The 57,671-nt window shown below is 68.7% G+C and carries 45 protein-coding genes, 6 pseudogenes and 1 riboswitch (1 of these 52 running past the window's edge); of the genes and pseudogenes, 23 read left to right on the forward strand and 28 right to left on the reverse strand.

Translation table 11 applies throughout. The features are described 5' to 3' along the window. The 4 genes and pseudogenes from ACH4EW_RS18930 to ACH4EW_RS18945 all read right to left on the reverse strand — a co-directional run. Positions 1-511, reverse strand: a pseudogene (locus ACH4EW_RS18930) (IS200/IS605 family accessory protein TnpB-related protein); the annotation flags it as partial. Between the two features lie 238 nt (positions 512-749). Beyond that, a complete protein-coding gene (locus ACH4EW_RS18935; protein ID WP_398258235.1) occupies positions 750-1,508 on the reverse strand; it encodes a transglycosylase family protein in 759 nt (252 codons plus the stop codon). A 3-nt stretch (positions 1,509-1,511) separates the two neighbouring features. Then, positions 1,512-1,683: riboswitch (cyclic di-AMP (ydaO/yuaA leader) on the reverse strand. Positions 1,684-1,981: 298 nt separating this feature from the next. Further along, positions 1,982-2,947 carry a transglycosylase family protein gene (locus ACH4EW_RS18940; RefSeq protein WP_398258237.1) on the reverse strand — a complete coding sequence of 322 codons (966 nt, stop codon included), beginning with the start codon at positions 2,945-2,947 and terminating at the stop codon, positions 1,982-1,984. A gap of 105 nt (positions 2,948-3,052) precedes the next feature. After that, positions 3,053-3,256 (reverse strand): annotated as a pseudogene (locus tag ACH4EW_RS18945) (cytochrome P450); the annotation flags it as partial. 28 nt (positions 3,257-3,284) lie between these two features. Here ACH4EW_RS18945 and ACH4EW_RS18950 point away from each other — a divergent pair. After that, the gene (locus ACH4EW_RS18950; protein WP_398258239.1) at positions 3,285-4,532 is read left to right on the forward strand and encodes a cytochrome P450; all 1,248 of its coding nucleotides are present in this window, start codon (positions 3,285-3,287) and stop codon (positions 4,530-4,532) included. 80 nt (positions 4,533-4,612) lie between these two features. Here ACH4EW_RS18950 and ACH4EW_RS18955 read toward each other — a convergent pair whose 3' ends face one another. From ACH4EW_RS18955 to ACH4EW_RS18970, 4 genes are all read right to left on the reverse strand, one after another. After that, on the reverse strand, positions 4,613-5,575 hold the full coding sequence (locus tag ACH4EW_RS18955) for a nucleoside triphosphate pyrophosphohydrolase (RefSeq protein ID WP_398258241.1): 963 nt from the start codon (positions 5,573-5,575) through the stop codon (positions 4,613-4,615). A gap of 61 nt (positions 5,576-5,636) precedes the next feature. Continuing rightward, a complete protein-coding gene (locus tag ACH4EW_RS18960) occupies positions 5,637-6,293 on the reverse strand; it encodes a SurA N-terminal domain-containing protein (RefSeq protein ID WP_398258243.1) in 657 nt (218 codons plus the stop codon). A gap of 168 nt (positions 6,294-6,461) precedes the next feature. Continuing rightward, positions 6,462-6,863, reverse strand: a complete 402-nt coding sequence (locus tag ACH4EW_RS18965; RefSeq protein ID WP_398258245.1) for a GtrA family protein — start codon at positions 6,861-6,863, stop codon at positions 6,462-6,464. Then, positions 6,860-7,822, reverse strand: coding sequence for a glycosyltransferase family 2 protein (locus ACH4EW_RS18970; RefSeq protein WP_398258247.1), 963 nt, complete (start codon positions 7,820-7,822; stop codon positions 6,860-6,862). Before ACH4EW_RS18970 ends, ACH4EW_RS18965 begins: the two co-directional genes overlap by 4 nt. A gap of 123 nt (positions 7,823-7,945) precedes the next feature. Between ACH4EW_RS18970 and ACH4EW_RS18975 the strand changes: the two genes are divergently transcribed. Then, positions 7,946-10,459: a YfhO family protein gene (locus tag ACH4EW_RS18975; RefSeq protein ID WP_398258249.1), complete on the forward strand. Its 2,514-nt coding sequence runs from the start codon at positions 7,946-7,948 to the stop codon at positions 10,457-10,459. A 233-nt stretch (positions 10,460-10,692) separates the two neighbouring features. Here ACH4EW_RS18975 and ACH4EW_RS18980 read toward each other — a convergent pair whose 3' ends face one another. The 3 genes from ACH4EW_RS18980 to ACH4EW_RS18990 form a co-directional block, all read right to left on the reverse strand. Next, positions 10,693-12,231 (reverse strand): protein kinase, encoded by a 1,539-nt coding sequence (locus ACH4EW_RS18980; RefSeq protein ID WP_398258251.1) that lies wholly within the window; start codon positions 12,229-12,231, stop codon positions 10,693-10,695. After that, on the reverse strand, positions 12,228-12,911 hold the full coding sequence (locus ACH4EW_RS18985; protein WP_398258253.1) for a hypothetical protein: 684 nt from the start codon (positions 12,909-12,911) through the stop codon (positions 12,228-12,230). Before ACH4EW_RS18985 ends, ACH4EW_RS18980 begins: the two co-directional genes overlap by 4 nt. 118 nt (positions 12,912-13,029) lie before the next feature. Next, positions 13,030-15,222 carry an N-6 DNA methylase gene (locus ACH4EW_RS18990; protein ID WP_398258255.1) on the reverse strand — a complete coding sequence of 731 codons (2,193 nt, stop codon included), beginning with the start codon at positions 15,220-15,222 and terminating at the stop codon, positions 13,030-13,032. A 224-nt stretch (positions 15,223-15,446) separates the two neighbouring features. On the opposite strand from ACH4EW_RS18990, the gene ACH4EW_RS18995 reads away from it, so the two are divergent. Continuing rightward, on the forward strand, positions 15,447-16,262 hold the full coding sequence (locus tag ACH4EW_RS18995) for a DUF4352 domain-containing protein (protein WP_398258257.1): 816 nt from the start codon (positions 15,447-15,449) through the stop codon (positions 16,260-16,262). Positions 16,263-16,506: 244 nt separating this feature from the next. Here ACH4EW_RS18995 and ACH4EW_RS19000 read toward each other — a convergent pair whose 3' ends face one another. Then, positions 16,507-17,253: an N-acetyltransferase gene (locus tag ACH4EW_RS19000; RefSeq protein ID WP_398258259.1), complete on the reverse strand. Its 747-nt coding sequence runs from the start codon at positions 17,251-17,253 to the stop codon at positions 16,507-16,509. Positions 17,254-17,351: 98 nt separating this feature from the next. Then, on the reverse strand, positions 17,352-18,113 hold the full coding sequence (locus tag ACH4EW_RS19005; protein WP_398258261.1) for an HNH endonuclease family protein: 762 nt from the start codon (positions 18,111-18,113) through the stop codon (positions 17,352-17,354). 189 nt (positions 18,114-18,302) lie between these two features. Here ACH4EW_RS19005 and ACH4EW_RS19010 point away from each other — a divergent pair, with 189 nt between their 5' ends. Then, a complete protein-coding gene (locus tag ACH4EW_RS19010) occupies positions 18,303-18,899 on the forward strand; it encodes a DinB family protein (protein ID WP_398258263.1) in 597 nt (198 codons plus the stop codon). 33 nt (positions 18,900-18,932) lie between these two features. On the opposite strand, the gene ACH4EW_RS19015 is transcribed toward ACH4EW_RS19010, so the two are convergent. Together ACH4EW_RS19015 and ACH4EW_RS19020 are read right to left on the reverse strand one after the other, a co-directional pair. Next, on the reverse strand, positions 18,933-19,712 hold the full coding sequence (locus ACH4EW_RS19015; protein WP_398258265.1) for a GntR family transcriptional regulator: 780 nt from the start codon (positions 19,710-19,712) through the stop codon (positions 18,933-18,935). Then, a complete protein-coding gene (locus ACH4EW_RS19020; RefSeq protein ID WP_398258267.1) occupies positions 19,709-20,251 on the reverse strand; it encodes a GntR family transcriptional regulator in 543 nt (180 codons plus the stop codon). The genes ACH4EW_RS19015 and ACH4EW_RS19020 overlap by 4 nt, the downstream gene beginning before the upstream one ends. A 157-nt stretch (positions 20,252-20,408) precedes the next feature. Between ACH4EW_RS19020 and ACH4EW_RS19025 the strand changes: the two genes are divergently transcribed. Both ACH4EW_RS19025 and ACH4EW_RS19030 read left to right on the forward strand, forming a co-directional pair. Further along, on the forward strand, positions 20,409-20,810 hold the full coding sequence (locus ACH4EW_RS19025; protein WP_398258269.1) for an ATP-binding protein: 402 nt from the start codon (positions 20,409-20,411) through the stop codon (positions 20,808-20,810). Between the two features lie 522 nt (positions 20,811-21,332). Further along, entirely contained in the window at positions 21,333-21,950 is a 618-nt protein-coding gene (locus ACH4EW_RS19030) for an NUDIX domain-containing protein (protein WP_398258562.1), read from the forward strand. Between the two features lie 2 nt (positions 21,951-21,952). Here the strand turns inward: ACH4EW_RS19030 and ACH4EW_RS19035 are convergent, their stop codons facing one another. Continuing rightward, a complete protein-coding gene (locus ACH4EW_RS19035; protein WP_398258271.1) occupies positions 21,953-23,326 on the reverse strand; it encodes a hypothetical protein in 1,374 nt (457 codons plus the stop codon). A 179-nt stretch (positions 23,327-23,505) separates the two neighbouring features. Here ACH4EW_RS19035 and ACH4EW_RS19040 point away from each other — a divergent pair, with 179 nt between their 5' ends. The 6 genes and pseudogenes from ACH4EW_RS19040 (at position 23,506) to ACH4EW_RS19065 (ending at position 27,671) form a co-directional block, all read left to right on the forward strand. Beyond that, a complete protein-coding gene (locus ACH4EW_RS19040) occupies positions 23,506-24,297 on the forward strand; it encodes a 2-keto-4-pentenoate hydratase (protein WP_398258273.1) in 792 nt (263 codons plus the stop codon). A 74-nt stretch (positions 24,298-24,371) separates the two neighbouring features. Beyond that, positions 24,372-25,181 (forward strand): annotated as a pseudogene (locus ACH4EW_RS19045) (acetaldehyde dehydrogenase (acetylating)); the annotation flags it as partial. Between the two features lie 29 nt (positions 25,182-25,210). Next, positions 25,211-26,173 (forward strand): annotated as a pseudogene (dmpG, locus tag ACH4EW_RS19050) (4-hydroxy-2-oxovalerate aldolase); the annotation flags it as partial. After that, positions 26,170-27,108 (forward strand): 3-oxoacyl-[acyl-carrier-protein] synthase III C-terminal domain-containing protein, encoded by a 939-nt coding sequence (locus ACH4EW_RS19055; protein WP_398258275.1) that lies wholly within the window; start codon positions 26,170-26,172, stop codon positions 27,106-27,108. The pseudogene dmpG and the gene ACH4EW_RS19055, both read left to right, overlap by 4 nt. After that, positions 27,098-27,205: pseudogene (locus ACH4EW_RS19060) on the forward strand (phosphopantetheine-binding protein); the annotation flags it as partial. The gene ACH4EW_RS19055 and the pseudogene ACH4EW_RS19060, both read left to right, overlap by 11 nt. A 115-nt stretch (positions 27,206-27,320) precedes the next feature. Next, a complete protein-coding gene (locus tag ACH4EW_RS19065) occupies positions 27,321-27,671 on the forward strand; it encodes a helix-turn-helix domain-containing protein (protein ID WP_398258277.1) in 351 nt (116 codons plus the stop codon). A 75-nt stretch (positions 27,672-27,746) separates the two neighbouring features. On the opposite strand, the gene mfd is transcribed toward ACH4EW_RS19065, so the two are convergent. From mfd to ACH4EW_RS19080, 3 genes are all read right to left on the reverse strand, one after another. Continuing rightward, complete coding sequence (gene mfd, locus ACH4EW_RS19070; protein WP_398258279.1) at positions 27,747-31,277, reverse strand: transcription-repair coupling factor; 3,531 nt, start codon at positions 31,275-31,277, stop codon at positions 27,747-27,749. A gap of 350 nt (positions 31,278-31,627) precedes the next feature. Beyond that, the gene (locus ACH4EW_RS19075; RefSeq protein WP_398258281.1) at positions 31,628-34,207 is read right to left on the reverse strand and encodes an ABC transporter permease; all 2,580 of its coding nucleotides are present in this window, start codon (positions 34,205-34,207) and stop codon (positions 31,628-31,630) included. Then, on the reverse strand, positions 34,204-34,992 hold the full coding sequence (locus tag ACH4EW_RS19080) for an ABC transporter ATP-binding protein (RefSeq protein WP_398258283.1): 789 nt from the start codon (positions 34,990-34,992) through the stop codon (positions 34,204-34,206). The genes ACH4EW_RS19075 and ACH4EW_RS19080 overlap by 4 nt, the downstream gene beginning before the upstream one ends. Before the next feature lie 488 nt (positions 34,993-35,480). On the opposite strand from ACH4EW_RS19080, the gene ACH4EW_RS19085 reads away from it, so the two are divergent. After that, positions 35,481-36,857 carry an IS1380 family transposase gene (locus ACH4EW_RS19085; protein ID WP_398258285.1) on the forward strand — a complete coding sequence of 459 codons (1,377 nt, stop codon included), beginning with the start codon at positions 35,481-35,483 and terminating at the stop codon, positions 36,855-36,857. 196 nt (positions 36,858-37,053) lie between these two features. On the opposite strand, the gene ACH4EW_RS19090 is transcribed toward ACH4EW_RS19085, so the two are convergent. Further along, complete coding sequence (locus tag ACH4EW_RS19090; protein ID WP_398258287.1) at positions 37,054-39,864, reverse strand: DUF6923 family protein; 2,811 nt, start codon at positions 39,862-39,864, stop codon at positions 37,054-37,056. Positions 39,865-40,386: 522 nt separating this feature from the next. Here ACH4EW_RS19090 and ACH4EW_RS19095 point away from each other — a divergent pair. Further along, positions 40,387-40,599, forward strand: coding sequence for a hypothetical protein (locus ACH4EW_RS19095; RefSeq protein WP_398258289.1), 213 nt, complete (start codon positions 40,387-40,389; stop codon positions 40,597-40,599). 157 nt (positions 40,600-40,756) lie between these two features. On the opposite strand, the gene ACH4EW_RS19100 is transcribed toward ACH4EW_RS19095, so the two are convergent. Beyond that, complete coding sequence (locus ACH4EW_RS19100; protein ID WP_398258564.1) at positions 40,757-43,792, reverse strand: hypothetical protein; 3,036 nt, start codon at positions 43,790-43,792, stop codon at positions 40,757-40,759. A gap of 743 nt (positions 43,793-44,535) precedes the next feature. On the opposite strand from ACH4EW_RS19100, the gene ACH4EW_RS19105 reads away from it, so the two are divergent. After that, complete coding sequence (locus ACH4EW_RS19105; RefSeq protein WP_398258291.1) at positions 44,536-44,979, forward strand: DUF485 domain-containing protein; 444 nt, start codon at positions 44,536-44,538, stop codon at positions 44,977-44,979. Next, positions 44,976-46,595, forward strand: coding sequence for a cation acetate symporter (locus ACH4EW_RS19110; RefSeq protein ID WP_398258293.1), 1,620 nt, complete (start codon positions 44,976-44,978; stop codon positions 46,593-46,595). The genes ACH4EW_RS19105 and ACH4EW_RS19110 overlap by 4 nt, the downstream gene beginning before the upstream one ends. Positions 46,596-46,748: 153 nt before the next feature. Here the strand turns inward: ACH4EW_RS19110 and ACH4EW_RS19115 are convergent, their stop codons facing one another. Further along, positions 46,749-47,600, reverse strand: a complete 852-nt coding sequence (locus ACH4EW_RS19115) for an RICIN domain-containing protein (protein ID WP_398258295.1) — start codon at positions 47,598-47,600, stop codon at positions 46,749-46,751. 148 nt (positions 47,601-47,748) lie between these two features. Next, positions 47,749-48,258, reverse strand: a complete 510-nt coding sequence (locus tag ACH4EW_RS19120) for an ATP-binding protein (protein WP_398258297.1) — start codon at positions 48,256-48,258, stop codon at positions 47,749-47,751. 190 nt (positions 48,259-48,448) lie between these two features. Here ACH4EW_RS19120 and ACH4EW_RS19125 point away from each other — a divergent pair, with 190 nt between their 5' ends. The 4 genes from ACH4EW_RS19125 (at position 48,449) to ACH4EW_RS19140 (ending at position 50,632) form a co-directional block, all read left to right on the forward strand. Next, positions 48,449-49,363: a Scr1 family TA system antitoxin-like transcriptional regulator gene (locus tag ACH4EW_RS19125; protein WP_398258566.1), complete on the forward strand. Its 915-nt coding sequence runs from the start codon at positions 48,449-48,451 to the stop codon at positions 49,361-49,363. Continuing rightward, on the forward strand, positions 49,326-49,466 hold the full coding sequence (locus ACH4EW_RS19130; RefSeq protein WP_398258299.1) for a DUF397 domain-containing protein: 141 nt from the start codon (positions 49,326-49,328) through the stop codon (positions 49,464-49,466). Before ACH4EW_RS19125 ends, ACH4EW_RS19130 begins: the two co-directional genes overlap by 38 nt. 133 nt (positions 49,467-49,599) lie before the next feature. After that, the gene (locus ACH4EW_RS19135) at positions 49,600-50,256 is read left to right on the forward strand and encodes a DUF433 domain-containing protein (RefSeq protein ID WP_398258301.1); all 657 of its coding nucleotides are present in this window, start codon (positions 49,600-49,602) and stop codon (positions 50,254-50,256) included. Next, positions 50,246-50,632: a toxin-antitoxin system, toxin component, PIN family protein gene (locus tag ACH4EW_RS19140; RefSeq protein WP_398258303.1), complete on the forward strand. Its 387-nt coding sequence runs from the start codon at positions 50,246-50,248 to the stop codon at positions 50,630-50,632. Before ACH4EW_RS19135 ends, ACH4EW_RS19140 begins: the two co-directional genes overlap by 11 nt. A gap of 179 nt (positions 50,633-50,811) precedes the next feature. On the opposite strand, the gene ACH4EW_RS19145 is transcribed toward ACH4EW_RS19140, so the two are convergent. Together ACH4EW_RS19145 and ACH4EW_RS19150 are read right to left on the reverse strand one after the other, a co-directional pair. Further along, a complete protein-coding gene (locus tag ACH4EW_RS19145; RefSeq protein WP_398258305.1) occupies positions 50,812-51,123 on the reverse strand; it encodes a hypothetical protein in 312 nt (103 codons plus the stop codon). 219 nt (positions 51,124-51,342) lie between these two features. Further along, on the reverse strand, positions 51,343-52,230 hold the full coding sequence (locus ACH4EW_RS19150; protein WP_398258307.1) for a hypothetical protein: 888 nt from the start codon (positions 52,228-52,230) through the stop codon (positions 51,343-51,345). A 763-nt stretch (positions 52,231-52,993) separates the two neighbouring features. Here ACH4EW_RS19150 and ACH4EW_RS19155 point away from each other — a divergent pair. Beyond that, positions 52,994-53,242, forward strand: a complete 249-nt coding sequence (locus ACH4EW_RS19155; RefSeq protein WP_398258309.1) for a hypothetical protein — start codon at positions 52,994-52,996, stop codon at positions 53,240-53,242. Positions 53,243-53,267: 25 nt separating this feature from the next. On the opposite strand, the gene ACH4EW_RS19160 is transcribed toward ACH4EW_RS19155, so the two are convergent. Continuing rightward, positions 53,268-53,414, reverse strand: coding sequence for a hypothetical protein (locus ACH4EW_RS19160; protein WP_398258311.1), 147 nt, complete (start codon positions 53,412-53,414; stop codon positions 53,268-53,270). Between the two features lie 353 nt (positions 53,415-53,767). Here ACH4EW_RS19160 and ACH4EW_RS19165 point away from each other — a divergent pair, with 353 nt between their 5' ends. After that, positions 53,768-54,883, forward strand: a complete 1,116-nt coding sequence (locus ACH4EW_RS19165) for a hypothetical protein (RefSeq protein WP_398258313.1) — start codon at positions 53,768-53,770, stop codon at positions 54,881-54,883. Positions 54,884-55,100: 217 nt separating this feature from the next. Next, complete coding sequence (locus ACH4EW_RS19170) at positions 55,101-57,149, forward strand: hypothetical protein (RefSeq protein WP_398258315.1); 2,049 nt, start codon at positions 55,101-55,103, stop codon at positions 57,147-57,149. On the opposite strand, the pseudogene ACH4EW_RS19175 reads toward ACH4EW_RS19170, so the two are convergent. Next, a pseudogene (locus tag ACH4EW_RS19175) lies at positions 57,117-57,281 on the reverse strand (IS1380 family transposase); the annotation flags it as partial. The gene ACH4EW_RS19170 and the pseudogene ACH4EW_RS19175 overlap by 33 nt on opposite strands. 262 nt (positions 57,282-57,543) lie before the next feature. Next, positions 57,544-57,671, reverse strand: the 3' end of a protein-coding gene (locus ACH4EW_RS19180; protein ID WP_398258317.1) for a cellulose-binding protein. It continues 772 nt past the right edge of the window; the window shows 128 of its 900 coding nt (coding positions 773-900); its start codon lies beyond the right edge, outside the window — the gene reads right to left on this strand; its stop codon occupies positions 57,544-57,546.

A 57,671-nucleotide genomic window follows, 5' to 3' on the forward strand; every position in this document is an offset into this window, starting at 1 on the left:
CCCGCACCACACGCACCCGCCCGGCCTGCCGGTCGGCGACAACGGCCGCATGCCGCGCCTCCAGCGCGGCCAGGCGCCGGGACTTGTGGAACCACTCGCCCTTGGAGCGGTAGCCGCCTGGGGCCCGCTTCGTCCCTCGCTCGCCGATGGGGAGGGACAGGCGGTGGCGCAGCGTTCTGATCGCGGTTTCCAGTGTTTGGATGTGTGCGGCTTGGCAGCGGCGGGCCAGTGCCCACTGGTCGTGTGTGGCCTTGGTGATCGCGCCCGCAATCCGTGACGACGACAGCGGCGTCAGGTCCCGCTTGCGCGACGCCCAGGTGTCCTTGCTGTGCTCCAGACCATCCGCGCAGCGGGCTTTGAGATCACGCGAGGCCAGACGGCCCTGATGCTCACCGACCGCGCGCAGCACACTCTCGTCCCGGGGTGTCAGGTGCTTCAGACGGTCCCGGACCGCCACCCCACAAGGCCCCGGCACCATGAACGGCGCTGCCAACTCCCGGACACCCACCACACCACCCCCTCCCACAACGCCGGACACCTGCCACCCAGCCCAACGAGCAGCAGCCGCCAAGGTCACCCATTCGGCTTCAGAACCTCCGTTCCCACCCCGCGAACCCACCGCAAGGGCTCACTCCCGCTCACCACAACTCACTTCAGTGCAACAAACCGGCAGCAGCTCGAAACCCCGGCCCGGCGCATACGGGGGATTGCGCGCCGGGCCGGGGAGCTCAGGGAGGAGAGAGCCTGGACTACTTCGTCAGGTGCAGCTGCTGACCCGGGTAGATCAGGTCGGCATCCTTGACGATGTCCTTGTTCAGCTCGAACAGCTGCTGCCAGCCGCCCTCGACGTTGTGGGCGGCGGCGATCTCGCTCAGGGAGTCACCGGAGGCGACCTTGTACTCGCCGTCGCCCTTCGCGACCTTCTCGCCGGTCGGCGTGGTGACGGTCTTCTTCGGCTCGGCCTGCGGGGCGACGGAGCGGTCCGAGCGGGAGGCGGCCGGGGCCTCGGTGTGCTCGGAGCTCTTCGGCTGGGCCTGCTGCTGCGGCGCGGCCGGGGCGCTCTTCTGCTCGGTGGCGCTGGAGCTGGAGGTGGAGTTCGAGGAGGAGCCGGTGTCGACGCCCGGGTCGACACCGTCGTTGGTCAGGTTGCCGGCAGCCGCGCAGCCCCAGGCGCCCGGACCCTGCATGTCGAGGAGCTTCTCGGCGGTGGCGATCTGCTGAGCCTTGGTGGCCAGGTCGGCACGGGGGGCGTACTGCGTACCGCCGGCGGCGGCCCAGCTGGACTGCGAGAACTGCAGACCGCCGTAGTAGCCGTTACCGGTATTGATGGACCAGTTGCCGCCGGACTCGCACTGGGCGACGGCGTCCCAGGTGGCGACGGAGGCGGCGGACGCGCTGGTCGCACCCATCAGCGGTACGGCGACAGCGGTACCGGTGACACCGGCGAGCGTGGCGATACGGACAGCCTTGGACGGGCGGCGGTGCTTGCCCTTGCCGGAAAGCAGCATGGAACTTCTCCTCACCGACGCCTACGAGGTGAGCTGTCGGGTTCGGGCCAAGTGAGTTGCCCGGTCGCACGTCCTAGCACGCGACTTCACCCCAAGCCGGTCCCGATACGTCTTTCGACGATCGGGCCCAGCGCTTACCTGGGTCCCCCGCTCCTGCCTACGGCGCTATACGCGTCTGTTCCCTTCGACCGACGGCAGGATTCGGCGTGACGGTCGACGGGGCCCGCGGTGCGAGCGGTTCTGACCGTAAACATACGCAACCCTCACATTCAAAGAAGGACACATCGGACAATCAGGCCTTACTTGCATCTGAGGAACCGTCGTTTCCGCAGGTGGGAGGCGTACGGAAGGGCACCCCGGGCGCGACACGCCAGTTGACGCAAAGAGACCCATGTCTCACTTACGCATAAGCGGACATAGGTCTCTGAACTACCCCGATTTTGAGGCTCGTTTACCCGATTTTCAGACCACCCTCACTCGGCCTTCGCATCGAGATCGAGGCTCTGGCCAGGGAGGATGAGGTCCGGATCGGAGCCGACGGCATCCTTGTTGGCCTCATAGAGCGCGGGCCAGCCGCCGGGAACCTTCTGTGCGTCAGCAATCGCCCAGAGGTTGTCGCCGGGGTGCACGGTGTACGTGCCGTCGGCGGCCGACACACCCGCGTCGCGCGCGCCGGCATCGCCGCGGGAGGCGTGACGGCCCGACTCGCGGTCGGCGCCGACGTTCGCGTCCCGACTTCCTTCGGAAGCGGGCGCGCCGCGATGCTTGCCGCCGACACGGTTGGACGAATCGGAAGAGCCGGATGAATCGGGCGTCTCGGAGGGTGAGGTGGCCGACGCGGTGGCCGAAGGCTTCGTGGAGGACTTCGCCTTGTCTACAGACTTGTCGGCGCCGTGCGAGCCCTTCGAGCCGTGCGAGGCCTTCGAGCCGCCCGCACCGTCCGAGGTGCGGCCCGACGGCGTGGCATCATCGGACGGCGCCGCCGACACGCCGTCAGCCGGCTCCGCGCCCTTTGCCGTCCCGACTGAGGGGGCGGCCCCCGGGTCGACACCCGGCAGTGCCCCGTCCGCCGAGAGGCCGGAGATCTTCGCACAGCTGGCCCATGCCTGCGGGCCCTGGTCGCCCAGGACCTTCTCGGCCACGGCTATCTGCTGTGAACGGCTGGCGAGGTCGGCACGCGGGGCGTACGACTCGCCGCCGTACGCCTTCCAGGTCTCCTGCGAGAACTGCAGGCCGCCGTAGAAGCCATTGCCGAGGTCGGCGCTCCACATGCCGCCGCTCTCGCATTCGGCCACCCGATCCCAGGTCGTGGCGTCGGCCGCGTGCGCACTGGCCGCGCCCAGCAGCGGGATGGCGATGGCCGATCCGGTCACGCCCGCGGCGACGACGATGGCGGGTGCCTGACGAGGTCGGCGGTGTCTGCCGTTCGCGGAGCCCATGGGGTTGCCTTCCGTGTGACTGACGAGTGACTGGTGAATCGAACGGTGAACCTAGCGGGACTCGAACGTATGTCACAAGTCGATGCAGCGCAGATCACGCGAAAGTCACAGAGTTGACGGAGTGTCACATTGCGTCGGGAATACCCCCCGTGTGAACTCCACGGGCAATGTGCGAAGTCCGCGCATGATGAGCCCGCCACGCCACCGCAATTCGGTGGGTTCCACCGCAAGGTGCAGGTCCGGAAGTCGCTTCAGAAGCGTGGCGAGCGAGGTCTGCCCCTCCAGTCGGGCGAGCGGTGCTCCCAGGCAGGCCCGAGACTCCCGATACCGTCGACAGGTGAACCACATTCCGACTCCGGAACTCTTCTCCTGGGAGTTCGCAACCGACCCGTACCCCGCCTACGCCTGGCTGCGCGAGCACAAGCCCGTGCACTGGACGGAACTGCCTTCCGGGGTGGAGGCGTGGCTCGTGACCCGTTACGTGGACGCCCGACAGGCGCTCGCCGACGCCAGGCTGTCGAAAAACCCCGAACATCACGCGGATGACGCCCAAGGCCGCACCAAGACCGGTATTCCCGGGGAGCGCGGTGCCGGGCTCATGACACATCTGCTGAACATCGACCCGCCCGACCACACCCGGCTGCGCCGCCTCGTCTCCAAGGCTTTCACCCCGCGCAGAGTCGCCGAGTTCGCGCCCAGGGTCCAAGAGCTGGCGGACGGCCTGATCGATGGCTTTGCAGGGCGCGGCGAGGCGGACCTGATCCACGAGTTCGCCTTCCCGCTGCCGATTTACGCGATCTGCGATCTGCTGGGGGTGCCGGCCGGGGACCAGGACGATTTTCGGGACTGGGCGGGCATGATGATCCGGCACGGCCAGGGCCCGCGCGGTGGCGTCGCCCGGTCGGTGAAGAAGATCCGCGCCTACCTCGCCGAGCTGATTCATAAGAAGCGTGCGAACCTCGGCAACGACCTGATTTCCGACCTGATTCGGGCCAGCGACCACGGCGAACACCTCACCGAGAACGAGGCCGCCGCGATGGCTTTCGTGATCCTATTTGCGGGTTTCGAAACGACCATTAACTTGATCGGCAACAGCGCCCACGCCTTCTTCCGAAACCCCATTCAGCGGTCCATTTTCCAGAATGCAGTCGAGCAACGCGATGACTTGCTCCTCGATAGCGCCGTGGAGGAGCTGCTGCGCTATGACGGTCCGGTGGAGCTGGCGACCTGGCGTTACGCCACCGAGACGCTCGAAATTGGGGGACAGCCAATCCGAAAGGGCGACCCCGTGCTCGTCGTGCTCGCCGCGGCCGACCGCGACCCGGCGCGCTTCGATGACCCCGACACGCTCGACCTGTCCCGCCGAGACAACCAACACCTGGGGTACGGCCACGGCATCCACTACTGCCTCGGAGCGCCGCTCGCCCGACTGGAGGGACGCACTGCCTTGGAGACGTTGTTCCGCCGCCTGCCGGACCTTCAGCTTGCGGTGGACCCCGCTGATCTACGGTGGAGGGGCGGGCTGATCATGCGGGGCCTACGCACCCTTCCGGTGGAGTTCACGCCGGAGGCTTCGACTAGTTGATCATGAAGACGGCCCCGAGCCGCTGGGGCAACGAGGGCCGTCCGATGCCGTATCCGCAGGTCAGGGGTCACCCCCCGACGTTATCCGTTGCCCTCCGCGGCCCGGATGGCGTCCCGGTAGGCCCGGCCCGCGGCCCTCAGCGCGGCTTCGGGGTCGACGCCGTCCTGTTCGGCGCGTACGGCGAGGGCGAGGAGCTCGTAGCCGATGCCCTCGCCTGTGGGGAGCGCCACATCGAGCCCTGCGGTACGGACCCGGCCGGCCAGTTTCGCCGCGAGCGCCAGCCCGGGCTGGCCGAGCGGGACTCCATCGGTGACCGAGTCGCGCTGCTTCTCGATGGCCTTGGTCCGCAGCCAGTGGGCGTGCACGTCCTGCGGAGTCTCGGCGGTCTCGTCGCCGAAGACGTGCGGGTGGCGGTGGATCAGCTTCTCGACGAGGGTCGCGGCCACGTCGTCGACGGAGAACGGCTCCTCTTCGTCCTCCTGCGCGATCCGCGCGTGGAAGACGACCTGGAGAAGTACGTCCCCGAGCTCCTCGCGCAGCTCGACGCGGTCGCCGTCCTCGATCGCCTCGACGAGTTCGTACGCCTCCTCGATGGCGTACTTGGCGAGGCCCTTGTGGGTCTTCTGCGAGGTCCAGGGGCATTCGAGCCGGATCCGGTCCATGACCTGGACCAGATCGAGGAGCCGGGCACCCGGCAGATCGTACGAACCGGGCAGCAGCTCCAGGTCCGGCATCTGCACCCTGCCCGAACCGGCGAGCCGTGCCAGCCCGTCGGTCAGCGGCTGATTGCCCTCGCCGCCCGTGAGAACGACGACGCTCCGGCCGCCCGCGCAGGCGTCGACGAGCTCCTGCGCGGTGGGCGCGGAATGCTCGACACCGATGCCCGCCTCGCGCAGATACGGCAGCTGCGGATTGTCCTGCTCGGCGCAGAGCACCCGGTCGGCGGCGTGCAGCGTCTGCCAGGCGGGCCAGGACAGGAGCCCGGGCGCGACGCGGTGGCTGGCGGTGAGCAGGACAATGCGGCCGGGGTCTTCAGCGTTCACCGTTCGAATCTACCCGCTCGGTCGGACACCGGTATTCCGCAGCCATTCTTCTTTCGCGGCACTAGACGCCGGGCTCGGCGCCCGGCCCTGCGGGCTTGGTCACCTGGGTGATCCAGGGGGCCTTGTAGTTGGCGAGCTGGGTCTGCTTGTCGTCCCAGGCGCCGTAGCGCGGATTGACGTCGACCTTCAGTGCCTTCGACGCCTTGCTGAGCGCATCGCCGACGGCCTTCTGCCCCTCGGGCTGCTGCAGGTCGGCGCCGAGCGTCTGGGCCAGCTTCGTCAGCTGGACCTGCTCGCGCAGGACGGCGTCGATCTGGTCGGGGGCCACCCAGCTCTGCTGGAGCATCGCCGTCCGCAGTTGGGCCTCTCCGCCGGACTGGGCCGCCGCCGCCTTGCGCATCTGCTGGATCTCGTTGCGGCTGACGGTCACGCCCGCGTCCCGCGCGGCCCGGTCCAGGACCCGATCGAAGATCAGGCCGTGCAGCTTGGCCCGGCTGAGCTGTCCGGACTTGTCGATGAGCTGGGACGCGTCCTTCGAATCGCGCTGGGCCTCACGCACGGCTGCCACCTGGCCCTGCAGCGTGGACACCTCGATCCGGTCCCCGCCGACGAGGGCCGCGGCGCCCGGGTGGGGCCGGCTGCCGCAGGCGGCCAGGAGCGGGACGCCGACGAGCAGGGCGGCGGAGACGGTGAGCGCGGTGCGACGGCGGCGGTGCAAAGGAACCTCCCGGGGAGAGTTTGTGCATCAGTGCACAAGACCTTGCGTTGATCGATGTTAGGCAGTGGATGTGGTTGAGGCCACTGGTTCGACCAACGATTCGGAAGGAGTTGGGGTTGTGGGACCGTTCCTGGCCGGCTCGCAGCTCTCATGGGGGCTCCGCGGCGTTCAGGAAACGCGCTCGGCCGCCGGGACCCCGTTCTCCGGGCGCAGCATGATCGTGCGCGAGACGACGAACGTGATCGGGATGGCTGCCGCGGCCGCGACCAGCGGCGCGTACCGGCTGCTGAACCCGGCGAGGTCGACCAGCAGATAGACACCGCCGGTCGTGATGACGAAGTTGGCGGCGTTGGTGAGCGGGAAGAGCAGGAACTTACGCCAGGTGGGCCGGGTCCGGTAGGTGAAGCGGGAGTTCAGGAAGAAGGAGCCGGTCATGCTCAGCACGAAGGCGAGGGCATGCGCGGCGATGTACGGCAGCCAGTTCAGCAGGGCGAGGTAACAGCCGTAGTACGTACCGGTGTTCACGACTCCGACCAGGGCGAATCGGGCCATCTGTGCGGTGACCGTCATCGGCGTACGAACTCCAGGGGTTCCGGTATCGGCGGCGCCGCTTCGGTGTTCGTCGCCTTCACCAGGAAGTGCGGGCGGCGCTTCACCTCGTAGTAGATACGGCCGACGTACTCACCGACCACCCCGATCATCACCATCTGGACCCCGGCGAGTGCGGTGACCACGACGAGGAGGGTGACATAGCCGGGGGTGTCGACTCCTCGCACCAGAGCGACGCCGACGATCCACGCCGCATAGGCGAAGGCGACCGATAACAGCAGCATGCCCAGGTAGAGCGCGGCGCGCAGTGGTTTGTTGTTGAAGGAGAGAAGCCCGTCGAGGCCGTAATTGAGGAGCTTTCCGAAGGTCCAGGCGGAACGGCCCTGTTCGCGGACGGCATTCTCGTAACTGAATGTCGTCGTGCGGAATCCCACCCAGGCGAAAAGGCCCTTGGAGAACCGGTTGTACTCGGTGAGTTCCAGTACGGCGTCGACGGTGCGGCGGGAGAGCAGTCTGAAGTCGCCTACGCCGTCGACCAGTTCCACGTCGACCAGGTGGTTGATCAGCCAGTAGTAGGCGCGGGCGCTGATGGTGCGGGTGACGTGGTCGCCCTTGCGGGTGCGGCGGGCGATCACCTGGTCGTAGCCGTCCGCATGTTCTTCGAGCATGCGGCCCACGAGTTCCGGCGGGTGCTGGAGGTCGGCGTCCATGATGACGACCGCGTCGCCCTCGGCGTGGCGGAGGCCGGCCAGCATGGCGGCCTCCTTGCCGAAGTTGCGGCTGAAGGAGACGTAGCGGGCCCGCGCATCGGCGGCGGCCAGCTCCTGAAGGATCGCCAGGGTCCGGTCCGCGCTGCCGTCGTCGACGTACACCAGCTGGAATTCATGCCCCAGCCTGGTCATTTCGTCCGTGACGCGTTCATGGAAGCGTTCGAGGATCTCTTCCTCGTTGAAACAAGGCACCACCAGCGAGATCAGCACGGATGTACATCAGCCTGCCCACGTGTCGGAACCCGGCGCTCCATATGACCGATGGGCATCCATCAAGTGAACTGCCTTGTGTGGAGCGGAGTTTATTCGTTCTGGGCTGGCATATTCCTGCGTATGCCGACTTCCCGTCCCCGCCTGTGCGCGGGCTCGCTCGCCGCGCTGCTCACCGCCGCGGCCGTCTGTGCGGGTGACGCCTGGGCGCGCAGCTTTCCGTTCGGGCCGCACACCCGGAGCGTCAACGACCTGGGCAATCAGTTCGTGCCGTTCCACGCCCGGCTGTGGGACCTGCTGCACGGCAGCGCCGACGGCGGCGTGCTGCTCAACTGGTCGTCCGGGTACGGGACGAGCTTTCTGCCGGATCTCGGCACCTATCTGACGAGCCCGTTCGCCCTGCTCGTCGGGGTCTTCCCGCGCGACCGGACGGACCTCGCGGTCTATGTGGTGACGGTCCTGAAGATGGCGTCGGCCGCGGCGCTGATGGCCCTGCTGCTGCTGACGCTGCGCGGCGGGCACTGGTGGGCGGCGGGGGTGCTCGGTGGTTCGTACGCGCTGTGCGGCTGGTCGGTCATCGAGGCGTCGTACAACCCGATGTGGCTGGACGGTCTGGTCGCTCTGCCGCTGCTCTGCCTGGTCGCCGAGTGGGCCCGTACGGGACGGCATCGCATCGCCGCGCCGGTGCTCGTCGCGGTGGTGTGGGTGGCCAACTTCTACACGGCCTACATGGCGACGCTCGGAGCCGCTCTGGTGCTTGCGGTCCGGCTCTTCACGGAGCGGGAGGGCCGGCGGGCGGTGGGGCTGGTGCGGGCGGTCTGCACGGTCGGGGTGGGTGTCGGTCTCGCGGCGCCCGTCCTGATCCCCGTCTATCTGGGGACGAAGCACGCCTATCCGGGCTGGGACCGGACGTTCGCGCCCGCCGCCTGGCCCGATGTGCTCGCGCGGCTGCTGCCCAACACGTACAGCTTCTTCACCCCGGCTCTCTTCCTCGGCACGGGCACCCTGCTCCTGGCCTGTGCGCTGGCCTTCCAGCGGTCCGTGCCCCGGCGCGAACGGTGGGCGTGGACGGGACTGGTGGCAGGGGTCGCGCTGTCGTTGCAGTGGGGGCCGACGCATCTGCTCTGGCATGCGTTCGCCACACCCAACGGCAGCCCTTACCGGCAGACGTTCGTGCTGGCCGGGCTGGTGGTGATCGCCGCCTGGATCTCGGTCTCGTACGACCGGCCGGGGTGGCGGGCGCTGCTCGGCGGGGGCGCGGTGCTGGTGCTGATCGCGGCCGGGGCGGGCTTCAGTGACCTGGTCACCCGGTGGACGTATCCGCTTTTCGCGGCCGGTCTGGTGGCGGCGGTGGCCGCTCTGCTGCTGGTCGGGCGTGGCCGGAGGTTCGCGGTGCTCGCCGCCGTGCTGCTGATCGGTGCACAGGCCGGGCAGGCCGCCGCGACCACCTCGTTCGCCGACCGGCGGAAGCTGGACCGGCTCGACCACTACGCGCCCTGGGGCGAGCGGCAGCGGATACAGGCCGCCGCCGTCGCGGGCGCCGACGGCTGGCCGCGCTACCGCACCGACCCGGGCCGGGAACAGACCACGGCGAACGATCCCCTGCTGGTGGGCGGCCAGGGCGCCGGGTACTACAGCAGCCACATGCCCGCCGTGCTGACCCGCACCCTGCGTGCGCTGGGCGGCGGGTGGACGTCGAACGGCCGGGCCGTGCAGAGCCTCGACAACCCCGTCACGGACGCGATCTTCTCGGTCGGTGCGCGGGTGCGCGGACCGCGCGATCCATATCAGGTGTGGAACGCCCCGGACGACCGGCCGGTGACGGTGAGCCGTGAGGCGGCGCCGCCGCTGGTGACGGTCCGGCCGCCGGGCGGGCCCGTGCCGTACGGCCGGTCGCCGTACCGCAACCAGGAGGCGCTGCTGGGCTCGACGGTGTACACGGTGCCGACGACGGTGCTGCGCGCGGCGGGCGGTGGCACGGTGACGGACCGGGGCGCGTACGACTACCGGGTGCGGCACGGTACGTACACGCTGACCGCCCACTGTCCGGCCGCCTCGGAGGCGTATCTGTGGGCGCCCGACCTGTTCGGTTCGGCACGGCTCGGCAAGGGCCCGGAGGTCGAACTCAAGGGGCTGCTCCCGGCGCGCCGCGCCCCGATGGAGCGCCTGGGGACGGCGGCCGGGAGCGCGCCGGTGGTGGTCACGCTGACCTCCGTACGCGAAGGGACCGTGCCGCACGAGGCGATCGGCTGCCTGGACCGGGCCCGGCTGGCCTCGGCGGTCGCCGGGCTGAAGCGCACGGGGGCGACCGCCGTCCATGTCACCGCCGACGGCATACGGGCCGAACTGCCGCCCGGCAGCACCGGAACCGTCGTGATCGCCGCGCCCCGGATCGCGGGCTGGATCTGCCAGGGGCGGCCCGCCGACAGCTATCTGGGCCTGGTCTCCGCGCCGGTCCCCGCTCGCGGCGCCTCCATCGACTGCACGTTCCGGCCCCCCGGCCTGCGGGCGGGTGCGATGGTGGGCGCGGGCGCGGTGCTCGTCCTGCTGCTGGCCGGGGTGTGGGGGCGCGGCGACGCGACCCGGCCCACAGTGGCTGGCCGGCCACGGCCAAAGAGATACGGCGACGCTTCTTGAGTACGCGGTGAGAAGGCACAGCGATCTCGGCAGTGCCCGGAAGAAGGCTCGAAAGAAGTGAGGGGCCGACGGGGCAGGCGAGTTGTCAGCCGCCCCGGCGGCAAGATCACGGTCTCACGCCGCAGCGGGCCTTCGCCCCCGACTGCGGCCTTCGAAGCAATCCATTACAGAACTTTGGCGTGTCCATTACCTGCCTGCTCGTCCGGCCGCAGCCGTCTCCGGCTCCGCCGCCGTCAGCCGCCGTGCACCTCCGCCTGGCGGTCGAGGCGGCGGCGCAGCTCCACCGGCAGCGGATGGTGCGGTCCGTACGCCCGCTCCGTGTCGTACAGCAGCCCCTGCAGCTGGACGCGCGCCGCCGCCTGGTCGCCGACCGCGAGCAGCAGGTGCCCGATGCGGTTGCGGATCTCGAAGGAGCGGGCCGGGTCGTTGCCCGTGGCGTAGTGGTTCTCGTAGTACGGGAGGATCGCGCGGTACTCCGCGAGCGCGGCGGCCGGTTCGCCGAGCTGCTCCAGGCACTGGGCCGCGTCGTAGCGGAACTGGAGCGTCTGGGCGTCCGCCGGGCCGGCCTCCGCCGCGCGGTCGTCGGCGAGGCGGCGCAGTTCGGGCAGGGCGCGGCGGTACTGGCCGTCGTCCATCAGCGTCGCCGCGTACTGCTTGCGCAGGATGCGGACCACGGCCGAGTCCTCACCGTGCTGTTCGGCCGCGACCGGGAGGATGGAACCGAGGATGTCCACTGCCTGGGTGATGCGTCCCTCGCTGAGCAGCTTCTTGACATCGTCGACGGCGGCGGCGACATCGGGCCGGGCGGCCGCCGGGGCGGGCGGGGCCGCAGGCGGGGGCGGGGTGGTCGCGTGGTCGGGCCACGGAGCGTGCGGGCGCAGGAAGGGGCGGGTCGGGTCGAGCGGTCCCGTGGGGAGCCCGGCGCCTCGGGCGGGGAGCAGCGGGGCGAGGTGTTCGTACACCTCCTGGGCGCTGGATGGGCGGTGCTGCGGGTCCTTGGCCAGCAGCCGCAGCACCAGCGCTTCGAGCGGCTCGGGGATGTCGGGCCGCATCCGGCGGACCGGGAGCGGTGGCTCGTAGAGGTGGCGGTGCAGCACACCGAGGGCGGTCGATCCCGCGAACGGCACGTCGCCACTGAGCAGTTCATGGAGGAGTACGCCGAGTGCGTACAGATCGGTGTACGGGCCGACAGCACCGCCCATCGCCTGCTCGGGAGCCATGTAGGCCGGGGAGCCGATCGGCGAACCGGTGTGGGTGAGACGGGTGGTGTCGGTGTCCAGGACGGAGGCGACGCCCAGGTCCAGGACGGTGACGGTGCCCTCGGGACGCACCATCACGTTGCGGGGCTTGAGGTCGCGGTGGACGATCGGCACCGCGTGCACAGCGCTGAGGACGGCGCAGAGCTGGGCGGCGACCGCGACGGACCACTGCCAGGGGTACGGGTCGTGCTCGGCGAGATGGTCGGCGAGGTCGGCGCCCTCCACGTACTTCATGACGAGGTACAGGTCGTCGCCGTCGCTGCCCGCGTCGTGGACGGTGACCAGGCCGGGGTGATCGACCTGGGCAGTGACCCGGCACTCGCGGACGAAGCGGCGGCGCAGCTCGTCCGCGGCCTCGCTGCCCATGGGGCCGGTGACCCGGTCGGGGCGGAGCAGCTTCACCGCGACCCGGCGGTCCAGGCGCTGGTCGTAGGCCGTCCAGACCTGGCCCATGCCGCCCTGGCCGAGGATGGTCGCCAGCTGGTACCGCCCGTCGATGAGGCGTCCGCTCACCGTCCCTCCTCCTGGCGGAGGTAGTCGCTCAACTCGTCGAGTTCGGCGCGGACCTGGTCTATGCGCTGGGGCCCGGGGTTCGACGCGGGGTTCGGCTGGGGGTGCTGTTGGGGGTGAGTCGAGTGGTACGGCTGGGGCTGGGGCTGCTGGTACTGCCGTGGTGGTGCGGCGGGCGGCTGCATCGGCTGCCCCGCCTGCATCGGCGGGCGCAACGGCGACTGTTGTACGAGGGCCGGCGCGGGGACGGGGCCCGGCACGCCCATCGGCACCGTGGGCGCGTATCCGTATCCGTATCCGGGCACCGCGGGCCCGTACCCGCCCATGAGGTTCCGCTTCGTGAGCTGTTCGTAGTGACGGATGTCCCCGAACAGGTAGTACGCCGAAGCGGCCGCCATTGCCAGCAACAGCAGTGATATCAGGACGTTGTCGATACCGGTGGGCTGGTCGTTGCCGTCCCTGCCGAGGATCGGCAGGAGCACACAGATGAAGACGAACCCGGCCGCGGTCAGCCACCAGTCGGACGTCCGGCGGCGCACGATCGCGAGACGGAGCAGCGGGCTCCACAGCAGCAGTCCGAGCGAGCACACCGCGAGCGCGACGAACAGCACACGCATCGAGACGATCCAGGCCCTGCTGGGAACCCGGCGCGGTGGCGTCGGCGGATGACCCGGGGCGTACATGGCTGCTCCTGGAGACCTGGTCGTGAACATCCGCGCACACGCTGCGTGTACGCAGATCGAGCGTAAAGGGCGACACCGACAACGAGCCCCGGGTTGTACGGAATCGCTGTGTTTCAGCTCACTTCGGCGTGACCGTGCCGTCCGTCAGCCCGTCGTACATCCCCTGGACCAGTTGTCCGCCGAGCCGGCCGGCCAGCCGCAGCGCGTCCTCGAACTCGGCCAGGGCGCGGAACCGTTCCCCGTACCTCTGCTGCTCCGTAAGCGGCAGCCGGGGCAGTTGGAGGCGCCGGGCATCCAGCCGGGTGGCGGTGGAGGCGTAGCTGCTGGCCTGGCGGTTGTTGGCGGTGCCGCGCAGGAATCCGGCGAGGAACCAGGGGTCGAGGGCGGCCGGATCCGGGCGCAGCAGCTGAAGGTTGCGGCCCAGTGCGGCGCCGGCGGTGGCGTCGTCGATGACGCGGGCGACGGAGCCGCCACCGAGCACGGGCACGACGACATCGCCCGGTTCGACGAGGACCGGCTCCTCGGGGGGCCCGTCGACGGGGAGGCTTCCCGAAGGGGCGGTGGAGCCGAGGACGTCGTGTTCCGTGAGGACGGGCACCGGGCCGGTGCCGGAGCCGCCGGTGCGAAGCTGGAGGGCACCGGCGCGGGCGAGTTCACCGACGGTGGTGAGCGGCCAGTGGGCCGGTTCGGAGAGGGTCACGGCCGGCGGGGTGAGGGTGCCGGTGAGACCGAGCGTCTCGGTGAGCCGTTCCCGTACCCGGATCAGTTCGGCAGGTCCGCCCGCGGCTGCTGGGGGCGGCAGATGGCGGGCGGGGGCCAGGTCCACGTCGTCGTCGAGGAGTTCGATGACGGGGACGGCTCGGCTGACGCCCTGGCGGGCCCCGAACGGGCGGCCGGGCCCGGTGCGGTCCGCCCGGCCGGGCCCGCCTGTGCCCGCGCCCGCGCCTGCACCTGCGCCCTCGCTCTCGCCCTCGCCTGCGCCTGCGCCCTCGCCTTCGAACGACTGCCAGGCGTCGAGCACAGCGCCGCGCACCGCCTGCCAGTCGAGCCGGTCACGCCCGCCGGACGGCGCGGCGGACGCCCCTCCCGCCGAGGACGATTCGGCAGGTTCGGCGGTGTCGACGAGCAGCAGTTCGGGCGAGGGGTGCAGGCCGCTGCCCGGCTTGCGCAGCACCCAGAGGTGGAGCGGGATGCCGTACGGGGGTGCGGCACCGGCGGGGAGCGCGATGACGGCGCGCAGGGCGCCGCGGCGCAGCAGATCTGCGCGGATCCGGCGGCCGGAACGGCGCGACGCGGCGGCCGGAGGCATCAGGAGTACGGCGGTGCCACCCTCGCGCAGATGGGCCAGGGCGTGCTGGACCCAGGCGAGTTCGGACTCGGTACGCGCGGGGAAGCCGTACTCCCAGCGCGGGTCGTAGGCGAGCTCGTCATGGCCCCAGTTGCGCTCGTTGAACGGCGGGTGGCAGAGCACGGCGTCGGCGGCGAGCCGCGGGAAGGAGTCGGCGCGCAGGGTGTCGCCGGTCCGTACCGCGAGGGTGCAGCTGTTGTCGGGGTCGGTGTGAAGGGCGAGCCTCAGTGCGGTGAGCGCGGCGAGGTCGGGGTCGGTCTCCTGCGCGTACAGGGCGGTCGGGCGGCCGATGGCGCGCAGCAGGGCGCCGGTGCCCGCAGCGGGGTCGAGGACCGTGCGGGCGGGCTGCTTCCCGGTCTCCACCAGGGCGGCCATCAGTTCGGCGAGTCCGGGCGGGGTGAGTGTGTACTGGCGCGGGTTGGCGTCCAGTTGGCGGCCGAGCAGGAACTCGAAGGTCTGCCGGGCCCCGGTCGCGCCGGCGAGTTCCGCGGCGCCGCGGAGCAGCGGAATGGACGGAAGCAGTTCCGCGCGGCTGGGGCTGTGAACAGCCCGTCCGGCTTCCGCGGCCGGTCCGAAGCGGGCGGCGAGCATGTCGTTGAGAGCGAGGGACAGCACACCGGCCATCCGCTCGTCCGACACTGCGGCGATCTCGGGCCAGGTGGTGGGGCTGTTCCGCAGGAGCAGCAGGGCGCAGCCCGCGTGGACCAGTGCGGGGACCGCACCGGCCGGGTGCCCTGCGAGCTGCTGCCAGACCCGTTCACGGAGTGGGACCTCGGCGAGTTTCCCCTGGTCGCGCAGCCACTGCTCGACCTCGGGCAGCGCGAAGGACGGGCTCGTCTCGGTGCCGCCGACGGGCTTGGGGAAGTCGGCGTGGCGACGGCGCCAGTTACTGACGGCGGCTCGCCCCACGCCCGCGAGCCGTGCGATCCCGGCCGCGGTCACCTCTGTCGAGTTCTCCGGCACTGACTGCCTCCCTGGTCCTGGTCCTGGCACTCGTCCCCGTAGTGGCTGTCGGCGAGCATACCGACCCCGTTCACACGACATCGCTTCACAGCGTGCATCAACCCATCAAGCGGGATCCCTGTTGACTCGGTTCACAAGCTCTGCTCTGATTGTCCTGTCGCTACAGAAGCGGTGCACACATCCGCTCACCACACCCATCTCTGCATTTGCCGGAGGGCACAGCCATGTCCCAGTTCACGCAGCCGCCGCAGTCCCCGCAGCCCCAGCAGCCGCACACCCCCGCCCAGACGCCGGGCATGCGTCCTGCCCGTAACGGACTGGGCATCTCCGCACTCATCCTGGGTGTCATCGGCGCCGTCTCGGGCATGATCCCGTTCCTGTTCTGGCTGGCGGGCATCCTCGGCCTCATCGCCCTGATCCTGGGGCTGGCGGGCCGGGGCCGGGCCAAGCGCGGCGAGGCCACCAACAAGGGCGTGGCCACGTTCGGCGCCGTCCTCGGCCTGATCTCGTTGATCCTCGCGGTGGTCGGCGTGGTGATCACGTTCAAGGCCGTGGACGATGCGGTGAACGACATCAACAAGGCGGTATCGGACACCACGGCCTCCGCGAAGCCCGGCGGCGGGGGCGCGGACAAGAAGAAGGACACCGGCAAGGCGCTGGAGGCCGGTGACTCGGCCGCGTACGACGACGATCTGACGGTCACGGTCGGCGACGCCACCTCGTACACCCCGGACCAGTACGCCGCCGGGCACACCAAGGGCAACAAGGCCTACCGGGTCGCCGTCGTGATCGAGAACGCGGGCAAGGAGAAGTTCGACTCCGCGCTCGTCACCGTCACGGCCCGCGCCGGCAAGGACGGTGTGGACGCCGAGCAGATCTTCGACGGCAAGGTCGGCGAGGGCTTCAGCGGCACGGTCCTGCCGGGCAAGAAGGTCACGGTCCCGTTCGCCTTCGACACCCCTGCGGACGCCAAGAACCTGACCGTCGAGGTCAACCCCGGGTTTACGTACGACGCCTCCCAGTGGGACCTGAAGCTCTAGAAGTATTGCCCGGGGAGGTCATGGGCGGGCGATGCGGGTCTCGGCTGAAGAATCCTGAAATGGGTGAGGGCCTTCTGGCCTGGTGTGGATGACGACATCTGCACCAGTGGTCGGAAAGGCCCTCGCGCCCACCGTGATGCACCCCTGACCGAGACCGGTCATAGGACACACGGAAACCCGCCTGTACGCACACGCACAGGCGGGTCGTCCATGTTCACAGCCGGCATGTTCACACCCGGCATGTTCACACCCGGTGCCGCACCCACACGTTGGGCTCCACATACACCCCGTATCCGTGCGCCACCGAACAGTGCACCGGCACCAACGCCCCTGGAACCTCCACCGGACCCTCCTCGTCGAACGGCAGCCCGGTCCAGGACCGCCACCGGTCGAGGGAGCCCGACACCGCCATGGATACCGGTGCCACCGCCTCGATCACCCCGCCCGCCCGCACATGGACGCGCAGCCACGGGTCGTACGGAAGCCCGTCCTCCGCCCGGGTCCGGCGGGCGTACTCCTCCATCGGAGCCGAGGCATCCAGGTGCTTGGCGCTCGGCCGCACCGGGGCGACGAGCTCCCGGAACCCGAGCCGGCCGGCGTTCTCCCGCAACGCGGCGACCATTCGCCCCGAAATCCCGTGCCCCTGCCGCCCTTTGGCGACGGAGATCTCGATCGCACCGACCGTGTCCGGCGTACGCCCGTGCCGCAGGTCGGAGAAGGCCCACAGCAGCGACTGGTCCCAGCCGCCCTCGGGCAACTTCCCGCGCCCCGGTGCATGCAGCGCAAACGGCACGCTGAGCGCCCGCGCGACGACATCACCGTCCGAGTCGGTCGCGACGAGCACGTACTCCGGGAACTCGACGGCGATCCTCGGGTAATTGGCCCACCCGACGAGATCCTCCAGCACGAACTCCGGCCAGGTGTCAGGCATCTCCTGCACGGGCCCGGCAAGCTCGGGGCGCGCGGCGAGGGTGGTGATCAACAGTTCCATCCGCCACACGTTAGGCAGTGGGAATCCCGCAGCCAAACCGTTTTACGGTGCCCCAGATGCACGGCCGCGGCCACGTGACGCGTGCACCCGGCGCCCCGTCAGCCGCCGCACTGCGCCAGCATCGCCTGCTTGTCGGCAGTGGTCACCGGCAGCGCGTACTTCAGCGAAACCTGCGCGAACCGCACCGCGTACGAGCAGCGGACCGGCTTGTACGGCGGCAGCCAGGACGCGGGCCCGGAGTCCCGCTTGGCGTTGTTGGCCGGACCGTCGACCGGAATGAGATTGAGCGGGTCGTTGGCGATCTGCTGCCGCTTGGCGTCGTTCCAGCGGGCGGCGCCCATCTGCCAGTCGTACGAGAGCGGCATGACGTGGTCGATCTGGACCTCGGTGGCCTGCTGCTTGCGCCAGTCGATGGTCGAGCCGGTGTACGGGTCCTTGAGGGTCATCGACACGACCACACAGTCCGAACCGGACCGGAACTTCACGTCCTTGCCGTCCCTGGCGAGGAGGTCGTTACGGGTGTCGCAGCCGTTCCTCGCGAGGGGTATCCCGTCGACCGAGTCCTTCCAGGCGTAGCCGAACTTGTCGCGCGCGTACCCGGTCTTCGGACCCCGTCCCTTCGTCGCCACCTTCTCGATGATCTTCCGGCCTGCCGCCTTGTCCGCCTCGGAGGTGAGGGGGGCGAGCCCCGGCTTCGTGCCGTCGGGGTTGTCCAGCGGGCTCGCCCCGAAACCGGTGACGGCCCGTCCGCCGCCGTCCCCCTCGGAGGACGAGGGCTCGGGGTCGCAGCCGGCCAGGGCCAGCACCGTCGCCACACAGAGGGCGGGCAGGGTCACTTGGTACACACGGGGAACTGACACGCGAAGCCGTCCTGACTGGGAGAAAGCCGAACCAGCAAATCGTACGTACGCCTTCCTCACGCACACGCGTCCATGACCGTGCCGCACATCAGTGCGGCCGGAATCACACCCTGCGGGTCAGCGCGCACTCCCGCACCTCGATCAATCCGTCGGAGCGGGCTGTCAGTGCCGGGTGCGAGACTGCCCGGCATGATCGAGCCGAACCCGAAAGCGGACCTTCTCCAGTACCTGCAACAGGGGCGTGACGCCCTCGTATGGAAGCTCGAAGGGCTTTCCGAGTACGACATACGCCGCCCGCTGACGCCCACGGGCACAAACCTGCTCGGCCTGCTCAAGCATCTCGCCGGGGTCGAACTGGGCTACTTCGGCGACACGTTCGGGCGGCCGTTCTTCACCGAGGAGCCGCCGTCCTGGTGGTACACGCGGGACGCGGAGCCCAACGCGGACATGTGGGCCACCGCGGACGAGTCCCGTGAGGACATCGTCGGGCTGTACCGCCGCGCCTGGGCGCACTCCGACAACACGATCGAGACCCTCGACCTCGACTCGACCGGCCGCGTCCCGTGGTGGCCCGAGGAGCGCGCCGAGGTGACGCTCCACCACGTCCTGCTCCGCGTCATCTCCGACACCCAGCGCCACGCCGGCCACGCCGACGTGGTGCGGGAACTCATCGACGGGGCCACCGGCTACACCCCGGCCCAGGACAGCCTGCCGTCCAACGACCCTGCCTGGTGGAAGGACCACCACGCCCGCCTGGAGCGAGTAGCCCGGGAGGCCACCAACTGACCGCCCTGCACCTCTTCCCGTCTTCTGGGATGCTCACTCGGGGGCGAACTCGTACTGCAGCTCGTACAGATGCCCTGCCTTGACCATGACGGTTGCTTCGATGGGCCGCTGCTCGTCACTGAAGACCACGCGCAGCGTCCGGAGCACCGGAAGGTCACCGGGCAGCCGCAGGGTCTGGCACTGCTCCTGGGTGGGAATCCGAGCGGAGACCCGGTCCACGCTGAGCCGTGGCGGATAGCCCAGCTCGGCAAGGAGCGTCGGCGTGCCGCCGGGAATCTTCCGGCATTCCTCCATCGCCGTGCCGCGAGCGATCTCCAGCGGGTAGTACGAGGAGACGAGTTCGGCGGCTTCGTCGTCGATCGTGAGGAGTTGCCGTCGCAGAAGCGCGGTGCCGGACTCCGGGAGCCCCAGCACCTCGGCGACATCCGCGGGCGGCCGGATCTCCGTGATCTCAAGGAGTGTGCTGTGCGCCCGGGAGCCGTCCTTCGCGATCTCTGTCAGCCAGCGGTACGGCTCCCCCGGGCCTGCCGGGGCCATGTACGAGGCCGGGCGGATGGTCCGCTGCCGGTGTTCGCGGACGGTCACCGCGGCGCCTGCCCTGCCGACCACCAGGCGTTCGTCCTTGAGGAGTTGCACCGCCTTCTGCACGGTCGCGTTCGAGGCGTTGAAGCGTTCTTTGAGGTGTGTCGTGGACGGCAGGGCCGCACCGGGCGCGAGATCCCCGCCCATGATCTGGTCCCTGAGATCGGCGGCGATCCGCTCGTGCAGCGAACGGCGGTCGGTGGCATCCGTTTCAGGTCTGGGCACGGTCATCCGATCCTGATCTCGTATCGCAGCTTCTGACGCCGTGGCGGCATCGCCATCACATCGACCTGAATGGGCCGGTCCGCCCCGTCGATGGTGAGCCGGGTCAGTTGCAGCACGGGTTCTCCGGCCGTCAGCCGCAGTTGCTCGCGTTCGTGATCGGTTGCCGACCGCGCGGTCACCTCCTCGCACGCGCGGACACCGACGTACCCCAGGTCCGCCAGCAGCCGGATCGCCCCGCCCCGGATCTTGGCGGTCCCGGCGAGGCCCGTGCCGACCGCGATGTCCAGCGGATAGTACGTGTCCGTCAACTCGCAGGGTTCGCCGTCGAGGTACATGATCCTGCGGCGAGCGATGACGTGCTGCCCGGCGGGTGTTCTCAGCAATTCCGCGACCGCTTCCGGCGGCTGCGTCTCGCCCGCCCGGACGATCCGCTGGCCGCCCCGGCGACCCTCCGCTGCGGCCTCCGCGGCCCACACGTCGCCGCTGGTCCCGGCAGACCCCGCGAGGTACGGCATCGAGGTGCTGCCCCACTCACCGCCGCCCATTCCGACTCTCCCTTCGCCATCGGCCCCTGTACCGGCCTGTCGCATCACACCGTAGGCGAGCCGGGCCCCTCTCCCACAGAGTAAGCCTTGCTGCTTTTCGCGAATAGCAGTACAGTCACCGGCGCGTTACAGCCCGTGAGCAAGGCGGTGCATCACCGTGTCCCTGTCGAAGCAACGACGTTTTCCGCGTACACGCACGTCAGTTGGCGCCTCACGCGACTTTGTCACCGGTGTCCTCGTGGAGTGGGGGCTCCCCTCGCTGGTCGAGGACATAAGGCTCTGCGTCTCGGAGCTCGCCACCAATGCGCTGCTTCACGGCGCGCCACCGGGGCGCGAGTTCTGTGTCGGCCTCCATCGCGGCACGGAGCCGGTGCGGCTGGCGGTCCGTGACAGCGGGCCCGGTCGGCCGACAGCCCAGCACCCCGACGCCGACGCCTGCTCCGGGCGCGGGTTGCGCCTCGTGACCGAACTCGCCGACGACTTCGAGGTCGACCACCACGTCGTCGGCAAGACCGTGTGGGCCGCGTTCAAGAGCCCCGCCGGGCCGCTCGCCCCGTGAGGGCGGCCCGGCCCCGCCGAGTGCGTAAGCGGGGCCGGGGCAACGGGGGCAACTCGGACTACGACCCCAGGATCGTCGTGAGGAACTCCCCCGTCCACGCCAGCAGTTCGCGGCCGACGACCGGTTTGCCGCCGATCCTGCCGGTGGTGGGGCGCGGCCCTCCGCCTTGAAGTCGACGCCACGGGCCCCTTGAGTGCGGCCACATCGAACTTCACGTACGAGCGCGCCTTGGTGGTGCCCGCATCGTAGGTCCCCGATTTCAGCTCGGTCGACGAGACCTGCGAGTCGGGGTAGTTGGTGACCACCCAGGTGTCCGTGCTCGCCGCGAGGGGCCAGGTGGTCGGCCAGTCGCGTCGGACGGCGAGGGACGCGGGTCGGAGTGGGTTCTACGATGGGCCGGTGACCAAGACGCTGCCCCCTGTGGGCATTGGCCTCTTCGAGGCTGAACGGGTCTTGCTGGCCGAAGCTGCGGAGCCGCCGGTGCCGCCCCGGGATGCTGAGGCCCGGGACCGGGTGTGGGACATGGCGGTGCGGGCCAACCCCGCTCTCTTCGACGGGCCTGTGGTGGCGTGTGGGGGGCTGGAGTGGACTGGGCCAGGCGTCCTGCGTCTGTCGTGGGTGCGTGTGACTTACCGGCACTACGCTTTGCGTCGCGTTCCCGGCGCCACTGCGCTGCCCTCGTTGTTCGTGAACGTTGTTCAACCGACTGACGACGGCCGTGTGCTGGTGGCGAGGATGTCGCCCTCTACGGCCGCCCCGGGCCGTTGGCAGCTGCCAGGGGGGTCTGTGGAGCCTCCCCAGGGCGAGGCGGTGCTGGACGAGTCGGCGCTGGCCGGCCAGGCCGCGCGGGAGCTGGTCGAGGAGTTGGGGATCGGCGCGGCTTTCGAGGACCTGAAGCTGTGGGTGGTCACCCGCGGCGAGAACGGCAGTGTCGGCCTGACCTACCTGGCACCGGCCCTGCCCGAGGCAGCGCTGCGTGCGGACTTCACCGCTGCTGCGGCAGCCGAGCGCGCCCAGGGCCGTGAACCTGAACTCGACGGCATCGCCCTGGTGTGCTCACCGGACGAACTGGCCGTTCTGGCCGGTCCGCATGCGGACTACCTGGAGCCGGTCGTCCGCCGTTTCTCCGGGCGCCGCTGAGGTCAGACGCCGGAGAGGAAGTCGCGTCCCCGTTCGTCGAGTTCGGCCACGCACCGCAGGCCACGGGCCCGGAAGCGTGCGAGGTCGCTGCGCATGCGGGAGACCGCCTTGCGGGTGCGGACGGAGCGGACGCCGTCCATATGGTCGATGGCCCGGTGCCAGGTGGTACACGCCTGCTCGATGCTGCCGCGCTTGAGGTGCATCTCGGCGCCCGCGACCAGGTCCAGGGCGACGATCCGCGCGTAGGTATCCGCCGGGCGGGCCGTGGCGGCTAGCGCGTACTGCTCGGCGGCGGCCCGGTGGTCTCCCAGGGTCTCGTGGACCTTGGCGGTGCGGGAGTACACCGATGCGGCCGGCGGGCCCCAGGCCAGCGCCCAGAACGGCACCTCGTCGCCGGGAGCGGCGGTCAGCATGGTGCGGGCGTGTTCGGTCTCGGCGAGGGCCGCGCGGCGTTTGCCGCTCTTGGCCAGGGTGTGGGCGTGGACGACACGGAAGAGGGCTTCGGTCTGGGCGTCGACCCGTCCGTTGGCGCGGTTCAGGCCGGTCTCGGCCAGGCCCAGGCAGTGCTCGGGGCGGTGGAGCTTGAGGCCCTGCATGGCCATCGTGCGCATCACGAATCCGTCGTGCCCGCGCAGGCCGGATTCGGTGGCCAGGGCGTATGACTGGAGGTAGTAGCGCTGGGCGAGTCCCTGCTGACCTGCGTCGTAGCTTTTCCAGCCCTGCAGGTGGACGCCTCGGCTGGCGGCGGAGAGCATCTGCCGACGGACTTCGTCGGTGCGGAACCGGGCCCGGCAGAGTGGGGCGACGTCGTCGCGGAGGTAGGTGACCAGGGCACTGCGGCCGTGTTGTCCGCCGTGGCGTTCGTCCATCTCGGAGAACGCGTGGATCATGTCGCGGACGGCGGCGACTTCGGCCATGCCGACAATGTGGCCGGTGCGGGCGGCCTGGGTGCGGGAGGCGATGTCCTGGAGGTGGCTGAGGGGTAGGGCTGCGGCTGCCACGGAGTAGGCGGAGGTCGTCAGGAAGCGGCGGCGGTCCAACTCGTGCCTCCACATCGGCAGCAGAACATCCAACGGATCGCTCCCGAGGGACAGTCCGATGGTGTCATTTTCGAGCTCTGGCGGGGAGGGCAGGCCGAGGTCGGCGGGGGTCAGCAGGCGGCCGAGGCGCCGGGAGAGCACGACAGCGAGGTAGCGGGGTGTGTCGCCGCGGGGCACGGATCCGCTGAGCCAGTGCTCGACGTTGGACTTGTTCGTGCGTAAGCGTGTGCCGCATTCGGCGGCGACCGCGCAGACCGCCTTGGCCAGCGCCTCGTAGGTGAGGCCGGATTCGGCGACAAGGGCGCTGAGCTGGATGTTCGGCATGCGGGTGGTCATGAGCACCTTTCCGGATATACGCGATATACCGCTTGGCCTGCCCAACACCGTACCGCTGTGCGGCAAGCGCCGGTTGACTCTTCATCAGGCCAGATCCCGGCGGCCCCGCCCCCGGATCTGCTCCTGTGCCCACATCCGCGCACCGCATGTGATGACCCATGCCCCGAGGAGGGATTGCCATGGACGACCAGGAGGATCGCTGGATCGCCGCTTCGGCGTCGGCTCTGCTGGCGGCGGAGTACGAGCAGGTGCCGATCGAGGCGCTGACCGCCCGGCGGCCGGGACTGCCCTTGGCGACGGCCTACCGGGTGCAGAAGGCAGCGGTCGCCCGGCGGATCGCGGGTGGCGCCCGCGTCGTCGGCCACAAGGCCGGGGTGACCTCCAAGGCCATGCAGGAGCAGATGGGCGTCTATGAGCCGGACTCGGGCGTTCTGCTGGACGACATGGTGCTGCCTACCGGCAGCACCATGGCTCGGTCGGTACTGATGCAGCCGCGGGTGGAGGCCGAAATCGCGTTCCGGCTCGGCTGTGATCTGGCGGGCCCGAACGTGAGCGAGGACGAGGCACGGGCGGCGGTGAAGGAGGTGTTCCTCGCCCTGGAGGTGATCGACACCCGGTTCACCAGTTGGCGGATCACGGTCGCGGACAGCATCGCCGACAACGCCTCGTGCGCTCGGGTCGTCACCGGGTCCATGGTGCCGCTGAGTGCGGAGATGGACCTGGCCGCCGAAGCGCTGGTCGTCAGTGTCGACGGCACCGCGGTGGTCACCGGAGCGGGCCGTGCCGTCCTGGGGGACCCGTTCCGTGCCCTGGTCTGGCTCGCCGGTCGGCTCCACCGCTGCGGCGACGGCCTGCACGCGGGGCAGTTGGTCCTGGCCGGGGCCGTGCACGCCAGCCTCCCTCTGGAAGGCCGGAGCACGGTACGCGCCCGCTCTCCGCATCTGCCGCCGGTTGAGCTGCATGTGCGCTGATCCGCGGAGCCCGGCGCCCGCCTGGCTCCGCATTCCTCATACACCACCCCTCCCCTTGGACGAAGGAGCGGCCGATGGCTGCTGATGAACAGCGTCTGCGTGTCGCCGTACTCGGCGCGGGCCTGATCGGGATCGATCTCGCCGACAAGATCCGCCGGTCGGCCAAGCTGGAACTGGCCCTGGTGGCGGGCCGCGACCGGGACAGCCTGGGACTGCGCCGGGCGGCCGATATGGGCCACCCGACCACCGATGGCGGGATTCATGCCGCGGTGGAGGGCGGCCCCTTCGATGTGGTCTTCGACGCCACCAACGCCGACAGCCACCCCGAGCACTGGGCGGCGCTGCGCCCGACCGGCACCACACTGATCGACCTGACCCCCACGGGACTCGGCACGGTCATCGTCCCGGGCGTCAACAGCCACCGGGTGGCGGCCCACCGGTACCTGAACCTCGTCAGCTGCGGCGGGCAGGCGGCCATTCCGGTCCTGCACGCCATCGCCCAGCGCTGCACCCCCACCTACATCGAAGTGGTCTCCACCGGGGCGAGCGCGAGCGCCGGCCGGGCCACCCGCCTGAACCTCGACCAATACATCGCTACCACCTCCGCCGCGATCCGGACCTTCACCGCCACCCCTAACGCGAAGGTGATGGTCAACCTCAGCCCCGCCCGGCCCGCCCCGCCGTTCCGGGTGGCCATGACCGTCCTCGCAGAAGACATCCGTACCGCACCGGTCCGCACGAGCATCGCGACCGCCGCCCAGGCCGTGCGCGCCTACACGCCCGGATACAAGGTGACCTCCCTCGCCGTGACCCCGGGCCGGATCTCGGTCGCGGTGGAGGTGACCGCCTCCGGCAGCCGCCTGCCCCGCCACGCCGGAAGCGTCGACATCATCAACGCCGCCGCTGTCCTGCTCGCCAAGCAGTCGGCCACCAGCTCGATGCCGACCAGCTCCGCGCCTACGCCACCGCCGCGAACGCCGCCAAAGTGCCGGTGGTGGAGGTCGGCCACGGCAACGGCCTGGGCGCCTCCAGCCTCCAGATCGGCCGCGCCGCTCTCGACGACGCCACGATGCTCACCACCGTCCGCGAGGCCCTCACCTCGTCGCGGATGGGCGTCTTCATGGCCCCCGGCTGGGGCACCTCCCATGACCTGGTGGCCGCCGTCCACCACGGCGCCGACATTGTACGGATCGCCGCGCACTGCACCGAGGCCGACGTCACCGAACGCCACCTCGACGTTGCCCGCGACCTCGGCGCCGAAGCCCAGGGCGTCCTGCTCATGAGCCACATGACCGGCCCCGGCGAACTCGCCGAACAGTGCGCCCTGATGGCAACGTTCGGTGCCCAGGCCGTCGGCATCATGGACTCCGCGGGCCACTACCTCCCGGCCGACGTCGCCAAGCGGGTGCACGCCATCGCCGACGCCGTCGACGTGCCGGTCATCTTCCACGGCCACAACAACCTGGGCCTGGCCGTGGCGAACAGCCTTGCCGCCGTGGACGCCGGGGCGTCCGTCATCGACGCGACCGCCCGCGGGTTCGGCGCCGGGGCCGGCAACACCCAGCTCGAAGTCCTCGTGGCCGTTCTCGAACGCCATGGCATCGAGACCGGTATCGGCCTCCGCGAGGTCCTGGCCGCCGCCGACATCGCCGCCGACCGCCTGATGAAGGCCCCGCCGTCCATCGACTCGACTGCCGTGGCCAGCGGGCTCGCCGGGGTGTTCTCCGGCTTCAGACAGCCCGTCCAGCAGATCGCCCGCGCCGAAGGCGTCGACCCCGTCGACCTGTTCCTCGCCCTTGGCGAGCGGCAGGCCGTCGCCGGGCAGGAGGACCTGATCGGTGACGTCGCCCGGCAGCTCAAGGCGGCCACCCGATGACCGCCGCATCCAAAGCCGACGCGAGGGCGGCCGTGGTCTGCGGAGCTGGCGCGGCGCTGCCCCCGCACATCGTCACGAACGCCGAACTGACCGCACGTCTGGACACCACGGACGAGTGGATCCGCTCGCGGACCGGCATCACCCAACGGCATGTCGCCGGAGTGGACCTGTCCACGACCGACCTCGCCGCCCGTGCTGCGGCCCAGGCCCTCGCCGACGGTGAACCGGTCACGGTGGAGGCCGTGGTGGTGGCCACGACCACCCCGGACCGTTGCTGTCCAGCCACCGCACCCGCCGTGGCCACCCGGCTCGGGCTGACCGGCGTTCCCGCCTACGACCTCGCGGCCGGCTGCACCGGTTTCCTCTACGCCCTCGCCACCCTTCCCGACCCCGAGGACCGCACGACCGTCCCGCTGTTCGGTGACGGCGCCGGAGCCGTGGTGCTGCGCCGCGGTAGCGCGGACGAGGCCGGGGCGCTCGGGCCGGTGGTGCTGGGCAGCGACGGAACCGGCGCCGACCTGATCCGGCCCTCCCGCCCCGGCACCCTGCACATGGACGGAGCCGACGTCTTCCGGCATGCGGTCGACCGTATGTCCACCGCCTCCCGCCAAGCTGCCACCGCCGCCGGGTGGGACGTCACGGACATCGACCGTCTGATCCCGCACCAGGCAAACAGCCGGATCACCTCGTTCGTCGCCCGACAGCTCGGTGTCCCCGACGACCACCAGCTCGGCAACGTGGGCGACGTCGGCAACACCGGCGCCGCGTCCATCCCCCTGCTCCTGGCCCGCTCCGCCGCCGACGGCCGCCTGGGGCCCGGACACCGTGCCCTGCTCACCGCGTTCGGCGCCGGACTGACCTGGGGTGCCACCACCCTCACCTGGCCCGACCTCTCCCTCACCCGCCTTCCGGAAGGAACCGGGCATGACCGGTGATCTCATCCGCATCCTGACCGACGACCTCAAGCTGCCCGCCGACCGGCTCACCGACGAAGCCAGCCTCGACCACGCCGGATTCGACTCCCTCGCCGTCGTCGAACTGTCAGTCCTAGACGCTCGCGACCCTCGTCCGCAGCACGACACAGTTCGAGCCCTGGCTGCCCGACCACTTCTAACAACAGCTACGACTGGATCAAGGAGGACAGTCCGTGAACCACTCCCAGTGGAAGACGCGCCGGACCAGGAAGCTCCTGGGAGAGTCGGTCGAGGAATCTTCGGCCTACCAAGAAGCCGGGTATGCATTCGCACTCGGCCAGGCCGTCCACGACCGCCGTATCGAACTCGGCCTGTCGCAGAACAAACTGGCGCGGCGCGCAGGCATGACCCAGCCGCAGATCTCTCACATCGAGGGCGGCGACTCCGTGCCGACCCTGCAGCTGCTCACTCGTCTCGCCAAGGCCCTGGATGCGTCGCTGACCATCGACCTGGACGGCGATACCTCGGCTTTCGTGTTCACTGCGCACGACGGCCGCGAGCCCGATGAAGCGCCCCCGGTGTGACCGCGCGGGCCCGCCCGGATCGCAAGAGGGGAGAGACTGCTCCCGCAGCCTCTCCCCTCGCTCACCCACGGTGGGTCAAGACCCCAGGATCGTCGTGAGGAACTCCCCCGTCCAGGCCAGCAGTTCGCGGCCGACGACCGGTTTGCCGCCGATCCTGCCGGTGGTGGGGCGCGGGACCAGGATCTGGTGGACGGCCGGCTTGATGATCGTCTTCGGGTAGAGGCGCTTCAGGCGAAGCTCCTGCGATTCGCGCAGCTCGACCGGGGCGAACCGGATGTTCGAGCCCTGGAGCACGATCTCGCCGACGCCGCAGGCGCGGGCCAGCATGCGCAGGCCCGCGACCAGGAGCAGGTTCTCGACCGGTTCGGGGAGCTTGCCGTAGCGGTCGGTGAGTTCCTCGCGGACCGCCCTGATGTCGTCCTCCGTGCCGGCGGAGGCGATGGCGCGGTACGCCTGGAGGCGCAGCCGCTCGCCGGGGGCGTAGTCGTGGGGGACGTGCGCGTCGACCGGGAGCTCGATCTTGACCTCCAGGGGCGGCTCCTCCTCCACGCCGCCTTCGAGGGAGGCCCGGTAGTCGGCCACCGCCTCGCCGACCATGCGTACGTACAGGTCGAAGCCGACGCCCGCGATGTGGCCGGACTGTTCGCCGCCCAGGAGGTTTCCGGCGCCCCGGATTTCGAGGTCCTTCATCGCCACGTACATGCCCGCGCCCATCTCGGTGTGCTGGGCGATCGTGGCCAGGCGCTCGTGGGCCGTCTCGGTGAGCGGCTTCTCCGGGGGGTAGAGGAAGTAGGCGTAACCACGCTCGCGGCCACGGCCCACACGGCCGCGCAACTGGTGGAGCTGGGAAAGGCCGAAGTTGTCGCCGCGCTCCACGATCAGGGTGTTGGCGTTGGAGATGTCGATGCCGGACTCGACGATCGTCGTGGAGACCAGGACGTCGAACTTCTTCTCCCAGAAGTCCACCACCACTTGTTCCAGGGCCTGTTCGGACATCTGGCCGTGGGCGGTCGCGATCCTCGCCTCGGGGACGATCTCGCGCAGGCGCGCGGCGGCGCGGTCGATCGACTCGACGCGGTTGTGGATGTAGAACGCCTGTCCCTCGCGGAGCAGTTCACGGCGGATGGCCGCGCCGATCTGCTTCTCCTCGTACGGGCCGACGAAGGTGAGGACCGGATGGCGCTCCTCGGGGGGCGTGGTGATCGTCGACATCTCGCGGATGCCCGTCACGGCCATTTCGAGGGTACGGGGGATGGGCGTCGCGGACATGGTGAGGACATCCACGTTGGCGCGGAGCTTCTTCAACTGCTCCTTGTGCTCGACGCCGAAGCGCTGCTCCTCGTCGACGATGACCAGGCCCAGGTCCTTGAACTTCGTCTCGGAGGAGAAGAGGCGGTGGGTGCCGATGACCAGGTCGACGGAGCCCTCACTGAGCCCTTCCAGGGTCGACTTGGACTCGGATTCGGACTGGAAGCGGCTCAGCGCCCTTACGCTGACCGGGAATTGGGAGTAGCGCTCGGTGAACGTGCCGTAGTGCTGCTGGACCAGGAGGGTCGTGGGTACGAGGACGGCGACCTGCTTGCCGTCCTGGACCGCCTTGAAGGCCGCCCGTACCGCGATCTCCGTCTTGCCGTAGCCGACGTCGCCGCAGATCAGCCGGTCCATGGGGACGGACTTCTCCATGTCCGCCTTGACCTCGGCGATGGTGGAGAGCTGGTCGGGCGTCTCCGCGTACGGGAAGGCGTCCTCCAGTTCGCGCTGCCAGGGGGTGTCGGGGCCGAAGACATGGCCGGGCGCCGCCATCCGCGCCGAGTAGAGCTTGATCAGGTCGGCGGCGATCTCCTTGACGGCCTTCTTGGCGCGCGCCTTGGTCTTCGTCCAGTCGGCACCGCCGAGCCGGTGCAGGGTGGGCGCCTCACCGCCGACGTACTTGGTGACCTGTTCCAGCTGGTCGGTCGGGATGTAGAGGCGGTCGCCGGGCTGGCCGCGCTTGGCGGGGGCGTACTCGACGAGGAGGTACTCGCGGGTGGCGCCCTGCACCGTGCGCTGCACCATCTCGATGTAGCGGCCCACACCGTGCTGTTCGTGGACGATGTAGTCGCCGGTCTCCAGCGTCAGCGGGTCGATCGTCTTGCGGCGGCGGGCCGGCATCCGGCCCAGGTCCTTGGTGGCGGTGCGCTGGCCGGTCAGGTCCGTCTCGGTGAGGACGGCGAGTTTGAGCGCCGGGTCGACGAAGCCGCGGTCGATCGCGCCGCAGGAGACATGGACGAGGGACGGCGAGATCTCCGCCAGGTCCGGGTCGAGGCGGGCGGCGATCCCTTCGCCGCTCAGCACCTCGACGGTACGGGAGGCAAGCCCGTGACCCTCGGTGACGTACACCGTGCGCCAGCCGTCGGCGATCCAGCCCTTGGTGTCGGCGAGCGCGCGGGCGGTGTCGCCGCGGTAGGACTCCGGGGCGTGCATCGCGAGTTTGAGGGTGTCCTCGTCGAGCTCTTCGTCCGCGGCGAACGGGGAGACCGACCACCACATCATCTCCAGCTCGCGGGCCCGGTCGCGGACGTCCGCGATGCCCCACAGGGAGGCCGCACCGACATCGATCGGGGCCTCTCCTCCGCCCGCGGTGGCTGCCCAGGACGCCTGGAGGAACTCCTGGCTGGTGGCGACCAGGTCGGCCGCCCTGGTGCGGACCCGCTCCGGGTCGCAGACCAGCGCCATCGAGCCCTTGGGCAGTACGTCGAGCAGCAGCTCCATGTCGTCGACGAGGACCGGGGCGAGGGACTCCATGCCCTCCACCGCGATCCCCTCGGCGATCTTGCCGAGCAGTTCACCCAGCTCCGGGTGGAGTTCGGCGAGGGCGGCGGCCCGCTCGCGCACCTCGTCGGTCAGCAGCAGCTCACGGCAGGGCGGCGCCCACAGCCCGTGCTCGGCGATCTCCAGCGACCGCTGGTCGGCGATCTTGAAGTAGCGGATCTCCTCGACGTCGTCACCCCAGAATTCCACTCGAAGGGGGTGCTCCTCGGTCGGCGGGAAGACGTCCAGGATGCCGCCGCGCACGGCGAATTCTCCGCGCTTCTCGACCAGTTCGACCCGGGAGTACGCGGCTGCCGCGAGCGCTTCGACCGTCTTGCCGAGGTCGGCGCTCTGTCCGATGCGCAGTGCTACGGGTTCCAGGTCGCCGAGCCCCTTGACCTGCGGCTGGAGCACGGAGCGGACCGGTGCGACGACGACCTTGACCGGGCCGGTCTCCGGGTCGTCCTTGCTCGGGTGCGCCAGGCGCCGCAGCACGGCGAGGCGGCGGCCCACGGTGTCGGAGCGGGGCGAGAGCCGCTCGTGCGGCAGGGTCTCCCAGGACGGGAACTCGGCGATCGTGTCCGGCGGCAGCAGGGTGCGCAGCGCGGCCGCCAGGTCCTCGGCCTCCCGGCCGGTCGCGGTGACGGCGAGCACGGTCCGCCCGGCCTCACGGGCCAGCGCGGCCACGGCGAAGGGGCGGGCGGCGGACGGGCCGACGAGGTCGACATGCATCCGGTGGCCGTCGGTGGCGGCCTTCACCGCTTCGGAGAGTGCCGGGTCACGTACGACGACATCCAGCAGACCGTGCAGGCTCATGAAGGGCTTCCGTCCGGGTAACGAGGGCGAGGTCTGACAGCCGGCTGCTGCCAGGGCAACACGAAGGACCCGACACGTCTCACGGGCCGGGGGTTCCCAGCGTACGACTCCCGTGTGACAGCCGCGTGCGCAATCCGGCTCAGCGGGTCGGATCCGGCACGGCCCGTGCGACGGGCAGGTGCCGGATCCGAAAGCTCTGCCGAGCGCCGACGGTCCGTGCCCCGCACCCCGCGCCGGACGGACCCGAATCCGGCTCCGGAGCGTACGGGCACGGACACGAATCCGGCCCCGGAGTGTTTGGAGGAACACCCCGGAGCCGGATCAGTCATCCTACGTCGTCCGTCCCCTCGCTAATCCGTGGCGATCGCGTTCAGGACGTTCATCCTGCCCGCCCGGAACGCCGGGACCAGGGCCGCGAACAGGCCGACGAAGGCCGAGGCGACGAAGACCGTCAGGATCGTCGGCCACGGGATCTCCAGGACGCCGAGGCCCTCCAGGGCCAGCAGCTTCTGGGCGGCCGTGCCCCAGCCCATGCCGAGGCCGAGGCCGAGCAGGGCGCCGAAGACCGCGATGACCACCGACTCCAGGCGGATCATCCGGCGCAACTGGCGACGGGAGAGGCCGATGGCACGCATCAGACCGATCTCACGGGTCCGCTCGACCACCGACAGGGCCAGGGTGTTCACCACACCCAGCACCGCGACGATGATCGCGAGTGCCAGCAGGCCGTAGACGATGTTCAGCAGCCGGCCGATCTGGTCCCTCAGCTGCTCCTTGAAGTCGGCCTGGTTCCGCACCTCGTACTGCGGGTAGGCGGCGAGGGCGTCCTTGAGGGCGGCGTACGCCTCCTTCTCCTTGCCGTCCGCGGCCTTCGCGAACATGATCACGTCGTCCGGCAGGGCGCCGGCGGGGAGGTGCCGCTCGGCGGTCGCGATGTCGGTGTACATCGCGCCCTTGTCGATGTTGACGTCGTCCGAGGTGATCGCGGCGACCTTCAGCTTCGCCGTCTCGCCGCCCTTGAACGCGACGGTGAGCCGGTCACCGACCTTGACGCGGTGCTTGGTGGCGTACGTCTCGCCGACCGACATGGCGTCCTTGCCGTACGCGTCGGCCAGCTTCCCGGAGACCGTCTCGCGGCGGACGTCGTCCTTGTACGTGGAGTCGGCGGCGACCAGGGCCTTGTCCTCGGTGGTGCCGTCGGGGGCGGTGAGAGAGGCACCGACGACCTTGTAGTCGGTGAAGTGCTCGATGTCCGGCACGGCCTTGAGGGACTTCGCCGCCTGGTCCACGATCAGTGCGCCGCCGCCCGGCTCGACGATGAAGTCGGCGCCGACCGACTTGTCGAGCTCCTCGGTGGCCGAGGCGACCATGGAGGAGCCGACGACGGAGAGGCAGGCGACCAGGGCAAGGCCGATCATCAGGGCGGCGCCGGTCGCTCCGGTGCGGCGCGGGTTACGCAGGGCGTTGCGCTCCGCGAGCCGTCCGACGGGGCCGAACATCCGCAGCATGACCGCGCTCAGCACCCGGACCACGAAACCGGCCAGCAGCGGGCCGATCACGATGAAACCGATCAGGGTGAGGACCACTCCCACACCGAGGAAGAGCGAACCTTCGCTCGACTTGTCGGCCCGCGTCGCGGCGTAGAGCGCGGCGCCACCGGCAAGGGTGAGGACCAGCCCGACCGCGGCCCGGACCCGGCCCGCGCGGCCGTCCGTCGGCGTTCCGGCGTCGCGCAGGGCAGCCATCGGGGAGATCTTCCCGGCCCGGCGGGCGGGGATGTACGCGGCGACGACCGTGACGACGATGCCGAGCGCGAGGCCGACCACCGGGGTCGTCCAGGCGACCGTGAGGTCCTTGGTCGACAGCTCCATGCCCATGGCGCCCATGAGCTTCATCAGGCCGACGGCGAGGCCGACACCGGCGCCGACGCCGAGGACGGAGCCGACGATGCCGAGGAACAGTGCCTCGATCAGCACGGACCGGTTGACCTGCTTGCGGCTGGAGCCGATGGCCCGCATCAGGCCGATCTCGCGGGTGCGCTGGGCGACCAGCATCGAGAAGGTGTTGACGATCAGGAAGATGCCGACGAGGAAGGCGATCCCGGCGAAGCCGAGCATCGCGTACTTCATGACGTCGAGGGAGGAACCCATCGAGTCCTTGCTGGCGTCCGTGGCCTCCTTCTGGGTCTGGAGCTCGTACCCGGGGGTGTCGCCGAGCGCGGTGGCGACGTTCTTCTTCAACTCGGTGTGCGGAACGCCGGATTCGGCGGTCACGAAGACGACGCTGAAGACGTCCGGCGCGCCGAGCAGCTTCTTCTGCGCGGTGGCGGTGTCGAAGTAGAAGGCCGCCGCACCGGGGTTGGTGACCTTGAACGTGACGATGCCACTGATCTTCGTTTCGATGTCGCCGTTGGGAGTGATGGTGCGCAGGGTGTCGCCGAGCTTCAGGTGGTTCTTGTCGGCGGTGTCGGCGTCGACCATCACCTCGGTCGGGCCGCGCGGCACGTGACCGGAGGTGATCTCCATCGAACGCAGGTCGTTCTTCGTCCAGTTGCGCGCGATCGTCGGAGCGCCCGTGGTCGGGCCGATGTTCTTGTCGTGGCTGTCGACGACGGTGACGGAGGTGCTGACGACGGCGCCCTCGGCGTGCCGCACACCATTGGCCCCGGCGGCCTTCTCGACGGCCGCGGCGGGCACCGTGGCGGGCTTGCCGTTCCCCGGGAGCTGGTCGTTCTCCTCGGGGCTCTCGGGCCGGACGGTGACGTCGGCCGCCGTCGCGGCGAAGAGCTTGTCGAACGTGGTGGTCATGGTGTCGGTGAAGACGAGTGTGCCGCACACGAACGCCACCGACAGCAGGACCGCGACGGCGGAGAGCGCCATACGTCCCTTGTGCGCGAAGAAGTTGCGTCTCGATGTCTTCCAGACGGTCATGACGTCCGCCCGCGCGAGTCGAAGTCCTTCATGCGGTCGAGGACCTGATCGGCCGTCGGGTTGTGCATCTCGTCGACGATGCGTCCGTCGGCGAGGTACAGCACCCGGTCCGCGTAGGAGGCGGCGACCGGGTCGTGGGTGACCATGACGATGGTCTGGCCGAGTTCGTCGACCGACCTGCGCAGGAAGCTCAGCACCTCGGCGCCTGCCCGCGAGTCCAGGTTTCCGGTGGGCTCGTCACCGAAGATGATCTCCGGCCGGGCGGCGAGCGCCCTGGCCACCGCGACGCGCTGCTGCTGGCCGCCGGAGAGCTCGGTGGGCCGGTGCTTCAGCCGCTCGGCCAGACCGACCGTCTCCACGACCTGCTGCAGCCAGGCCGCGTCGGGCTTGCGTCCCGCGATGTCCATCGGCAGCGTGATGTTCTCCAGCGCGTTGAGCGTCGGGAGCAGGTTGAACGCCTGGAAGATGAAGCCGATCCGGTCCCGGCGGAGCTGGGTGAGCTTCTTGTCCTTGAGCCCGGTGATCTCGGTCTCGTCGAGATGGATCTGACCCGAGGTCACGGTGTCCAGCCCGGCCAGGCAGTGCATCAGGGTCGACTTGCCGGAGCCGGACGGACCCATGATGGCCGTGAACTGCCCGCGGACGATGTCCACATCGACATGGTCGAGCGCGACGACCCGGGTCTCCCCCGCCCCGTACGCCTTGACGACCTGCCGTGCTCGTGCGGCGACGGCCGTACGCCCTCCAGTGCCCCCGTGCCTGGGAATGGTTACAGCCGTTGTCACGGTTTTTCTCCTATGTCGGTCAGCATTTGAGATGTCGCGGTGTATGCGTGAAGTCTGGTGTTCCGAGGGGGCCCGGCGCCCTGGTGCACAGCGCAGTCTTCGGGTGGGGTTTTCCCCACCTCGCCCGTGGTCGGCCGGGCTCGCGGTACGGCGGCACGCTGCGGAATTACGCTACGGAACGGCCCGTGACCGCCACGTCCTCCGACGGTAGGAACCGCCCCTCGGGTCCGAGTGGGGGCGGCCCTTAAGGGCAGTTCCGCGTTCCGCCCAGGAAGGCGCTGCCCGGAAACATGAGGCGCCCGCCGGGCTCACGGTCGGTTCCGTGGGCCGGCGGGCGCCGGTTGGTGCGGTCGAGTCAGTCCTTAGCCTCGGGCTTTCATGAAGCGGGCTGTCCGACAGGCGGTCAGGAAAGCAGAAAGTGCCTCTGACCAGCAAGAATGAGGATTGTCTAGGTCCTTGTTCTCACTGAAACCAGAGGCACTTCCCAGGTGAAGCACCCTATCGGGCCCTATCCCCGTGTCCGCGTTCAGGGTGACGGCCGTCAGGTCGTCTCACAGGCCGGGTCGGTCCTGCTCGTCGAAACAGTCCGCAAGACCGGCCTTGACCAGGCCGTATCCGCAGCTCTGGCTCCGTGGCGGAAGCCGCGGGCCATCCACGATCCCGGCAAAATTCTTCTGGACGTCGCTCTGGCGGTCGCACTCGGCGGGGACTGCCTCGCGGACGTCGCGATGCTGCGGTGTGAGCCGGCCGTCTTCGGCCCGGTCGCCTCCGACCCGACGGTCTCCCGCCTGATCGACACCCTCGCCGCCTCCGGTGAGAAAGCCCTGCAGGCTATCCGGTCCGCACGGTCCGAAGTCCGCAGCCGTGTCTGGTCGTTGGCAGGAAAGAACGCCCCGGACGCCGATGGGCAGGTCACGGTCGACCTCGACGGCGTCCTCGTGACCGCGCACTTCGACAAGGAGGACGCGGCCGCGACCTGGAAGAAAACCTACGGTCATCATCCCCTGACGGCCTTCGTCGACCACGGCCCTGGCGGAACCGGAGAGCCCGTCGCCGCCCTCCTCAGACCGGGGAACGCGGGCTCGAACACGGCTACCGACCACATCACCACCGCCCAACTGGCCCTGGTCCAGCTACCGAAGAAGTACCGGCGAGGGCGGCGAACGCTGATCCGCACAGACTCGGCCGGCGGCACTCACGACTTCGTGTCCTGGCTCGCAAAGCGTGGCCGGTGGCTGTCCTACTCGGTCGGCATGATGATCACCGGCACCATTCACCAGCACGTGCTGACGATCCCGGCCTCGGCCTGGACGCCGGCCGTCGAGGCCGACGGCAAGGTCCGCGACGGGGCCTGGGTCGCCGAGCTCACGGGCAAACTGCTGGACGGCTGGCCAAAGGGCATGCGGCTCATTGTCCGCAAGGAACGACCGCATCCCGGGGCCCAGTTGAGGATCACAGACGCGGACGGCATGCGGATCACGTGCTTCGCGACCAACACCTCTGACCGGCCGATCGCCGAGCTCGAGCTCCGTCACCGGCTGCGGGCCCGAGCGGAGGACCGGATCCGGGCCGCCCGGTCCACCGGCCTGCGCAACCTGCCCCTCCACCACACCGCGCAGAACAAGGTCTGGCTGGAGATCGTCCAGATCGCTCTCGACCTGCTGGCCTGGATGCCCATGCTCGCCCTGACCGGCAAGGCACGGCTCTGGGAACCCCGCCGGCTGCGGTTCCGCCTGTTCTCCGCGGCCGCCCAGCTCGTCACCACCGGCCGGCGCAGGATCCTCCGCCTCACCCAGCACTGGCCCTGGACAGGTGAGATCACAGGCGCCCACGAACGACTCGCGCTCCTTCCCAACCCGGGCTGACCAGCAGACTTCCCGTCCCGACGACAGCACCACCAGACCCCGGGCAGTGGAACCCGGCGCCCACCCGACGCGACAGTCGGGCCACCGACCTGCTCACCACCCACCCGGAAAGCGAAAAGGTCCGCCGACTCCGTCGACGGACCCTCACGCAAGATCGAGGTTAGTCAGCTCCGGCTCAACCTCGTTGTGTATCTGTTCAGTTGGTGCGGCGTCGGCGACTGCTGACCCCGAGGACGAGTCCACCGGCAACCAACAGCGCACCGCCGATCCCGAGGAGGGTGAGTCCCTTGGCACCGGTGGATGCCAGCGGCCCGGAGGACTTGTGGTCCGTCGGGTATGTCCGGGCACTCGCGACATACGCGTTGCCCGGCCCGTTCGGGCTGCCCGGGACATACGGGTTGCCCGGCCCGTTCGGGTAGACCGGTCCGACGGGCTTGTCGCCCGGCTTGATCTTCACCGTGGAGCTGGCCTCGGGGGAGAAGACCTTCTTGTCACCCGACTTCCCGGAAGCGATCGCCTTGTTGACGACCTTCCCGTTCGCCACGTCCTTGGCGGTGATCGTGTGCGCCGGGGCGGTGCAGTCCATGGACTTCCCTGGTGCCAGGCTCGTCGCCGGGCAGGTCACCTGACCCGCGGTGGGGTCCGAGACCTTGATGTCGGTGACGGTACGGGTGCCCTTGTTGGACACCTTCAGCTTCCACTCGATGCGGTCGCCGAGGTCGGTCCTGCCGTTCTTGTTGACGTCGACCGGCTTCGCGGTCTTGACCAGGTCGAGCCGTCCCTCACCGTTGGCCGGAACCTTCACCTTCGACGGGGGCGACACCGGCGGCTCGATCCCGCCGGGCGGAGTGCCCGTGGCCGTCGCCGAGTTCTCGATGGAACCCGCGTCGACGTCGGCCTGCGTCACCTCGTACGACGCCTTACAGGTCACACTCCCACCGGGCGCCAACGAAGCAGCATCGGCCGGACAGGCAACATCGGAGAGCTTGCCCGTCCCGGTGAACTCGCCCTCGTTCACCTTGACGTCCTTGAGCGTCACGTTGCCCGTGTTGGTCACCAGGAACTCGTAGAAGACCTTCTCGCCGGCGACCAGCTTGCCGGGCTTCTCGGCCTTCCCCGTCTTGACGACCTTCAGGTCGGGCTTCGGAGGCGCCGGAACCGTCACCTCCGACGGAGGCGACACCGGCGGCTCGGTCCCCCCGGGCGGCGTACCGGTGGACGTCGCCGAGTTCTTGATCGACCCCGCGTCGACATCCGCCTGCGTCACCTCGTACGACGCCTTACACGTCACACTCGCACCAGGCGCAAGAGAAGCAGCGTCGGCGGGGCAGACAACATCGGACAACTTGCCGGTCCCGGTGAACTCACCCTCGTTCACCTTGACGTCCTTCAGCGTCACATTGCCCGTGTTCGTCACCACGAACTCGTAGGAGACCTTCTCGCCCACCACCAGCTCGCCCGGCTTCTCGGTCTTCCCCGACTTGACGACCGTCAGGGCGGGGTCGGACGGCGACGAGACCTTCGCCTCGGACGGGGGCGACTCCACGGGGTCACCCCCATCCGGCAAGATGCCAGTGCCGGTGGCCGTGTTCTCCAGCGAACCCGCGTCGATGTCCTCCTGCGTGACCGTGTAAGTGGCAGTGCAGGTCGCACTCTTGCCCGGGGCCAGCGGACCGTCCGGACACTCCGCCACCGGCGGGGTACCGGTGCCGGAGAAGGAGGTCTCCTTGACGGCCAGATCCTTCAGTTCCACGTTCCCCGTGTTGGTCAGCACGAACGAGTACGTGATCTTCTCGCCCGCGGCCTTCACGGTCGCGGGGTCAGCCGTCTTCTTCACCGAAAGCCCCGGCATCTGCGGGGAGCTCTCGAATGAGGACTCGTTGTTCTCCGGGGTCGGGTCCTTCTCGTTGGCGAGGACCGTCCCGGTGTTCGTGACCGGTTCGGTCTTCGAGGCCGGGCTGTCCGCGGTGATGGTGATCGTGTCCTCCGCCCCCGCGAGGGTACGGCCACCGACGCAGGTCACGGTGTTGCCGGCCACCGTGCAGCCCGGTGTCGAGGTCTTGACGTTGGTCAGCGGCGCCGGAACGGCGTCGGTGACGGTGTAGCCGCTGGAGTTGCCGGGTCCGTTGTTCTTCACCGTCAGGGTGTAGGTGAGGGTGGTTCCCAGCTTGAAGGTCTCGGGGCCCTTCTTCACAACCGCAAGGTCTGTGGGCAGACCGGGAGAGGCCGCGCCGTCGTTGTTGCCGCTGGCCGGGCCGGGCGAGGAGGAGACGAGGGTGAACGTCGGATTCGCCGATCCCGGGTTAGTGATCTTGACCCGGTAGACGATGCCTGAATCGTTGTCGGAGGCACCGATAGTGCCGTTGCCGAATGTCCAGAGCGCACCGTATCCGAGGGGGCTCGCCGGAAGCACCGCGTCGAAGGTCGTGACGGTCTTGGTCGCGCCCAGGAGGTCGACACGAACTACCTTGCCACTTATCTCGACGCCCCAGAAGTAGCCGTCCGCGTACGTGAGGTCGGGTGTGGGCGGCACCATGGGCAACTGAATCGTCGAGGTCACCTTGCCGGTGGCGGGGTCCACCCGGTAGGCCACGTCGGTGCCACTAGTGCCCACGTAGAAACCGCCGTCCGGGGCGAACGCGCCCCAGTTCGCGCCGCCGTTCGGCACGATGTCGTTGCCCACGCGGGTGGCGACACCCCCCTGCCCGATCCGGACGATTGAGCCGACGGGCATGTCGGCCGACCCTTTCACGACCACCCCGTACAGATAGTTGTCCGCCGTGTTATAGCTGATGGCGTTGTACGTGAATCCGACGGCGGGCCCCTCAGGCTCGAAGTCCACCTTGCCGGAGGCGGCGGTGATCGCCTTGTAGAGGCGCGTGGGCTCATCCTGTGCGACGAAGACCGCCGGGTCGGCCGCGTCGAACGGGTCACCGGCCGCCGCGTAGGAGGCGGGGGCGGTGAGCAGCGGGGTCGCCAGGGCGGTCATTCCCGTTACCAGCGTCACGGCCAGGATTCCTGCGAGGGAGCGACGCCTTCTGTGCCGCCCCCGGCGTGTGTTCTTGATGGCCATTCAGAACCCTCCCGGCTTCCGCCTCGGCCGGACTCGGCCTCCCCGGGCCGTACGCGATGCCGTACCGCCCCTCTCGCCCCCCTGCGCCCCGGGACGGGACGACGGCCACCAGGACCGCCCTCCCCCGGGCCCGTTCGTAGCGGCGCAAAGCCGCCTCAGTCCATCCATTCCTGGCTACCCCTCTGCATAAGACACCCAGTCGTTCACTGCGTCAGATGCTCATATACGCCCTACATGTGACGGTATGAGAATCTGAACCTAAGAAAGGAGTAAAGCACCCAATCAGCCGTTTCGCACTAGTTGTCGCTTTTTAGATAAATGCACCGTCTTGCTTGCATCGGGGGCCTGAGGCCACACGACTGGCGGCGGGCCAGCCGAGGCCGCAGGCCCCTCGCACGGGGGACCCGCACGGAAGGCCCTGGAGCCCTCGGGAAAAGCCCGCGAGGCTGCTATGCCGTGTCAAGCCGCTTGAACAAGGTCCACGATGCTTCTGGGCGTGGGGCGGTCTACCCGTTCGAGGGTCTTGAAGAGTTGGCGGCAGATGACGCGCTTGAGGTACCGCTGCGCGTCGCAGGCGACTACGACCACCTGCGCCGATGGCTCGGTAAGCGCGGCATCCGACACCGCATCGCCCGCACCCTCATTTACTACCGCCGACTCACCAAATGAGACGACGCCTCAAGGGTGGTTCCGCCTAGGAAGGCGTTGCCCGGAAACATGAGACGCCCACCGGGCTCACGGTCGGTTCCGTGTGCCCGGCGGGCGCCGGTCGGTGCGGTCGAGTCATTCCTGGGTCAGCTCCGACTCAACCTCGCTTCTTATCTGTTCAGTTGGTACGGCGTCGACGCCTGCTGGCACCGAGGACGAGTCCACCGGCGACCAACAGCGCACCGCCGATCCCGAGGAGGGTGAGTCCCTTGGTACCGGTGGACGCCAGCGGCCCGGAGGACTTGTGGTCTGTCGGGTACGTCCCGGCACTCTGGACATACGGGTTGCCCGGTCCGTTCGGGTAGAGCGGTCCGACGGGCTTGTCGCCCGGCTTGATCTTCACCGTGGAGCTGGCCTCAGGGGAGTAGACCTTCTTCTCGCCGGACTTCCCGAAGGCGGTCGCCTTGTTGACGACCTTCCCGTTCGCCACGTCCTTGGCGGTGATCGTGTGCGCCGGGGCGGTGCAGTCCATGGACTTCCCTGGTGCCAGGCTCGTCGCCGGGCAGGTCACCTGACCCGCGGTGGGGTCCGAGACCTTGATGTCGGTGACGGTACGGGTGCCCTTGTTGGACACCTTCAGCTTCCACTCGATGCGGTCGCCGAGGTCGGTCCTGCCGTTCCTGTTGACGTCGACCGGCTTCGCGGTCTTGACCAGGTCGAGCCGTCCCTCACCGTTGGCCGGAACCTTCACCTTCGACGGGGGCGACACCGGGGACTCGGTCCCGCCGGGCGGAGTACCCGTGGACGTCGCGGAGTTCTCGATCGAACCCGCGTCCACATCCGCCTGCGTCACCTCGTACGACGCCTTACACGTCACACTCGCACCAGGCGCGAGAGATGCGGCCCCATCGGGGCAATCGACATCGGACAGCTTCCCGGTCCCGGTGAACTCACCCTCGATCACCTTGACGTCCTTCAGCGTCACATTGCCCGTGTTCGTCACCGCGAACTCGTAGGAGACCTTCTCGCCCACTACCAGCTCGCCCGGCTTCTCCGTCTTCCCCGACTTGACGACCTTCAGGTCAGGCTTCGAAGGCGCCGGAACCTCCACCTCCGACGGAGGCGACACCGGCGGCTCAGTCCCACCGGGCGGGGTGCCCGTGGACGTGGCCGAGTTCTTGATCGACCCCGCGTCGACATCCGCCTGCGTCACCTCGTACGACGCCTTACACGTCACACTCGCACCAGGCGCAAGAGAAGCAGCCTCGGCCGGGCAGACAACATCGGACAGCTTTCCGGTCCCGGTGAACTCACCCTCGATCACCTTGACGTCCTTCAGCGTCACATTGCCCGTGTTCGTCACCACGAACTCGTAGGAGACCTTCTCACCGGCCACCAGCTCGCCAGGCTTCTCCGTCGTCGCCGACTTGACGACCTTCAGGTCAGGCTTCGAAGGCGCCGGAACCGTCACCTCCGACGGAGGCGACACCGGCGGCTCAGTCCCACCGGGCGGCGTACCCGTGGACGTCGCCGAGTTCTTGATCGACCCCGCGTCGACATCCGCCTGCGTCACCTCGTACGACGCCTTACACGTCACACTCGCACCAGGCGCAAGAGAAGCAGCCTCGGCCGGGCAGACAACATCGGACAGCTTCCCAGTCCCGGTGAACTCACCCTCGATCACCTTGACGTCCTTCAGCGTCACATTGCCCGTGTTCGTCACCACGAACTCGTAGGAGACCTTCTCACCGACCACCAGCTCGCCAGGCTTCTCCGTCGTCGCCGACTTGACGACCTTCAGGTCAGGCTTCGAAGGCGCCGGAACCGTCACCTCCGACGGAGGCGACACCGGCGGCTCGGTCCCACCGGGCGGCGTACCCGTGGACGTCGCCGAGTTCTTGATCGACCCCGCGTCGACATCCGCCTGCGTCACCTCGTACGACGCCTTACACGTCACACTCGCACCAGGCGCCAACGAACCAGCCTCGGCAGGGCAGACAACATCGGACAGCTTCCCAGTCCCGGTGAACTCACCCTCGATCACCTTGACGTCCTTCAGCGTCACATTGCCCGTGTTCGTCACCACGAACTCGTAGCCGACCTTCTCACCGACCACCAGCTCGCCAGGCTTCTCCGTCTTCCCCGACTTGACGACCGTCAGGTCAGGCTCGGGCGGCGACGAGACCTTCGCCTCGGACGGGGGCGACTCCACGGGGTCACCCCCATCCGGCAAGATGCCAGTGCCGGTGGCCGTGTTCTCCAGCGAACCCGCGTCGATGTCCTCCTGCGTGACCGTGTAAGTGGCAGTGCAGGTCGCACTCTTGCCCGGGGCCAGCGGACCGTCCGGGCACTGGGCCACCGGCGGGGTACCGGTACCGGAGAACGAGGTCTCCTTGACGGCCAGGTCCTTCAGTTCCACGTTTCCGGTGTTGGTCAGCACGAACGAGTACGTGATCGTCTCGCCCGCGGCCTTCACGGTCTGAGGGTCGGCCGTCTTCTTCACCGACACTGAGGGGGATGGGCACAGCACGCTCGGCCGAACCTGCGCGTCAAAACCCTCCAACGCTTCACCGGACTTGATCAGCACGTCGATCGTGTTCAAGCCGGTCTGCCAGTTGTGGTTCAGTGTCGTCTGCGCGGCTTTCGCCGTCTCGTAGCCCGCGTAGTAATACGTGCCGGTCTGCTGCCCGGCAGGCGGCGGACCAGTCAACGTGGTTTGTGGTAGCCCTGTCGTCTGGTTGGACTGGGCGACACCGTTGACATACACCTCGGCCACGGCGTTGTCGGCGAGGAAGTTCATGGACAGCGCGAACGCGGACGCGCTAACAGACGGGGAGAGGTCGAACTGGTAGCGGTAATACCAGTCACCGTTGGTGACACCTTGGCCCGGGTTGGTCGTGGTCTGTTGTGAGATCCATTGCGCGTTCCCGTAGGGGCTGGCAGCCCACCAGCCTGGGACCAGGTTGCCCACGTTGGCCGCCGCGAACGCAGCACCCGCAGGCGGAGGAGAGACCGAAGCAGTTGCTGGGAAGGGCCCAGCGACCTGCCAGTTCGCATCCTTCGCGTCGGCGGGAAGGACGCCCCCGGTCGCCGCGTTGTAACCGGTGTTGAAGATGTTCGGGCTCGTTGTACACGTGACTGTCGGGTTGGCTGCCTGCGCAGGCGCCGAAGTCAACCCGACCGCCAGACCGAGCGTCGACGCCAGCAGCGCCATCGTGCCCACTACCGCTCCCGACCGGGACCGCCGCAACCGAAACCGTTGCCCTGATCGTCGAACCATGGCGGTCATTCAGCACCCTCCAGGCTTCCGTCTCGGCCCGACTCGGCCTCCCCGGGCCGTACGCGATGACGTACCGCCCCTCTCGCCCCCCTGTGTCCCGGGACGGGACGACGGCCACCAGGACCGCCCTCCCCCGGGCGCGTTCGTAGCGGCACGAAGCCGCCTCAGTCCATCCATTCCTGGCTACCCCTCTGTGTGAGACATCCAGTCGTTCATGGCGTCAGATACCCATACAAGCCGTACATGTGACGGTATGAGCACCTAAACCTAAGAAGGGAGTAAAGCACCCAATCAGGCATTCCGCACCAGTTGTCGTTTTTTCAGATAAATGCATGGTCCTGGTTACGCCGGGGAACCTGGAGCCACACGACCGGCGGCGGGCCGTCCGAGGCCGGAGGCCCCTCGCCCGGGGACCCGCGCGGTAGATCCCGAAGCCCTCGGGAAAGCCCCCGGCGGACACCCCGACGACACCCGGGCAACACCCGGAGAACACCAAAGGCTCCGCTCCCACCCGCCCCCTCATACAACTACGCCAATCCCCTAGGCAGTTCACGCCAAGGTCTCCCCAACCCCCCATACCCACGAGTAATGTTCACGCTTCCGACAGCACTCCCCCACCCCGCACTCCTGCATTGCCGTCCAGCCAGGAACCGAGCCACGCAAGGAGCAGCACCCCGATGTCGCACGGAAGCCCTCAGCCCCCGCCCCCACAGCAGGCCGACTACCTGCTGCCCTGGCAGCGTTCACACCCCGTGCCGCCCCCGGCACCGTCGGCCGCAGCCACCTCGTCCGAGTTCCCTTCCCCCCGGACGCCCGACCACGCGCCCGACCACGCGCCCGCCCGTCATGGCGACCTGCGCCGGCTGCGCACCGCGTACCGGAAGCTCAGACGCGTCGCGGCGCTGACCGCGCTCGGCTACTTCATCGTCTTCCTGCTGCTCTCCGCCTTCGCCAAGGACCAGCTGCAGCACCCCTTGTTCGGCGGTCTCAATCTCGGCCTGGCGCTCGGCCTCTGCCAGCTCCCCGTCACGCTGCTCGCCGTCGTCCTGTACGAGCGGACCGCCCGCCGCACGGTCGACCCGCTCGCGGCCCGGCTCCGAGGAGCGGGAGCGGCCCGGTGAACGTATTCGACGACTCCGTACGGTCGATGTCCCTGGTGGCCTTTCTCGCCGTGGGCACCATCGCGCTGCTGCTCTGCGTGATGACCGGCCCGGACCGCGACGAACTCGACGAGTTCTACGCCGGCTCCCACACCCTCTCGCCGATGCGGAGCGGCCTCGCGCTCGCCGGCGACTACCTCTCCGCCGCCACGGTTCTCGGCACCACGGGCATCATCGCCCTCACCGGCTACGACGGGATGATCCTCGCCCTGAGCATCACCCTCTCGCTCGTCCTGCTGATGTTCCTGCTGGCCGAACCGCTGCGCAACATCGGCGGGTTCACCATGGGCGACGTGCTGGTACGTCGCGCACCCGGCCGCGCGGTCCGCATCACCGCCTGCGCCACCACCATCGCCGCGCTCATCCCCATGATGGTCGTCCAGCTCGCCAGCACCGGCGACCTGCTCGCCTTCATCCTGGGATTCGACAGCTCCGGATTCCGCACCGGCGTCATCATCGGCCTCGGCGTCCTGATGATCGGCTACGCGGCGATCGGCGGCATGAAGGGCACCTCACTGATCCAGATCGTGAAGACCGTGGTCCTTTTCGTCGCCGCGTTCACCGTCTCCCTACTGATCATGAACCGCTTCGACTGGAACACCGGCGCCCTGCTCTCCGCCGCCCGGCACAGCAGCGGCGAGGGAGCCGCATACCTGCGCTCCGGGCTCCAGTTCGAGGGAAGCGGACTCGACATGGTCAGCTCCGAACTGACCGTGGTACTCGGCGCCGCCTGCCTGCCCCACGTCACCATGCGCCTGACGAGCGCCCCGTCCGCGCAGGCGGTACGCCGCACCATGTCCTGGGCCATCGCCGTGGTGGCCGGGATCTGTCTGCTGCTCGTCGTGATCGGCTTCGGCACCGCGGCGTTCGTCGGCCCCGAGCGCGTCACCGCCGCCGGAGCCTCCGGGAACAGCGCGATCCTCCAGGTCACCGGCGCGGTCGCGAGCGGCGGCCAACTCGGGGCACTGGTCGTCACGATGATGACGACGGCGATCTTTCTGACCCTGCTCGCCTCCGTCGCCGGAATGATCCTGGCCTGCGCGAATTCCCTCGCGCGCGATCTCTTCGCCCACGGTCTGCACGGCGTGCGCAACCCGGGCAGAAAACCACTGCCGGGCCTGTCCGAAATGCGTACGGCACAGGTCTCGGCGCTCGCCGTCGGCCTGCTGGCCATCTCACTCGCCGTCGTGGCCAGGCACTGGAACGTACAGGCGCTGGCGACGCTCTCGTTCTGCGTCGGCGCGTCGGCGCTGGCCCCGGCGCTCATCTACAGCATGTTCTGGCGACGCTTCACCCGTACCGGACTCCTCTGCACCCTGATCGTCGGCACCGTCACCGTCCTGGTGCTGATCACCGGCACCAATCTGGTCTCGGGCTCCCCCACTTCGGTCTTCCCCGAGTACGACTTCAACTGGTTCCCGTTCACCACGACCGGTCTCGTCTCCATCCCGGCCGGCTTCCTGGCGGGCTGGCTGGGCACGGTCCTGCCGCGTTACACGGCGGCCGAGGCCCGCCGGGTGTACCAGGGCGAGGAGCCACGCATCCTGACGGGCACGGCACCGGTGGACCGCACCTGAGGACGGGGGCGGAGTCCGCGAGGCCGACGCGCGGGAGCGCGAGGCGATGCTCCGGCCCCCGTCCCGGTCGTCCTGAAGCCGCCGCCGCCTCCTGACCGTCCAGGCCGGCCGGGACGCTCGGCCCGCTCGAACCGTCCCGGCCGGCCGGTGGTCTCACCAGGTGTTGTCGTCCAGCGGGCGGACCTGGAACTTCTGGTGGGGCTGGTCGGCCCACTCCCATTGGTGGATCTCGGTGCCGTCGTCGCCCTTGCCCGACGCCACGGTGAGGGCCTTGCCGCTGTGCTTGGCGGTGATCCGGAACCATCCGTCGCCCAAGGGGTCGAGTCGGAACATCTGGTTCGGCGTGCCGGCCCAGTCGCGCTGCACGATCGGGGTCTCGTTGTCCTGCCAGGCCCCGTCGACCTCCAGGACCTTACCGCTGTGCTTGGCGATGATCCGGTAGTGGCCGTTGTCCAGCGGGTCCAGCCGGAACTTCTGCTGGTCGACGTCGGCCCACGACCACAGGTCCACCGCGCCGCCGTTGTCCTGTGAGGCGCCCGCGACGTTGACGACCTTCTCGATGTGCCCGGCAACGAGGTGTGTCCTCTCGGGCACGACGACGTGGGACAGGTCGACGGTCTGCGTGAAGCTCGCGTGATAGGTGCGGGGTGAGTTGAACAGGCGGTTGTCGAAGGCGTCGGCCCTCAGGGTGGCCTCCACCACCCAGGAACCGCCGGCCCCGACCGCGAGTGTCTGGTCGCCCCAGCACTGGGCCGGGGTGGAGCCCGGGGTCTTCTTCTGTTCGAAGGTGCCCTTGACCTTCGATCCGTCCGGGGCGCGCAGGGCGTATTCGCCCTTGACCGTGACGCTCTCCACGTAGGGCCAGCGACCGTTCGCGTTGATCTTGACGTGCTTGAGGTTGACGGCGGGCCACATTCGTCCCTGCTCGTCGCTCATCAGCCCGACCTGCCAGACGTACTCCAGGTCCTCGCTGTAGCTCCAGATGTCGTCGCTCCACACGTACACGCGGGTCCCCTCCCGGTTCGCGGATTCCGTCGGACGAAATCGACGTCCCGCACGGTATATCCCGCGTCCAGCACGGAACAGGGAGGAAAGTGGCCAATGGGCCGCTCCGCCTGAAACGACGTCTCAAGAGGATCACGACAACCAGCCGCTAATCCATGACAGTTGACTCAACGAGGCACTCCGCCCACACCGTCTTCCCGAGGGAAGTACGGGGAACCGCCCCCCATCGGTCGGCGAGCACATCGACGAGGACCAGACCGCGCCCCGACTCCTCTCCGTCGGCCGGCATGGACGGGCCGACCGGCGGCAGTTCCGGGCAAGCGTCGGAGACCTCGATCCGAATACGCCGGGCTCTCGTCTCGTACGTCACGCTCAGGAGAAAGTTCCGGCCACGGACCCGTCCATGACGCACCGCATTGGAGGCAAGCTCGGCAACCACCAGGGCAACGGTGCAGGAGGCCTCCGACGCCGACGGCAACCCCCACTCGCCGAGATGCCTCACCACCGTCAGCCGCGCAAGCCGGGCACCGCGAGATGTGGAAGGGAACTGCCTTGAAAAGACGCGCCTTTGGGCGCTCGCAAGCGCCGCCGCCTCCCGTCCTTCCGCAAGCAGAGCGCTCTCCGGCTCTCGCTCCGACCCATCGTCCGGCACAGTCACTTCCCTGAGCATGGTGCGGCCCATCCCATCCCGTCGTTCCTCACGCGTCCCGCAGAGTGCGGAATTCGCTACGTTCCGCAGTCAAGAGTCGACGGGCGTGCGTAGGCTCGGAAGGTGACGAAGCATTACCTTCCCGGACGTAAGCAGAGGAAGTGACGCCATGGCCAAAGCGATCGATCCCCAGCATTCGATGGCCGCCCTGTTCGGTTCGCGGGTGCGCAGACTCCGTACGGCGGCCGGGCTGACCCAGGCCGAGCTGGGCAGGATGACACACGTCGTGAGCACTCGGATCACCCAGATCGAACGGTCATCCGGAGCCAAGCCGTCCCAGGAGCTGGCACAGGCCCTGGACACCGCGCTGGTGGCGGACGACCTGCTGGTCGACCTGTGGCCGTACGTCTACCGGGAAGCGTTCCCGGACTGGGTGCAGGCGTTCATGACCCTCTCGGCGCGTGCGACGGCGATCAGACAATACGTCGCACATGTTATGCCGGGCCTGCTGCAGACCGAGCGCTACGCACGGGCGCTGCTGAGCGTCGGACGTACGCTCAAGAGCGAAGAGCAGCTGGAGGAACGGCTGTTGGCGCGAATGGCCCGGCAAGACCGTCTGCGGAGCACCGATCGCCCCGAGCTGTGGGTGATCCTCGACGAAGCCGTCCTACGGCGCCCGGTGGGCGGCCCGGAAGTCATGAAAGACCAACTGGCCCGTCTGCTGGCCACGGCCGAGGAACCCCACATCACCGTGCAGGTACTGCCGTTCGCCCACGGCGAGCACGACGCCCTGGGCGGCTCCCTGACCGTTCTGGACCTCCCCGACGGCACGGAGGCCGGCTACACGGAAGGCGCGCACTACGGCCAGTTGATCGAGGATCCGGAGGAGGTCAGGCGCTTCGCGGTGACCTACGATCAGCTCCGGGCAGCGGCTCTGCCCCCTCGCATGTCGCTCGACATGATCCGATCCGCGATGGAGGACAACCACCATGACGCGAATGTCCCGTCCCGATCCGACCGCCGTCGCCTGGCGCAAAAGCAGCTACAGCAATCAGGAGGGGGGCGACTGCGTCGAGGTGGCGGACGGATTCCCCGGAGTCGTCCCCGTCCGTGACAGCAAGACCGCCGACGGCCCGGCACTGACCTTCCCCGCGAACTCCTGGACCTCGTTCATAGACGAGTTGAAGAGCAACCGCCGCTTCCACCCCGGCCGGTGACCGACGCGCCCTCGGCCCGTTCGAGACATCGCCGCACCCGGCGGGACGACTGGGCGGCATCCAGACTTGCCGCCTGCGAACGGTGGGCGAGGCGATATGCAACGATGCGGACCGACGCCACGGGAGGTGGATCATGGTCGACAGATTCACGGATGGGTTTTTGACGCCTGCGGAGACGTCCTCGTACCTGCAAATTCCGTATTCGACCCTCAGCGCCTGGCTGAGCGGCAAAGCCGCGGGCGCCCCCCTGGTGCACGCGGTGGAACCGGTGCGCAAGGGGCAGCCCTCCGTACCGTTCATCGCAGTGGCCGAAGCCCACGTGCTGCGGTCCCTGCGCACCCTCGGACTGAGGATGAGTGAGATCAGAGAGGCCGCAGCCGCCGTGCGGGACGCCTTCGACACCCCGTACGGTCTGGTCTCGAAGCGCATCGCGACTGATGGCGTGGACATCTTCGTCGAGCACGGCCTCGGCGACCTGCGCAGGGCGAGGGACGGCCAAGCACCCATCCACGAGGTCGTGGCCGAATACCTCCGCTATCTCACCTGGGAAGGTGATGACGATTTCCCGTCGAGCCTGCAACTCAGGCAGTACGGGGAGGAAGTCCCGGTCGTGATCGACCCCCGGTTCGGGCGAGGTCTGCCGGTCGTCGCGGCGAACCACGTCTCCGTCAAAGCCATCACCGATCTGTGGGAGGCCGGGGAATCCGTTGAGGAGATCGCCTACGACTTCGACATGACTCCCGAGCAGGTGGACGCGCTCTGCGAAGCAGTGGTGCACCTTGCAGCCTGAATTCTTCCTCGACCGGAATTTCGGGCGTCGTGTAGCGGAAGAGTTGCGGGCACGGGGCTGGGTCGTCCACCGCATCGCAGACGTGTTTCCGGAGGACGGACAGCACATCCCTGACGAGGAATGGATCACCCACGGCCTCGACCGTTCGTGGGTTCCGTTAACCAAGGACGGCCGCATCAAGACACGCGACCGGGAAATCCGGCCCGTCCTGACCCGGTCGGCCGTGCTCTTCTACCTCGACAACCAGCAGCTGCGCAGTATCGAGATGGTGCAGCGCCTCGATACCCATCGCTCCGCTGTCTACCGGGCGGTCGAGAAGGGCGGTCCGGCCGCCTATGCGATCAGGCACGACTGCATCGAAAACACCTGGCCGTGACGGCTCGGCTTCCGTGACACCGGGCGCTCGCCCTCGAGAACCCGGTGTCACGGCCCTGCCCAAAGAACCTTGGGAAAAGAACCACCTACCGACGCGGAGTGGGCTGAGATCCACGCCCCGCTGCTGGTTCCGGGGTGGCTGAAGGGCCGGGGAGGCCAGCCGGAGGGCTGCTGCGCCACTCAGCCGCCGGGACCCTGCGGATAGGCGTGAACAATGTACGCCCAACGTGCCGCGCCTACTGCCAGAAAAGTCAGTGACGGCACCAGCCACCAGCGGCTGAGAGTCCGCCGCCGCACGGGAAGCAGGGCGAGCAGGGACGTGATGACGCCGAGCGTGATCAGCAGCACTGACGCGAACTCGACACCCGTCAGCGTCTGTTCGTCCCAGGCCTTTTGCGGCTGAGTCACAAGTGCGCCGTAGGCAACGTAGGCGTTGAGCAGATTCGCGAGGATAAGGGTCACTCCCCACGGCCCCCGCAGCAGGCCGGTCACTTGAGGGCACTCCTCGCATCGTCCAGATTCTTACTGAAGCCACGGCTGTAGGCCTGGGCCTTGTCATCCTGCCAATAAGGCAGCCCCTTTGAGACGAGCCTCTAAAGATCACGGCCCCAACGTCGTGCTTTGCCGGGCAGGTCCACAGACTGCCCGACGCCCCGGAAGCTTACGGGGCCGTTATCACTCGCCCCGAAGCAGCTCCACCGACCCTCACAGTCAACGCTGCCGAGGAGTCGGGCATTTCTGGTAGATGGGCTCGCTCCCCGCTGCCAGACGCCACAGAGTCCTCGTGCTTTCCTCTGTGCGGTCCGCTGTCGAGCAGATCTGCCGGGAGATCACGGAGTCGGACCTAACCCTGAAAATCTGGCGCGGATCGTCGCGAAGTATCGTGGTCCACCCCTCGGTGGAACTCACGACATAGGAAATTTCGCGCCCACCCCCCTTAAGTTCCACCAGCTCCGCGGGTAGCCAGGGCTTATCGTTACCCAAGAACTGCACGGCGAGGATGAGGGCGTAGGTGTACATCACGGAGCTGATGACTTTCCCCTGAGAGTGCCGCTCCCGGGTAATTTCATCCACGCGTGCATTATATTGCGTCGAAAGATCGCTAATCTCTAGGTGGATGCGCCCTATCTCGGAAAGGTCCGGATTCAGGTTTGCCTGGATCCTCTGCTTCTCTTGCTCCTTTTCCTTGATCTGCTGCCAGATCCCATAGCAGCGGATGTCTGCAGGGGGATTTTGCAGCCACTCTTCGTGAGCAAGCACAGGTATGTTCTCTACTACTCTCCCTTTTCGCTTGTCCCGGACGTATACAAAATGTCGGAGTGTCATGATTCCGCACACCGTGGCCACCCAAGTCCATGGCATGAGAAAGGACAGGAAAAAGGTCGCCGCATAAACAGCCGTGTGGATTTCCCGGCGCTTCCATTTCGGCATGAGCCGGTTCCTGTACAGCTCTTCATTGGCGTAGATGACTACCAGTCCGGAGAATGGGAGGAGCAGAATTACCGCGCCACTGATGACTTGCAGCACACTGGCATTGGACATGAGGGCAAGCATCGTGGAGGGTGCCCCCTGAGAAACAAGGGCAACCTTGACGATCATCAGCAGGATGATCGCTGCTCCAGCGTAGGCGGGAAAGTTAGCCAGGGCGGCAGATCGCCTGGCTGCCTTTCCTTGCAGGATCTCCAGGTGGTCGTAACGCTCAGTTGACTCGGCTGGTTCCAGACTCCGAGAAGAGCCCTCGCCCCTACGGCTCCATAGCCGCACAACTCCTCCTGCGAATGAACGCCCAGATGAAAAATCGGGGGCCCGCAGGCCCCCGATACCTGGCTTTCCGACTAGTTCCACTCCCTCGCAATCATCAGGACGACTGCGATGAGGAGAAGATAAATCGGTTCCAATGCGGACTCCCTCAAGTCATGCCTCGCAAGGCGGTGGACGCAGGGAGTCGGCGTCGTTGCCAAGTGTCCTCATTATGGCGGAACTTGCATGAGATGTCTCCCAGTTGCCGAAGTCTCTAGTCGACGAGAAGTCGACGACCAGATCTGCAGGTGGTTGCCAGGGGGGTCTGATGGTCCGGGATCGCCATCGCTAGTCCGGCGAGAGCTACAGAGTCAGATGCCATCCGGCAGCATCTCGGAGGCCGCTGCCGGAAGTCGAGGCCTGCACCCCCCTTCGCGAGAGGAGGGAGCCGAAGCCGCCAATCGGCGACTTCGGCTTACAGCGATGCGGAGCGCGTCCCGCAGAGCGCTCGTAAGGTGAGTCGCGAGTTGGCGGAGTTCTTCGGGAACTGACTCCTCGTCGACGAGCACCTTTCGCGCGTGCTCCAGGAGCGGGATGTGGCGTGCCAAGTAGGCTTCCCGGCATGACCACTTCTCCTGATCACGTCGACAGCAGAGAGGATCTGGCATCCTTCATCCGCTCTCTGCACCGCAACAATGTGGACGGCGGTGACTCATGGGACAACGCGGACCTTCCTAGGTTCCTGGAAGCCTTGGCAGCCTGGATTGGCGACGCGGACGGTTGGTACCGCAACGCCAGCCACGAGCTGCCAGCCAACGGTGACTGGCGCTTCTTCGCCCGAGCGCTCCAAGCGGCGACCATGTACGAGTAATCACACATCTCGCAGAGTCAGGACACTAACGGCCACCGTTGTAGCGGGCGGCGAGTTCTTGGCACTGCTCTCGCGTCATTACGTCCGCCGGTACGTCGGCGAAGCCGGTCTCTTCCTTGAGCATGGCCAGATACTCGGGGGCGAAGAGCGATGCCTCGCTGCCCCTCGTCACCCGACACTCCGCGCGGCGCGTTCCGATGCCCGGATCCCATAGTCCACCCGACTGGAGCGACCGGCCAACCCACCCCGTGAATACGTAAGTGGGTGGACCAGGGCAGCACTTCGGTGTCACCGGGTGCTCGTCTGCGAGGACCCGGTGAGTCACGGACCTCCCCAAAGAACCTGGGAAAAGAAACTACCTACCCTCCCCACCCCTCCCAACTCGTCACTCACACGGGTGACTTGGTTGCATATACGGGGTGGGGCCGGTTACGTTCGCCGCGAACCTCACAGACAAAGACGGCCCCCGGCCGGGACGGCAATCCCGATCGAGGGCCTGACCACCCAGGAAGCAGAACCTTCCCAATGGCTGATTCGCAGTTTAGCTCGCCCCCGTCCGCCCCCGCCGGAGCTCCGGCCTCCGGCGTGATTCATGTGCGTACGCGCCTCACCGCCCACTTCACCGTGATCGCCAACGCCCGTGCGCAGCGCCCCGGAAGCGCGGTCACGGTCGGCGTCGCCGCGTACATCCTCTCGTTGCCGGACAGGGCCCGCGTGAGCGTCGCCGCGTTGTGCGACCACTTCACCGAGGGCGAGATCCTGATCTCGCGGGCGCTCCGGGAGCTGGAAAGCGCGGGCTACCTCGAACGCCGCCGCGTGCGCGGGCCCGGGGGCCTGATCCGTACGCAGACCTACTTCTACGACGTACCGGGCCAAGGGGATTGGCCCACCCCGCCGCCGCCCCGCCCGCGGAAACCTACCGGAGACGGGGAGGCCGGGCCGACGGCGGAAGCGGCGCCGGAAGCAGCATCGGACAGCGCGACCGGGTTCGGGGCCGCGTCCGCCAGTGACGGCCATGACAGCTGTGACAGCCGTGAAGCTTGCCCGGTCGATGCCGCACCTGAATTACCTCCACCGGCGAACGCCGGCCCGGCGGGTGGAACTGCCGCCCCCGCAGGGCTCGTTGCCCCTCCCCCACTCCCTCTCGACGACGCCGACCCGCAGGCCGTCGCCATCCTCGCCTCGCTCCGCATCGTGGACCGTCGACTCGTGCTGTCCAGGCGTGAAGTGGCCACGCTCGCCCCCGCCATCACCGAATGGGTCGTGCAGGGCATCGGCGCCCAGGAGATCACCCGGGCACTCACCCTTGATCTCCCCTGCTCCCTCCGGTCCCGCCCGGCCCGCATCCTGGCCTACCGCCTGCGCGAGCAGCCGGTCGCCGTGCCCACCACGCCCGTACCGCCGGATCAGTTGGATGTGCTGCCCTGGCAGACCTGTGACGGCGGCTGCGAACGTGCATTCCGCGCCGCCCGGCCCGGCAGTTGCGGCGATTGCCGTGACGGCGAGGACAGGACCGACAGCGAGGTCGGGATCGACAGCGAGGGCAGGACCGACGGCGGCGGGAGCACAGGAGTCGACTCCGTCGAAACCGTGCGCGCGGCACTGCTCAGCCGCCGTCACAGGTCTGCCAGGACAGCCTGAACCCAGCCAGAACCCTCAGTCGTCGACAGAGCCACCGATGAGATCCGCATGCCGTTGCCGTCTGCCGACGGTGCGGAGCAGCCCTCAGGCATTCATGGACAAAAGATGAATTTTTCCTGTGGATCGGGCATACAACTCTTTACCTTCTTCACGAGTCGAACTGGTGTACATCAGTTCGTTCCGTCTGGGCGAACGTCTTGAAAGAGGAAGCCTACCCATGTTGATCCGTCGGTTGAGTGGGGTCCTGCGCGTGCGCGGGGTGCTCGACCTGCTCCTTGTGCTCCTGCTCGGCGTCGGTTTCGTCGCGCTGCCGGTTTTCGCCCTGCTGCCATCCCTGTGGGGTTTCGTGGCGGGGGCGGCCGTGACCTATGTGGTGGACGAGGTACTGCATGTGCGAGCTCCGAGTTTCGTGCGTCGGCTGGCGGCGCTGCATCTCGATCGCACCATGCGGTTCGCGGTTCGTACGGTGATGCTGCTCGCGCTGGCCAGCCGAATGGACGCGCCGGGTGCGGTGCTGGTCACCGCCGTCGCCGTCTTCAGCGGTCACTTCGCGATGATGATGCTGTACACGGCGGTGCACCACGCCATCCGCCGGCGCCGGGTGCTGCCGCTGGTGGTACGCAACCTCGACCTGAGCGAGCTGCCGATACCGAAGCAGCCGCCCGCCGTACTGTACAGACGCCACTTGCGCAAGCTCCTCCACCTGGACCTGCCGGCCCACGCCGGACTCCTCGCCGCGCTCGCCGCCGGCACCTGGGAGCCGGCCTACGCGGGCTTCGCGTTCACCGTCGGTGTGACCGTGGCGGCTGTCCTCGCGCTGCTGGGTCAGTACCGCAGGGTGCGCCGGATGCCCGCACGGGACGAGGTGTTCGCCGAGGTCAACCGCCGGCTGGAGGAATACCGACCGGAGGTGGCGCTCTATTTCAGCTTCGCGGCTGTCTCCCGTGACTTCATGTACCAGGTCAACATGTGGATCGAGACCCTCGAGCAGCTCGACCTGCGTCCGGTGATCATCCTCCGGGAGCGTGCCTCGTTCCGTTACCTGAGCCGTACCTGGATCCCGGTGGTCTGCGTGCCGAAGGCCGACGACCTGGCCGAGCTCGAACTGTCCGGCGTCCGGGTCGTGTTGTATCCCGGCAACGCGGGCAAGAACGTTCACATGCTCCGCGTGGCCGAGGCCAAGCACGTCTTCATCGGGCACGGCGACAGCGACAAGCTCGCCAGCAGCAACCGGGTCAGCAAGGTGTACGACGAGATCTGGGTGGCCGGCCGCGCGGGCCGGGACCGCTACCAGCGGGTGCGGCACGCGATCAGTGACAGCGCGATCGTGGAAGTGGGCCGCCCGCAGCTGTCGCCGATCCGCCTGCACGCCGAGCACGTCCCCGGCCCTCTGCCCGTCGTCCTCTACGCGCCCACCTGGGAGGGCTGGAGCGACGACGATTGCCACACCTCTCTGATCCCGATGGGCGCGCCTCTCATCGAGAAGCTCCTGGCGGAGAACGTACGGATCATCTACAAGCCGCACCCACTCACCGGCAAGCGCTCGGCCGAGGCAGCGGCCGCCGACCAGGCGATCCGCGGGCTGCTGCGCGCCGACAACGAGCGGCGCGACCCCGCGGCGGCGGAGGCCGCGGTCGCCGCCGTACGGCCCCGGCTGCAGGAGATCCAGGCCCGCCTCGACGAACTGGCCGGCCGGCACAGCGGCGACGACGCCGAGCAGATGCGCGAGGCCCGGGTTCCCGACCGTGCCGGGGCGGCCGAGTGGCAGGAACTGCGCGCCGAGTGGCACCGGATCTTCTGGGAGAGCCAGGGCGCCGTCCGCCACAACGTGATTGTCGAGCAACTGCCGAACCTCTACGAGTGCTTCAACCAGGCGGACATCCTCATCAGCGACGTCTCCTCGGTGGTCGCCGACTTCGTGGCCGGCCTCAAGCCGTACATCCTCACCAACGCGCGCGACCTGCCCGACCACGAGTTCCGGGCCGCCTACACCACTGCGGGCGGCGCCTACCTCCTCGACCGCGAGTGCACCCGTCTCCCGGAGATCCTCGACTCGGTCCGCGCTCCGCGCACCGACCCGATGGTCCTCGACCGCCGTACCTTGAAGGAGTACGTCCTGGGCCCCGACCGTCCCACCTCCATGGAGCGTTTCAACTCCGCCACCAACGCCCTGGCCGCAAAGGGAGAGGCGGAACGGGCCGAAGCCGCGATGGAGGCGCACCAGGGAATCTCCGCGATGGGTCTGCAGCCGACCGGGCTCGGGTGACACGAGGCGGCGGCCGGTGGTGACGAGTTGAGCGGCGGCGGAGGACAGCCGCAGGAGCGGGCGGCGGGGCTCCCACCGGCGGGTGGTCCCGGTGAGGCCAAGCATCGGCATCCAGGCCGGCAGGTCCAGGGCGTGTTTCGAAAGTCCCGTCCGGCCGGGGGCGGACGACGCCACTTTCGAAACACGCCCTAGGGCCTGTTCCGAGTTTCCCGCCTGCGCCGCGACGCCTGGCACGCGCGCTCGCTGCGTTGTCGGGATCGCCCACGTACGCCCAGTACGAGGGCGACCCTCCGCCTTGCGATCGCACGCACCAGACGCCGCGGCGCCCGCGCTCCGCGCGGACGACGGGAAACTCGGAACAGGCCCTAGCGCGATCTGGACAATCTCCTGCTGATCAGTCCTCCGTCGGGCCCGGGACCACCCGCCCCGTGAGCGCCGCCAGCGAGTTGCGTACATGCGTCATGTGCGCGTGCAGCTCCTCGCGCGCCTCCTCGTGCTCCCGCAGGATCCGTTCCGTCTCCC

The sequence above is a fragment of the Streptomyces sp. NPDC018000 genome (assembly GCF_044328025.1).
Lineage (GTDB): Bacteria > Actinomycetota > Actinomycetes > Streptomycetales > Streptomycetaceae > Streptomyces.

What these genes read in the sequence shown, in the direction of transcription:
- ACH4EW_RS19100 (WP_398258564.1), bottom strand. Translation starts at nt 43,792, where the DNA reads ATGGCGCTGCTGGCGTCGACGCTCGGTCTGGCGGTCGGGTTGACTTCG.
- ACH4EW_RS19035 (WP_398258271.1), bottom strand. Translation starts at nt 23,326, where the DNA reads ATGACCACCCGCATGCCGAACATCCAGCTCAGCGCCCTTGTCGCCGAA.
- ACH4EW_RS19015 (WP_398258265.1), bottom strand. Translation starts at nt 19,712, where the DNA reads ATGACCGTGCCCAGACCTGAAACGGATGCCACCGACCGCCGTTCGCTG.
- ACH4EW_RS19040 (WP_398258273.1), top strand. Translation starts at nt 23,506, where the DNA reads ATGGACGACCAGGAGGATCGCTGGATCGCCGCTTCGGCGTCGGCTCTG.
- ACH4EW_RS18985 (WP_398258253.1), bottom strand. Translation starts at nt 12,911, where the DNA reads ATGTACGCCCCGGGTCATCCGCCGACGCCACCGCGCCGGGTTCCCAGC.
- ACH4EW_RS19125 (WP_398258566.1), top strand. Translation starts at nt 48,449, where the DNA reads ATGGCCGCCCTGTTCGGTTCGCGGGTGCGCAGACTCCGTACGGCGGCC.
- ACH4EW_RS19135 (WP_398258301.1), top strand. Translation starts at nt 49,600, where the DNA reads ATGGTCGACAGATTCACGGATGGGTTTTTGACGCCTGCGGAGACGTCC.
- ACH4EW_RS19155 (WP_398258309.1), top strand. Translation starts at nt 52,994, where the DNA reads ATGACCACTTCTCCTGATCACGTCGACAGCAGAGAGGATCTGGCATCC.
- ACH4EW_RS19020 (WP_398258267.1), bottom strand. Translation starts at nt 20,251, where the DNA reads ATGGGCGGCGGTGAGTGGGGCAGCACCTCGATGCCGTACCTCGCGGGG.
- ACH4EW_RS18995 (WP_398258257.1), top strand. Translation starts at nt 15,447, where the DNA reads ATGTCCCAGTTCACGCAGCCGCCGCAGTCCCCGCAGCCCCAGCAGCCG.
- ACH4EW_RS18975 (WP_398258249.1), top strand. Translation starts at nt 7,946, where the DNA reads ATGCCGACTTCCCGTCCCCGCCTGTGCGCGGGCTCGCTCGCCGCGCTG.
- ACH4EW_RS19170 (WP_398258315.1), top strand. Translation starts at nt 55,101, where the DNA reads ATGTTGATCCGTCGGTTGAGTGGGGTCCTGCGCGTGCGCGGGGTGCTC.
- ACH4EW_RS19010 (WP_398258263.1), top strand. Translation starts at nt 18,303, where the DNA reads ATGATCGAGCCGAACCCGAAAGCGGACCTTCTCCAGTACCTGCAACAG.
- ACH4EW_RS19055 (WP_398258275.1), top strand. Translation starts at nt 26,170, where the DNA reads ATGACCGCCGCATCCAAAGCCGACGCGAGGGCGGCCGTGGTCTGCGGA.
- mfd (WP_398258279.1), bottom strand. Translation starts at nt 31,277, where the DNA reads ATGAGCCTGCACGGTCTGCTGGATGTCGTCGTACGTGACCCGGCACTC.
- ACH4EW_RS19105 (WP_398258291.1), top strand. Translation starts at nt 44,536, where the DNA reads ATGTCGCACGGAAGCCCTCAGCCCCCGCCCCCACAGCAGGCCGACTAC.
- ACH4EW_RS19000 (WP_398258259.1), bottom strand. Translation starts at nt 17,253, where the DNA reads ATGGAACTGTTGATCACCACCCTCGCCGCGCGCCCCGAGCTTGCCGGG.
- ACH4EW_RS19165 (WP_398258313.1), top strand. Translation starts at nt 53,768, where the DNA reads ATGGCTGATTCGCAGTTTAGCTCGCCCCCGTCCGCCCCCGCCGGAGCT.
- ACH4EW_RS19075 (WP_398258281.1), bottom strand. Translation starts at nt 34,207, where the DNA reads ATGACCGTCTGGAAGACATCGAGACGCAACTTCTTCGCGCACAAGGGA.
- ACH4EW_RS18935 (WP_398258235.1), bottom strand. Translation starts at nt 1,508, where the DNA reads ATGCTGCTTTCCGGCAAGGGCAAGCACCGCCGCCCGTCCAAGGCTGTC.
- ACH4EW_RS19030 (WP_398258562.1), top strand. Translation starts at nt 21,333, where the DNA reads ATGGCGGTGCGGGCCAACCCCGCTCTCTTCGACGGGCCTGTGGTGGCG.
- ACH4EW_RS18965 (WP_398258245.1), bottom strand. Translation starts at nt 6,863, where the DNA reads ATGACGGTCACCGCACAGATGGCCCGATTCGCCCTGGTCGGAGTCGTG.
- ACH4EW_RS18940 (WP_398258237.1), bottom strand. Translation starts at nt 2,947, where the DNA reads ATGGGCTCCGCGAACGGCAGACACCGCCGACCTCGTCAGGCACCCGCC.
- ACH4EW_RS19150 (WP_398258307.1), bottom strand. Translation starts at nt 52,230, where the DNA reads ATGATCGTCAAGGTTGCCCTTGTTTCTCAGGGGGCACCCTCCACGATG.